The organism is Arthrobacter sp. GMC3, assembly GCF_002929305.1.
Classification (GTDB): Bacteria; Actinomycetota; Actinomycetes; order Actinomycetales; family Micrococcaceae; genus Specibacter.
On the sequence record NZ_PJIO01000013.1, the window covers coordinates 57672 to 114050 of the forward strand.

Here is a 56379-nt window from a genome sequence, read left to right on the forward strand (position 1 = left end):
ATGATCGACCACGAGGTGGGCCGGATACTTGCCGTCCTGGACGAGCTCGGCCTGGCCGACAGCACGGCGGTCATGTTCACGGCGGACCATGGGGAGTTCACTGGCGCACACCGGCTCAACGACAAGGGACCGGCCATGTACGAGGACATCTACCGGATCCCGGCCATCCTGGCTCTTCCCGGTGAGCAGGAGCGCCGCGAGGACAGCTTCATCTCGCTGCTGGACTTCACGGCCACCTTCCATGAGATCGCCGGCGCCGACGCCTCCGGTGTCCGGGGCAGGTCCTTGCTGCCGATGGCTGCCGGGCAGGCGGTCGAGGGCTGGCGGGAGGACATTCTCTGCGAGTTCCACGGCCATCATTTCCCTTACGCCCAGCGCATGATCCGGGACAAGGAAGTGAAATACATTGTGAATCCGGAGGGTATCGACGAGTTCTACGACATGATCGCCGATCCGGATGAGCTCAACAATGTCATCAACGTCCCCGTTTACCGCGACCGGGTCGCGGCCATGCGCCGGAAAATGTACCGCCAGTTAGTGGATCGAGGCGACAAGTTCGCCCAGTGGATGGCTTTCGCCGGCGACATCCCGGCCGAGGACCGGGTCCGCCCGGAAACGGCCGTGGAACGGTTCATCCGAGAACCAGCTCTCACCGCATAACTGCCTACGCCACCGCTGTCCGAAACCAGCGGCGAGAAAAAGTGGGTGGTGTCCCTCTCGCCTTCCAGCGCGGACACCTCCCACTTTTTTGCCGTCTGAAACAGCTGCCGGGCCCCGGCCCGGCGCACCTGGGAAGCTAGACCCTGGCCGGAACCGGATCCTCCCTGGGTGCCGTCAGGACGGGCGAATCACCGGCGTCGCCCCCGGTAGCATGGCCGTCGGGGTCCAGTGACAGCTCGTCAAAGGGGTCGCGGCCGGAGAGAACGGCGCGGGCCTGATCCATGTCCAGCTCATGCGTCCACTTGCCAATCAACAAGGTGGCGACGGCGTTACCAGTGAAGTTGGTCAACGCGCGGGCCTCGGACATGAACTTGTCGATGCCCACAATCACACCCATGCCGTCTAGCAGGATGGGCTTGTGGGCCGCCAGCCCCGCAGCCAGGGTGGCCAGCCCGGCACCAGTGACCCCGGCTGCACCCTTGGAGGCGATGACCATAAACACGAGCAGGCCGATCTGTTCACCCATGTTCATCGGTATGCCCATGGCGGTGGAGATGAACAACGCGCTCATGGTCAGGTAGATGGCGGTGCCGTCCAGGTTAAACGAGTAGCCGGTGGGGACCGTGATGCCCACAACGGGCTTGGAAACCCCGGCGTGCTCCATCTTTGCCATGAGGCGCGGCAGTGCCGATTCGGAGGATGAGGTGGCAAAGATCAACAGGTACTCACGGGCCAGGTAGCGTATCAGGGCGAAAATGTTAAGCCCCGTCACCACGCGCAGGATCGAGCCGAGGATGATCACAATGAACAGCGCGCAGGTCAGGTAGAAGGCGCCCATCAAGATGGCCATGGACCCAATTGCGGCCCAGCCCGTGGCTCCCACGACGGCGGCAATGGCCCCGAAAGCGCCTACCGGGGCGGCCCACATGATCATCATCATCAACTTGAAGACCACTTTTTGGACATTCTTAATGGCGTTGAGCACCGGCTCACCGGACTTGCCCAAAGACTGCAGGGCAAAGCCAACCAGCAACGCCAGCACCAGGGTCGGGAGCACGGGGATGTCTCCGGGAATCATCTCCATCAGGAACTTCACGGTGGCGTTGTCCTCGGACGAGGTGGCGGCCGAGTACGGCTTCAGATGCAATCCGGAACCCGGGTGGATGATGTTGCCCACCACCAGCCCGATTGCGAGCGCCACGGTGGACATCACCATGAAGTAGAGCAGGGCCAGGCCGCCCACCTTGCCCACGGTCGCCGCCTTGGCAATGGAACCCACCCCCAGCACAATGGTGCAAAAGATGATGGGGGCGATGATCATCTTGATCAGGGCGATGAACATGGTCCCCAGGGGCTTAAGCGACTTCCCCACCTCGGGTGCCATGAGACCGATCGCCGCGCCCAGGACCACCGCGGCAATGACCGCAACATAGAGCCAATGGGATTTATCCATCCTGCGCCGGGCTGGCTTGGCCATGGTGGCTGTCCCTCGTCGTTGAGAGCTCATTGTCACTCCTGTGATCTTCGATGATTAGCATTGGATTGGGTGCGGCGTGCGATCCGCCTCACCTAAGATTGCCCCTCAAGGTGATTTACCTCACGGTTGCGTTCATATTGGTCGCAGGAAAGGTTCAGGAATGCTGAGGCGGTATTGGCGTGGCTGGAGCATTGCGAAGAGGCTGTTCGCTGCCAACCTGCTCTTCGTGCTGCTCTTGACCTCCGGTTTGGCCGCCGTGATGGTGTTCGACGCCGGATCCCGCACTTACGAGCAGACCCGCCAGCGCATGATGTCTGTTGCCACGGCGCTGGCTGACTCCCCCATGGTGGCCGCCGCGGCAGATTCCCCCAACCCCAGCGCAGCGCTCCAGCCCTATGCTGAGGCTGTCATGCGCGATGCTGGCGTGGATTTCATTACCATCATGGATCCGCACGGCATTCGCTGGACGCATCCCAATCCCGGCGAAATCGGCAAACCCTACGTTGGTTCCATTGCGCAGGCACAAGCCGGTCACAGCTATTTTGAAACCACGGTCGGCACCCTGGGCCCATCGGTGCGGGCCATTGTGCCAGTAAAGAATTCCACCGGCACCGTGGTGGGTATGGTGGCTGCGGGCGTGACCGTCAGCAATGTCCAGGTGCTGGTCTCGGCACGATTGCCGGCGGTGTTGGGGCTGGCCGCGGCGCTCCTGCTGGCCGGGTCCATGGCAGCATGGTTCCTGGGCCGGTACCTCCGGCGGGTCACGCTGGGCTGGGGACCCGAGCAGCTAGCCCAGCTGTTTGCCTACTATGAATCCGTGCTCCACTCCGTCCGCGAAGGCCTGGTCCTGGTCGACACCCACGGTTCCCTGGTTCTGTACAACGACCACGCCGCCCTGCTACTGGGCATCGCACCGGCGGGTTTGGGCCCGGTGCCGGATGCGCGAAAGCGGGCCAACCGCTTGCGCAAGGCCAACAGCACCGCGCCTGCGCTGGATTCCCTGGATTTGCCCGGGTCACTCACGGAGCTTTTGCGCAGCGGCCGCGATGCCACCGACGAGGTCCATCTGGCTGGAGACCGCCTGCTGGTGGTCAGCCAGCGCCAGGCAGTGGCCCCTGGCAGTAGCTCACCGGCCGGCGCAGTTGCCACTTTGCGCGACCACACCGAACTGACCGCGCTCGCCGGCAGCCTCAGCAGCACCCAAACGCTGGTGGAAGCCCTGAGGTCCCAGACGCACGAGCACGCCAACCGGCTCCACGCCATCATTTCCCTGATCGAGCTGGGCCGGGCCCGGGAAGCCCTCGACTTTGCTACCGCGGACCTGTCCGAAACCGCACTTCTGGGCGGGCAATTCGTGGGCTCCCTGGATGAGCCGTTCCTGGCCGCACTGCTTCTGGGAAAAGGGGCGCAGGCAGATGAACGCGGCGTCAAGCTGGAGCTCAGCGGCTCCGGCACCCTGCCGCCCGGGCGCCTGAACAACCGCGAGCTCGTCACACTGCTGGGAAACCTGGTTGACAATGCCATCGACGCGGCTGCGGGCCCGCCCACCGGCCCGGACGGGGTGGGGCAGACTGCCAGAATCCCGACAGTTTGGGCGGACCTCCTGGTGGCGGACGGAGCCCTGACCATCACGGTGGCGGACAACGGTCCCGGTCTGCCCACCACCGACCTGGATGTGCTGTCCCGGATCGGGACCACCGGAAAGGACTCCGCCGGACCAGGCGGGCGCGGTTATGGCCTGGCCCTGATCCGGCGCACCGCCGCTGCCCTGGGCGGCACCATTGAGGCAGAGAACGACGGCGGCGCTGTTATGACCGTCGTCGTCCCCCTCCCCGACCTGCCCGATGATGAGGAACTCCCATGAGCGCCACCACAACAATCCGGGTGCTGGTGGTTGACGATGAACCCGTCGCCTTGGCCGCGCACGCCGACTTTGTGCGCCGGCTTGAAGGCTTTGAAGTGGCGGCGACCGCGAACGGTGTGCGGTCCGCACTAGCAGCAGTTAACAATCCCGCAACCCCGGCCATCCAACTCATCCTGCTCGACATGAACCTCACCGATGGGCACGGACTTGACTTGCTACGCCGTATCCATGGGCTGGGGCTCATGCCGGATGTCGTGGCGATCACGGCTGTGCGGGAAATCCAGGTGGTTCGTTCGGCCATTGCGCTGGGCATCACGGGGTACCTGATTAAGCCGTTCACCTTCACAGCATTCCGGGACAAGTTGGAGAACTACCGCCGCTACCACGCAGCCTTGGCGGAGGGTTCACTCACCAGCCAGGACTCCATCGACCGTGCCCTGTCGGCCCTCCGTCCCACGGGAAAGCTGCAACTGCCCAAGGGGATGTTGCAGGAAACCTTAGTTGCAGTGGCGGATTGGCTGCGGGCGGCACCGGAGCCGTCTTCGGCCACGGAGACCGGGCTTGCACTGTCAATGTCGCGTGTGACGGCCCGGCGCTATCTGGAGCACCTGGCCACGACGGGCGCTGCCAGCAAGGCTCCGCGCCACGGCTCCCCCGGCCGCCCCGAGGTTGAGTACCTCTGGCGCGTGCTCTGAGGTTTGAGTCCGCCCACACCTGCCCACACCTGCGGCAACGCTGAGGTAGACGGCCCCGGACAGCACCTCTCCCCGAAGTAGACGGACCCGTGCTGAAGTAGACGTTGCTGAACAGCCGATTCGGCAAGTCCCATCTACCTCGGCGCAGACGGGACCGTTCGCCGTCATGATGGCCTCCATGCTGCGCTGAGGGGACGTTAGGCATGCTAGTTGGAGTGCGAGGCCAAAGAAATCATTGTCTGTATACATAAATATGCATTTTTCGAACAATTCGGCGCAATCGCTCCCTTTTCACCGGAACTTTGTATACACTGAGGTGGATGGTGTTACTGCATCATCCACAGGCATGATGGATCAATCAGTCGAGGAGGGCGTATGCGGGCCAGCGAGAAGGCGTACACCACGCTGCGCAATGACATCATCCACTGGAGGCTGGCACCCGGCGCCGTCCTGGCCGAGGTAGAGCTCTCCGAACGACTTGGCGTTTCGCGGACACCCATCCGGGAAGCACTGGCCAAACTGAGCGCCGAAGGCCTGGCCGAACCGCAGAGCGGGCGGGGCATGGTGGTCAGCGAGATCTCCCTGGATCATCTTGAGGAGTTGTTCGAGCTGCGCTCAGCCCTGGAGTGCCGGGCTGCCGAGTTAGCCGCTCGCCGTGGTGATCCCGCCGTCTTCCACGCCCTCCACCGTGAACTGAGCAATGCCGGTGAGTTGATCACCGACGATGACCCCACCCGGCATGACTACTACCGGCTGGCAGGTGACCTGGACGTGGCAGTTGATGCCGCAGTCGGAAATCATTACCTCTCCCAAGCCCTGAAAAGCTTGCGGGTGCACCTCGTGCGTGTGCGCCGCCTCTCCAAGGACAATCCTGCGAGGCTCCGCGACGCCGCACGCGAACACGCCGCTATTGCGTTGGCCATCGCCAACGGGAACCCGGCTGTGGCAAGCGCCGCCACTACTGTTCATCTCGATAACAGCCTGCGGCACCTTCTTGGCTCCAGGGCCACCCCCTAAACTTGCTCCAATATCCAAGCGTCCTCACCCATCATCAGCAAAAAGGAATTCCCATGGTTGTCCAGCACAATGTCCGTGTTTACAAGAGTGAAGAGAACCTGCCCCGCGAGGGTCAGCTCGCCTACAAGATTGCCAAGGTTGCGGCAGACCCTGTCGCTGTGACACCCGAGGTGACCGAGATGATCATCAACCGGGTCATCGACAACGCCTCCGTGGCCATCGCCTCCCTGAACCGCGGGCCCATTGTCGCCGCCCGCGCCCAGGCACTCTCCCACGCACCGTCCAGCGGCGGCGCCGGAGCCTCCGTTTTCGGGATCACCGAGAAGGTCTCCCCCGAATGGGCGGCATGGGCCAACGGTGTGGCCGTGCGTGAGTTGGACTATCACGACACTTTCCTTGCCGCCGAGTACTCCCACCCGGGAGATAACATCCCGCCGATCCTCGCCGTCGCCCAGCACACCGGGGCCTCCGGCGCGGATTTGGTCCGCGCCATTGCCACCGGCTACGAGATCCAAGTTGACCTGGTGAAGGCCATCTGCCTGCACGCCCACAAGATCGACCACGTAGCCCACCTGGGGCCGTCGGCGGCGGCCGGTATCGGCACACTGCTCAACCTTGAGGTAGAAACCATCTTCCAGGCTGTGGGACAGGGCCTGCACACCACCACCGCTACTCGCCAGTCTCGCAAGGGTGAGATTTCCACCTGGAAGGCCCACGCCCCCGCCTTTGCCGGCAAGATGGCCGTTGAGGCTGCCGACCGTGCCATGCGCGGGCAGACCTCCCCCGTGCCGATCTACGAAGGCGAAGACGGCGTTATCGCCTGGATGCTTGACGGACCCGACGCCGCGTACAACGTGCCGCTGCCGGCTGACGGCGAAGCCAAGCGCGCCATCCTTGACACCTACACCAAGGAACATTCGGCCGAGTACCAGGCGCAGGCCTGGATTGACCTTGCTCGCAAGCTGCATGGCGAGCACCCCGAAGCCACGGATCCGGCCAACGTGGCCAGCGTGCTGATCAAGACCAGCCACCACACCCACTACGTGATCGGCTCCGGCGCCAAGGATCCGCAAAAGTACGATCCCACCGCATCACGGGAGACACTGGACCACTCCATCCCGTACATCTTCACCGTCGCCCTGCAGGACGGTTCCTGGCACCACGTGGACTCCTACTCCCCCGAGCGTGCCGGCCGCCCGGACACGGTGGCCCTGTGGCACAAGGTCACCACGGAGGAAGACGCCGAATGGACCCGCCGCTACCACTCGCTGGACATTGCGGAGAAGGCTTTTGGCGGTACCGTGGTCATTACCTTGACCGACGGCACGGTCATCACCGATTCGATCGCCGTCGCCGACGCCCACCCGCTGGGCGCCCGGCCGTTCGCCCGGGCCCAGTACATCAACAAGTTCCGCACCCTGGCCACCGGTCTGGTGGAGGAGGCCGAGATCGACCGCTTCATCGCGGCCGCCGAGAACCTTACCTATTTGGCCGCCGGTGAACTGGACCAACTCAACATCACAGCAGCGCCCGGCGTTATCGACCTCGCCGCCGCTCCCAAGGGTCTGTTCTAAATGCTGTTCTCCAAGAAGACGCCCGAACAGAAGCGCCGGGATCTGCGTGCCATGCTGGTCCCGGGCGCGGCAGTGCAGTTCCCCGGTGCCTTCAACCCGCTGTCGGCCCGGCTTATTGAGGAAAAGAAGTTCGACGGCGTCTATATCTCCGGCGCTGTTCTCGCCAATGACCTGGGGTTCCCCGACATCGGCATGACCACCTTGTCCGAGGTTGCGGCCCGCGGCGGGCAGATTGCCAGGATGACAGACCTGCCGTGCCTGATTGACGCGGACACCGGTTTCGGTGAACCCATGAACGTGGCCCGCACCATCCAGGAGCTGGAGAATGCCGGGCTGGCCGGGACCCATATTGAGGACCAGTTCAACCCCAAACGTTGCGGCCACCTCGATGGCAAGAACATGGTGGACCTGGACACGGCCGTCAAACGGATCGCAGCTGCCGCCGACGCCCGCCGGGATCCGAATTTTCTGATCATGGCACGCACGGACATCCGTGCCGTCGAGGGTTTGCAGGTTGCCATCGACCGGGCCAAGGCACTGGTCGACGCCGGTGCCGACGCGATCTTCCCCGAAGCCATGAAGGACATTTCCGAGTTCGAGGCCGTGTGCAATGCGGTGAACGTTCCGGTGCTGGCGAACATGACCGAATTTGGCAAGAGCGAGCTATTCACCAAGGATGCGCTGGCAAACGCGGGCGTAGCCATGATCATCTACCCGGTCACCTTGTTGCGCAGCGCCATGGGGGCTGCCGAGCGTGTTTTGGACACCCTGCGCGCCGACGGCACCCAGGAGGCGTCCGTCCCCGAGATGTTGACCCGGGCAAGGCTCTATGAATTGGTTGACTATCAGGGGTATAACCAGTTTGATACAGGCATCTTCAATTTTCAGGTTCCTGGCCTGGACATCGGCAACAACAGCGCAAACCTTTAGGCATCAGTTCTTTTTGAAGAAGGAGTACCAACTGTGAGTGAAGAAGACGTACGTAAGGGCCTTGCCGGCGTAGTTGCCGACTACACCGCCATCTCCAAGGTCAATCCGGAGTCCAATTCGCTGCTGTACAGGGGTTACCCGGTGCAGCAGCTGGCGGCGAGCAAGTCCTTCGAGGCAGTGGCCCTGCTGCTGTGGACCGGCGAGCTGCCTACCGAGGCGGAGCTGACACTTTTCGAGGCGTTTGAACGGGCCAACCGCGCCCTGGACTCCCGAGTGAAGGCCGCCATCGACCTGCTGCCCCTTCACTGTCACCCCATGGATGTGGGCCGGACGGCGGTTTCGGTCATCGGCGCCAATGACCCGCTGGCACAAGACTCCTCCCCGGAGGCCGAGCTGGAAAAGGCGCAGTCACTTTTTGCACAGTTCCCGGCGGTGGTCGCCTACGACCAGCGCCGACGTCGGGCCCTGGATCTGGTGGAGCCGCGGACCGATCTTGACTACGCGCAGAACTTCCTGTGGATGACTTTCGGTGAGGAAGCGGCCCCAGAGGTGGTGGATGCGTTCCGCGTGTCCATGGTGCTGTATGCGGAGCACTCCTTCAACGCCTCAACGTTCACCGCCAGGGTCATCACCTCCACACTGTCGGATCTGCACTCGGCCGTCACCGGCGCCATTGGTGCGTTGAAGGGTCCACTGCACGGCGGGGCCAACGAGGCCGTCATGCACACCTTCAATGAGATCGGCATCCGCAAGGAGGAGACCCGTCAGGAGGCCGCAGCCCGGGCCAAGGCGTGGATGGAGGACGCTCTGGCCAAGAAGAAGAAGGTCATGGGTTTTGGTCACCGCGTCTACAAGAACGGCGATTCTCGTGTGCCCACCATGAAGTTGGCACTGGATAAGATGATCGCCCACTTTGACCGCCCGGAAATTCTGGGACTGTACGACGGGCTGGAGCAGGCCATGGACGAGGCCAAAGCGATCAAGCCGAACCTTGACTACCCGGCCGGGCCCACCTATCACCTGATGGGCTTTGACACCGATATGTTCACACCCATTTTCATTGCCTCGCGCATCACGGGGTGGACGGCTCACATCATGGAACAGCGGGCATCCAACTCACTGATCAGGCCCCTGAGTGCCTACAACGGGGTGGATGAACGCCACCTCGGATAGCGGCGCAAAGCCCGGCAGCACGATATGGTGAGGTAAGTCACATTCACTGCCGGGCCCAAGGAGCATCATGGAGAAGTCATCACTGACGGCACTCGCCAGGGAGCTGCTGGGTACCGCCAAGACCAAGAGCAGCGGCCGCAGCGCCCGGACCGTCTATGGCGGGCACGAGTGTGTCTTGCGCCAAACGGTCATAGCCCTAACCGCCGGTTCGTCCCTGGATGAGCACGACAACTCCGGCGAGGCCACGATCCAGGTCCTCACCGGGAGGATCGTGCTCATCACCGGCGATGTCCGGTGGGAAGGCTCGCCCGGGGACCACTTGGTGGTCCCCGTTGCCCGTCACTCCGTGGATGCCTTAGCGGACTCCGCTTTTCTACTGACGGTCGCCAAGCCCTAAACGGACCCTGTGTGGGTGCTTGAGGCAACGCTCTCGTTGTCCGGATTGAGTACCACGCGCCAATGCCCGCGCCCACCCGCCAGGAACGCCGGCAGCCAGTGCACGGCGTCCGCCCACATCAGTTCCTGCGGCAAACTATCCACCGGATACCAGCGTGGCGCAATTTCATCGCTCTCCACAGCTTCCCCGTCGAAGTTGCGGCCCAGGAATACAGTGGTGAACATATCCCACTCGGGCCTGGCCGGGAACACAAAATCCACGGTGCCAGCAGGGATTAGATCCGCAACGGCTATCTGGATGCTGGATTCTTCCGCCACTTCGCGGCAAATCGCGTCCTCGACGCTCTCCCCCGCCTCCACATGACCGCCGATGCCAACCACTTTTCCGGCACCAAACCCGGTCTTCTTCAGCCCCAATAGCACCTGCTCGCGCCCCTCATGGGTGCGGAGCAGAAAACACAGGGTAACGGGTGCGCCAGTCATCTCCCCAGCCTAGGCCATGACACATTTTCACCGGAAAGGCGCGGCCACAGGGCGCATCACATCGAGCCAGTGTGTGTCAAATAACAAATATAGATTTTGCATAGTGAAACTTTTACCGTTTGTGCTTCGTCCCACACAACCTCCTCTCCTAATGTCATCTCATGCCCGCAGCGACGTTGAACCGATGCGCGGGACCCACACTTTGATCATTCCCTGGAGGATTCGTGAAATTTTCACGCACACTTGCCGTGGCCGCATTGGCCGCAATGGCGCTCACCAGCTGCGCTCCCCCCACTTCCAACAACGCCGCCTCGTCACAGGATGAGAACACCGGAACACTGCGTGTTTGGCTGTTCTCCGAAGTCAACCAGGCACCGAAGTCCGCCGTCGTTGACGCGACGGTGAAGGAATTTGAGGCCGCCCACAAGGACGTCAAGGTCGACGTTCAGTACATTCCTGTGGACACTCGCGCGGAGAAGTTCAAGGCCGCCTTCAATGACCCCTCCAGCGCCCCTGACGTGGCAGAGTTCGGCAACACCGACCTCGCCAGCTACGTTGCTGCCGGCGGTCTCTCCGATATGACCGCCGACATCAAGGGTTGGGACGAAGGCAAGGACCTGGATCCGAAAGTTTTGGCCACTACGGCCATCGGCGGCAAGAACTACGGCGTGCCGTGGTTTGTGGGCGTGCGCGCCCTGTACTACCGCACTGACATCTTGAAGGCCGCCGGTGTCGAGGTTCCCAAGACCATGGCCGAGATTGAAACCGCGGCCCGCACGGTGCGTGCAGCCAACCCGGACATGCTGGGCATCTCTGTTGGCGGCAAGGCACAGTTCTCCGCCATGCCGTTCCTGTGGGCCCATGGCGGCTCCATCGCTTCTGAAAAGGGCGGCGCGTTCACCTCGGAGCTGGATTCGGCCAAGTCCCGTGAAGGCATCACCGCCTACACCAACCTGCTCAAGGACGACATCTGCCCGCCGGCCACGTGCGCCGAATTCGGTGGCAACGCTAGCGTTCAGCAGTTCATCGCCGGCAAGGCAGCCATGACCATTGGTGGCGACTTCAACTACAAGGCCATTTCTGAGAGCGCCTTCAAGGACAAGTTCGCCGTTGTTCCGGTCCCCGGTGTCACGGCCGGCTCCATTGCCCCCGCCTTTGCCGGCGGCAACAACCTCGGCGTCTTTGCCAGCTCCAAGCGGCACACTCTCTCTGCCGACTTCACCAAGGCCCTGGCCAGCAAGAAGTCCCAGCAGGCCATGTTCGATGCCATGGGCAACCTGCCCACCTTCACCGACGTGCAAAAGAGCGTAGCCGAAAAGAACCCGCAGGTTGCGCCGTTCATCTCCACCATCGCAGCCGGCACCAACTTCGTGCCGATCACCGACACCTGGTCAACGATTGACGCCAAGGGTACCTTCACCACCATGTACCAGCAGATTGTCACCGGCAAGGCCGACGTCGACACCGCCTCCAAGGATGCGACCGACGCCATGAACAAGATCTTCGCGGCAAAGTGATCCTTCGCCCCTTTAGGAAAGGCCAGCACTAATGGCCCTGCAAGTTCCCGTCGCCACAGCGTCAACCTCGCCGGCTCCGGTTCGCCCCGCCCAGTCACGACCCAAGAAAAAAGGTCGTGGCTGGGCGGGGCGGTTGGAGCACTGGCTGTATTTGGCGCCCGCGCTCATCGTCCTGATCGCGCTGCTGGGCTACCCGCTGTACCAGCTGATCAACATGTCCTTGTACGACTACCGCCAGGCACAGGTCAGTGGCAATGCGCCGCTGAACTTCACCGGCCTGGAGAATTACCGGATTCTGGTCTCCGACCCCGAATTCTGGACAGTCCTGGGCAACACCGTCATCTTTGCCACCGCTTGTGTAGTCTTCACGTTGCTGGTGGGCGGCGCATTGGCGGTCTTCGCCACCCGCCTTCGCCCCTGGGTTCGGACCACCTTGTTCGCTGTTTCCCTGGGCGCCTGGGCCACCCCCGCCGTGACCGGCAGCGCCGTGTGGCTGTTCCTTTTCGATTCCACCCAGGGCCTTGTCAACAAGGTGCTGGCTGGCATCGGACTCAGCGGCTTCAGCGACTTCTCCTGGACTTATGACAAATGGACCGCCTTTGGTCTGGTCGCCAGCGAAGTTGTCTGGTGTTCCTTCCCGTTCGTCATGGTCACCGTCTACGCCGGCATCCAGGCGATTCCCACCGAAGTTGTTGAGGCGGCACGCCTGGATGGCGCATCCATGCCCCGCATTTTTACCAACATCATGCTGCCCATGCTGCGCCCGATCGTCATGATCGTCACCATCCAGTCGATCATCTGGAACTTCAAGATCTTCTCGCAGATCTACATCATGACCAATGGCGGTGGCATTGCCGGGCAAAACATGGTCCTGAACGTTTACTCCTACCAGCAGGCGTTCGCGGCCAGCCTCTACGGGCTCGGCTCCGCGCTGGGCGTCATCATGACTGTCCTGCTCATGGTCATCACCGTTGTTTACCTGCGACTACTCAAAAGGAGTGGTGAAGTACTGTGACCACGCTTAAGGTGAGCCAGCCCGGCTCCGTGACTCCCCGACGTCGTGCGAAGGAAAAGAAGTCCCGCAAGGGCTGGGGCTCCAACGCTGTTGGACTGCTGATTGCCGCGTTCGTGGCGTTCCCGCTCTACTGGATGCTGCTCTCGGCCCTGAAGCCCAAGACGGCGCTCGACGCCGGCGACTCCACCCCCTGGACGCTCACCCCGTCTTTTGACTCGTTCGCCCGCGTACTGAGCGTGAACAACTTTGGCCAGTACTTCCTGAACTCGGTGATCGTGGCCCTGAGCGTGGTGGTGCTTTCCACCGTGCTGGCATTCCTTGCCGCCGTGGCCCTGACCCGCTACAACTTCAAGATGCGCACCAAACTACTCATCATCATTCTGGTGGCACAGATGGTCCCGATCGAGGCCCTGACCATCCCGCTGTTCTTCCTGTTCAAGGGCTTTGGTGAGGCCATCCCGGCTGTGGGCCTGAACCATTTGGGGTCACTGATTTTGGTCCATGTTGGCTTCTCCATCCCGTTCGCGATCTGGATGCTGCGTGGCTTTGTGGCCGCCGTTCCGATCGAGTTGGAGGAGGCGGCCAAGCTCGACGGCGCCAGCAGCTTCAAGTTTGTCCGCTCGGTATTGTTCCCCCTCGTGGCCCCGGGTGTGGTGGCCTGTTCGGTGTTCTCGTTCATCTCCACCTGGAACGACTTCTTGTTTGCCAAGACATTCATTATTTCTGCCCAGGAGAACTCCACCATGCCCATGGCGCTGCTGTCGTTCTTCAAGCCGGACCAGAATGACTGGGGCGCCATCATGGCCGGCTCGGTCATCATGACCATCCCGGTATTGATCTTCTTCATCGCCGTCCAACGCAAGCTGGTTTCCGGCCTGGCCGGCGCCGTCAAGGGCTAAGCCCCTCCCCCAAGAAAAGGCTCTCCATGACCTCCCACACTCTTGTTCCCGCGCCCTGGTCAGTTGTTGACGCAGGCTCCTCCCTGACCCTCGCTTCGACGACGTCGCTCGCCTCCGATCCGCGCCTGGCCAATGCCCGCCGCTGGTTCGGCAAGGCGTTGGGCGCGGCAACTGGGTGGGATCTGGCCGTGGCCGGCGTCGACGGCGAAGCCACCATCGTCTTCGTTTTCGACGCCGAGCAGCCCGCGGAGGGCTACCGGCTCACCATCGGCGAGAAGGTTCTGATCGAGGCGTCCTCGGATGCTGGCGCCCTTTACGGCGCTCAAACCGTGCTGCAGCTCCTTGGCTCACAGGCCTTCCGGGCGGCCCCGGTTGGTGCTTCGGCGTGGACTCTGCCCACCCTGACCATCACCGACAAGCCGCGCTTTGGTTACCGCGGCGTCATGCTCGACGTGGCCCGGCACTTCCAGCCCAAAAACGACGTCCTGCGCTTCATTGAGGTCGCCGCCATGCACAAGCTCAATGTGCTGCACCTGCACCTGACCGATGACCAAGGCTGGCGCGTGGAGATCAACGCGTTCCCGAAGCTGACGGAGGTGGGCGCCTGGCGCCGCGAGTCCTCGCTCGGTGCGTGGCGGGCCGGGATCTTCGACGGGGCACCGCACGGCGGTTTCTACACCCAGGATGACCTGCGCGAAATTGTGGCCTTCGCCGCTGCACGCAACATCACCGTTATCCCGGAGATCGACGTTCCAGGGCACAGCCAGGCAGCCATCGCCGCCTACCCGGAGCTGGGCCTGCCCGGTTCTTCCTTGGAGGTTTGGACACGGTGGGGCATCAACCCCAACGTTCTGGAGCCCACTGCCTACGCCGTCGACTTCTACAAAGTTGTCCTCGACGAGCTCATGGAGATTTTCCCGTCGCAGTGGATCGGGCTCGGCGGCGACGAGGTTCCGCTGGATCAGTGGGAGGCCAGCGAGTTCGCCCGCAAGGCCGCAGCGGATCTGGGCTACGAATCCGTGGCAGGGCTGCACGGCTGGTTCATCGCTCAGTTGGCCGCGCATCTGCGCCAGGCCGGTCGCAAGACTGCCGTCTGGGATGAGATTGGCGACGTCGGATTGCCCGAGGGCGCATTGGTCCACTCCTGGCGCGGGTACCAGGGCGGGCTGGACGCCCTGGCCGGCGGCTACGACGTCGTCATGTGCCCCGAGCACAAGCTGTACCTGGATCACCGCCAGGCCGACGGCGACGGTGAACCCGTTCCGGTGGGCTTTGTGACCACGCTGGAGGCGGTTTACAGTTTTGATCCGATGCCTCAAACGTCGGCGCAGGACTTCCCTGGCCGTTTGCTGGGTGCCCAGGCCAATATTTGGTCCGAGCACCTGCCCTCGGCCCGGCGCATCGACTACGCCGCCTACCCGCGCCTGAGCGCGATCGCCGAGGTCTTCTGGTCAGACCCGCAAAGCCGAGACTACCCCGGCTTCCTGCGCCGCCTGAGCGAGGGTCATCTCGGCAGGCTGGCGGCCATGGGCGTTGAGTTCCGTCCGCTGGATGGTCCGCACCCTTGGCAGCAGCGCCCCGGAATTGTTGGGTGGATGCGTGACTACGATCAGGAACAGCTCGACGCTGCTGGCAAACTATGACCATGACCGAAATTGCCGAGCAGCGTAACTCCTCATCCTCTCTTCGCAAAGCGTTGCGATTGCTCTCTGTCATATCGGAGAATCCCGCGGTGCCGGAGGGCTTGGCGCTGACGGAGCTGGCAAAGATTTCCGGCATCAACAAGAGCACCGTGCTGCGTCTGGTATCCCCGCTGATCGATGAAAATTTAATCGATCGGGACCGGGTCAGCGGAAAGTTTCGGCTGGGATTTGGCAGCCTGCGCCTGGGGCAGTCGTACTTGGATTCTCTGGATCTGCGCAGCGCCGCCAATGAGGAGCTACGGGCCTTGATGCGGGAAACCGCGAATACGGTCCACCTGGTGATTCTGTCCGGCCACGACGTGGTCTACGTGGACAAGGTCGAGGATGAGGCCACGGTGCGCATGGCCTCCCGTGTGGGCGCCACGATGCCGGCCTACTGCACGGCCGTGGGCAAGGCCATCATGGCTTACAGTTCCGAGGAAGTTGTTTCCTCCATCCTGTCGGTGCCGTTGCGAGCCATCACGCCCAAGACCATCACAGACCCGGCCGCATTGAGGTTGGAGCTGGCTGCAGTACGTCGACGCGGCTACTCCATCGACGACCGCGAAAATGAGCCCGAGGTTCGCTGCGTCGCCGCACCGATATTCAACCACGACGACGTCGTGGTTGCGGCGCTGAGCGTCTCCTCCCTGACCTCGCGCATGACACCGGCCAAGGTGCGCGAGGTTGGGCCGATGGCTGCCGTCGTGGGGCTGCGCATCTCGGCGAAGCTGGGCTCGCGCAGGGCCGCGGCTTTGACGAAGTAGGTCTTCCGGGGACAGGACGCTGCCAGCGTCTGAACATTAGCTGGCGAGCGTACCCCGGCGGACGACAGCATTGATTACTTCGGCCGCCGTCGGCGCAATGAGCGTGGGGAAACGTACTTCCGCAGGCCATTTCATGCCTCGTGAAACCCAGATCGTTTCTAGACCTGCGGCTTGGCCACCGGAAATGTCAGCGGTTGGGTGGTCCCCCACCATCCAACCTCCGGTGACCTCGGAATGCAGTCGCTGGGCTGCAATGTGGAAAATTTTGGGATCAGGCTTCTTCACGCCTACTGCTTCGGAGGTCACCACAGCATCCACGTACGGATCCAGCCCGACTTTTTGGATTTTGAGATTTTGTTGAGTCATTGTTCCGTTGGCGACGATAGCTATTTTCCAACCTTGCTGTTTGGCATTCTTGAGCGCCTTCTTGGTGCTGTCGGCCAAGGTCAGCCAGGCCGCCTCAGAATCAGGCCTTCCGGGTGCTGATGTGAGGCGCACCAGAATTCTCCCCGATAGCTACGCCCGTGAAACTGTGGTTTTTTGATGTTTTGAGTATCTTCGCCACCGGATCACGAGCAATATTGCCTGCGAGGTACCTGCAGACAATAAGGCCACAGCAAGCACGGACATGAGGCCGAAGTTGTCTCGGGGTGCGATGGCCAAACCTATGGCCATGAGCGCGACTGCAACAGCTAACACGATGACGGGTTTCTTCCCTGCTGCTTGCTTCATGCCCAGGATTCTCCTCTACTTGCTGGCCGCTCGCAATTGCTATGGCCATCGTTTCAGCCGAACTCTTGCCGCACCTTCGGTGCAAGCGACGATGGTGACAAGCGGGCCAGCTGTAGCCGATGTGTCATTTGCGACCGATATGGGTTCGGCGCATGATCCGCCGTCAACGTGAAAGACACTAACGCCCGAGAGCAACGGCGGCTTGTTGGTCTATGGGAGCACCACCTGGCCGATCTCCTGTCCCTCGCCGGATGGGCTGACAAACGGGAGGACCAGGGCAATCGGGTGATGCCTAGCTGAGCTGCACCTTGCAGCTCTTGCCGGTGGGTTCACCATCAAGGGTGAACTCAAAGTTGAGGAGTCTTGCGCTCATCGGCGGTTCCGGAGCGTAGCCCCAGCACCCGTCCCACTCGGTTCCGGTGCCAGCCACTTTCCCGCCAACCCAGCGGTATTCCGTGCCGACGTCGTCCGTGAGCCGCACTTTGACCCGGCTCAGAACGGGCTCGCCGGGCATGATGGGGAATCGCCCAGCGGCCTCTGTCCCGTGACGTTTTCGCAACTCCGCCCAGTGCTCAATTTCCTGGACATGACGTTGATCCCGAAGGCGCGTCTCAAGGCTCGGCACGCCTTCAATGTAGACGGCAACGCCTTGCATTTCTGAAGATTCACCTACGCCGGGCGGAAGTAGAAACGTCGGATCTATACCGGCAAAGCGCACATCTATGCCGTCACTAGTGGCAATGATGAGATCACCAGGGGCGGAAATAATCGTCGTCATTGGCCCACTCTAACCCCACATCATAAAGCGCAGTTCTCCTTCTCAATTCGCCGTAGGTCGCCGTAGCTTCGCCCAGCAAGGGTTTCCTGCATAGGAATAGCGGATTCCATTGGGCTGCCTGTCGCAGGATTTGATCATGTATATCGGGACGGTTGTCAATGTTTGGTCCTTCTTGCGGATGGTTTAAGAACCGGCGCACAGCACCAAGCGGAATTGACCATTCCGTTCAGTGTAGATTGGTAGCGGAATGAACAATTCCGCTTAGTCAGGTAGAGGGAAGCAGCCATGAAAATTCTTGTGTACGGTGCCGGGGTTACCGGAAGCCTGTTCGCGGCCCGCTTGCATGAGGCCGGGCACCACGTCTCCCTCCTCGCCCGGGGCGAGCGTTTGACTGCCCTTCGAGAGCACGGCGTACTGCTCGCCGAGGGCGACGGCCCTGCCACTAGGCAGGTTCCGGTCCCCGTGGTCGAGCACCCGGCCGGCCCGTATGACCTGATAGCGGTCATGGTCCGCGCCCATCAGGTGGAAACCGTGCTCGAGTCGATCGCCGGGCTCGACGGAGACGTGCTGTTCCTTGTGAGCTGGGCGGCCGGTCCGGAGCCGTTGGGCGCGGCAATCGGCCGCGGGCGCGTGATGCTCGGCTTCCCCACGGAGGCTGGCACCATGGACGGGCAGGTGGTTCGCTACAGGGCGAGCTCGCCAATGACCCGCCTGGTGACGATGCCGATTGGCGAACCCGATGGTCGCGTGACTCCGCGGCTGGAACGAATCGTGCAGGCGTTCCGCTCGGCAGGACTCAACGCCAAGGTCGAACCCAAGATGGACGCCTGGCTCAAAACGCATGCCGCGTTCGCGGTGCCGCTGGGGCAGGCCGTGTACGCTGCGGGCGGCCCGGGGGCCTTGGCCGGCAACCAGGAAGGGATAAAGGCCATGATCCGGCTCATGAGACTGAACCTCGGAGCCATGCCGACGCGGCCGGTCCCCGGAGCCTTTGGCGCGTTGCGCACCATGCCTGAAGGCTTCCTCGTGGCAGTGTTCCGCAGATTCCTGAGTGGACCGACGGCCGCACATAGCGGCCTGAGCAACGCCTCTCCCGCGGAGTCCGCTGAACTCGAGCGGGTGGCCGAGCAACTGCGCGCCATTGCAATTGGCCGTTAGATGACATTTGCATCGGCGAGTACCAATCTGATGGTGGTGACCCATCGGAGATGGATAATGATTTGATGCCAATCAACGAACCCCTCGCACGCCCGAAACGCAAAGACGCGGCCTTGAATAGTGAGCGTCTTGTGCAGGCGGCGCGTGAGGTGTTTGCACGGCAGGGGCTTTCGGCAACGCTGGAGGACATCGCCCAGCACGCGGGAATCGGAGTCGGGACGGTCTACCGGAATTTCGCCAGCAAACGCCAGATCGTCGAGACCTTGTACGACGCGGCGGTCGATTCTGCCTTGTCCGAGGCGCAAACGTTGCTAGATATCGAAGACCCGTGGATAGCAATCGTGACCTTTTTTGAGGTCACAGCGGCCAGCCAGGCGCGGGATCGCGGATTGTGTGAGACATTTCTTGGACACGATAGCTTCGGACCGAACGAGCGTGCCGCTGAGAAAATCGTCGCCGTTCTATCTCCGTTGTTCGACCGAGCCAGCAAGGCGGGAGTTCTCCGCAAAGGGGTAACCGTCACGGACATCGGCCCGATCTTCGCCATGCTCAATGGTGTTTACCGGATGAGCGATGCAAGTCCCGAGCTGTGGCGACGGTATCTAACACTCATACTCGACGGACTCCGGGCAAGCGACCGGCCAGCACTACCGCTACCCGCGCTGGATGTCGCTTCGTTCACAACTGCACTCACGACCTCTCACTGACTACCCGAAGCGCGGCGCCGCTGTCCGTGGTGAACTGAGCGCTGCGGATAAGCCGGGTTTCCATGGTGTCCGCCCTTCGGCGCGTCCGCCAATGTAAGCCATCGTTCTTTCCAGATCAGCCTTCCAGCGCTTTCACACATGCGTTGAGTCCGCGAGTGAGAGCAATGAGATCGGACTGGCTAAGTCCCGAAAGCATGCTCTCTTCGACTCGATCCACTTCGGCCTGGGCGGCGGAGAGGAGGTCAGTACCGGCCGCCGTGAGTGCAGTCGGTAACGCCCGACCGGAGTCAGGGCGGGCGGGGCGTTCAACCAGGCCGCGGTCGAGCAATTGCTGCAGCATGGAGTTCATGGACTGGCGCGTCATAAATGTGGCGCGCGCTAGCCCGGCAGCGGAGATGCCCGGCTCGCGACGTAGGCGGTGAAGACACGAGTACTGGGAAACCGTGAGTGAGTGCGGGCGCAGAGCCGATTCCATGCGAAGGCGAAGCAACGATTGCGCCTGCTTCACCAGATACCCGACTTGAACTTCACTATTGCTCATGTAAGAATTCTGACATAGAATTTAATGTAAGGAAACTGACATAGAAGGAGTATCGCCATGGCCGTCACCGGTCCCGACTTCATTGCCCTACAGGTACGCGACCTCGAGAAGTCCGCGGCCTTTTACGAGAACACCGTCGGTCTGACACGAGCACCATTCTCGCCTCCACACGCCGTCGTCTTCGATACTCAGCCGACCTTCGCGATACGCGACCCCGAGCCGGGAGTGGATCTCGAATCCGGAAAGCTCGGGCTCGGCGTCGCACTCTGGCTGCATGATCCTGAGGCTGCCGCCTTGCACCATGCTGTCGCGGAAGCCGGTGCCACCATCCTTCGAGAACTCTTTGAAGGCCCGTTCGGAATGACATTCGTCTTTCAGGATCCCGACGGATATGCAGTCACAGTTCACGATCGCGCCACACGCAGTTAACCCCGGGCCAACAGGAGCAGCATCAACGGCAAGAATTCCGCTTGGCGTTGATGCTCGCCCACTTTCGGACCTCGATCACTGCTGCCGGGGAACCCTCAACGGATGGGTTTCGGTCTGCATCCGCCTTGGGCCCAAGCAATACTTGGAAAAGCTTGTTAGCGGTGCTGGCCGACTTCGCGGTGCCAAAACCGACCATCTTCGCTCTTTGCGCGCAGAACGGCATCAGGTGCCGGCTGGGCGGGCCACAACTCAATGAGATAGCCATCAATCGTTTCTTCGCTGGTCCCGCCCCTTTGCACTCAACCGCAAGCGGTTGTTGCCTGAGGGGACGCCGTTCAGGGGTCCACCGCTTTCACTGGCCCAGCTGATCCATCGCATTTCGCGTGCTTCGGGGAGAACAAAGGATACTTCGACGACGTGATCAAGCAGCACCTTTTCCATTTTCTCAGGATACTTTCACCCGACCGTCAGTGATGTCACCGCAAACAGCCACGCTGAATTGCTCCCGGAGGATGCGCTGTTTGCAGAACCATCTACGGGTCCGGCTGGACGGGGTCGGGCTGACGGACAAGGGCGGCGGGTTGAGCATATGCGGGCGAAAACGAGCTACTTGATAGCGCCCTTGAAAATGGCCTTTTGGCCGCCGTAAGTGGTCCCTCGCATTTCCACGCGCACATTGTCAGCTTCGGCGGACGGGATGTCATAAGCAGCCTGAATGATTTGCTTCTCGCCGGGCAGGATGGTGGAGAACGACTGGAAGGTGAAGGTGTCGTCAAAAACCTGCTTCGCCTCAGTATTGGACGCACCGTAGGTGACCTTCGGGAAGCTCATCAGGGCCGCATCAAACTCGGCGTCACTTGTATTCTCGACGGTGATTTGGAAGGCCGCTGCCTTGTCTCCCGGAACGTTGGCGAACTCGCTGATGGGCAGGAAACCTCCCGTGATCACCGTGAGCTTGATGCCGTCCTCGTAAATTGCGGTGGTGCCCAGCGGGACGCTGCCATCTTTGGAGGGATCCACCTTCGTTTTCTCTCCCGACACTCCAGAATCGGTCGGGGATTCAATGGCGGGCTTGTCAGTATTTCCAACGGCAGTGCCAACGGCAGCAAGGCCGGCCAAACCGGAAATCACGAGGACCACTGCCAGGACAGACTCGAGGACGAACAAGCCCACGGTAACGAGGATGGCCATCAACTTGTTCTTCTCATAGCCATCCAGCGGACGGCCGTGAACGTCAGTGCGTTTGCCCGTTAAGGTGATGATCAAGTCCACCAAGGACCAGACGCCGAAGCCACCACCGGTCAGCAGCTTGGCAATGCCCGTCCCTACCTTGCCCAGGTAGAAACGGTCGATGCCGAGCCCGCCGAGCAGGAGGGCCAGAATCCAGGTGACCGTGAAAGACCTCAAAGGGCCGGTAGGCATATCTGAGACATCGTACGGGTTCGGTTCGGGAGCCTGCGGGTAGCCTGCAACTGGCGGCTGTGGGTAGTTGTTGCTCATTGTTCTCCTTGAAGCTTGCGAGTGTTTGCCGGGCGGGCGTCAGTTAGCGGTGGCCCAAGTGCTGTCCTGCTTCGCAGTCTGCGGGGTACCAGGGGTGCTTGTTGAAGGCGAAGTATCGTGAGTTCGGGGCGCCTCAGAGTCTGCTTAGCCTGACCTTCTCGAGAGTGGCTCCCCCGGCACGCATTCCCAGAAGATCAAACCCGGCAAATACATGCCACCTCTGATATTGCGCGGCCATGGAAGAGAAAAATCCGCTCAGAATATATGCGACATACAACCATACCGGGCCAGGACCCTTCCAGGCGCTTCTTCCATAGTGGTCATATTCCGGCCGATCCCGATACGTAAGGACAATTCCAGCAGCGATGGCCCCAACCACAGGGACCTTTACGAAGCGCACCGTGACCAAGGACTCAGGGCCACATAGGGCTTCCCGGCTGATGAATCAGAACTCATTCCTTCCAAAGAACCTCGAAGTAGTCTCTAAATTCACCACTGAGCCCATCTCAAATTGGTTGAAGGCCAGGCCAACGCTTCCGGGTAGGTAGCGCAGGCCTAGCCTTCCTTCGACCTAGTCCAAGGAGAAATCTCAGAAGTCCTTGGGTCGATCCGAAGTCCAGCCTTTACATCTCGGGGGCGAGCGTAGGACTGGAAACTGAAGCGCTGTCCTCGACTTTGGAATCCCGTCCACCGCGGCATCGCTGCCACGGGCAAGCAAGAACAGCCCTTCCCATATGTATAGAGTCAAAAACTTAAGAATCATGACGCGAGATAGTCCCATTCAGCTCTATGACGCTCGTCACTAAGTACAGTGTCTTGCTGTCTGGGGGTCGCCGCAGCGGAACGATGAGCGGGACTGCTTGTTTGTGCAGCTCCGATGTTTGGCTATATCCCTTCGTGGGCAGGCCGGTTCGACGTGAGCATCGTATCGCCTAGAGCGCTTGTGCTGATCGCCAGCTGAAGTGAAGACTGCAACATAGGATCTGTCCCTCTGCTCATTGCCGTTGTTATGCTTTCAACAACCGGCGCGGCGCCCGCAGTTGGGCGCCACCAGCAATCAGGAAGGGTGCCTACCTTGGCTGAGCGTTCTCGAGCAAGAGTATCGGTGGCATTGCTTCAATGGGGGGTTCTTGCCGTTGCGGTTTGGTTCTATCTGACCTTGTCGATTCGACTGCATCAGCCGAGCACATGGGCCATTTTCGCTCTGCTGGTGGTAGCTAGCGCGTTCCTGGCTCTGGCGGTTGGTCGGTATTCCCTCAAAGGGTTAAGCAAACCTAAATGGGTTCTTATGGCGAGCCTTGTGGCCTTCGTTTTGGCCGTCGGCTTGGGCACGCTCGGATAGGCCCGCAAGAGAAAAGTTCGGCCGGACATTGCGTGGCCGATCATCCCTGCTTCGGCGGGCTGCTGGCGGTAAGTGTCAGAAGAGGGCGGTGAATCCTCATGGACGTGGTCACTGGCGGGGTGGTCTTGGGTGCCTGGTCAGAGGCGTCGGGGGTGGTTGTGAATTCCTTACCCGCGGCATTCGTTGCAGCCCACCGGATGAGGAACTCGTCGCTGCGGGTATCCTAGTCCCCGATCAGGTCGGCCAGTCCCCGCTCAGACGGGTCACCTCCGGATTCGATACCCAGGATCGCGACATTTTCATCCACGGCACGGGCCCAGTCCGCATAGAATCCCCCGGTACTATGCTGACATCAAGTCCAGCGCCGCGGTAACGAAAAATCCTGGAAAGGACACCACCATGGAGTACGCAAACCTTGGCCGTACGGGCCTGGACGTTAGCAGGATCGCCCTGGGCTGTATGAGCTATGGCAACCCGGGTACCGGGTTGCACCAATGGACCCTGGACGAGGACGCCTCCCAACCGTTCTTCCGCCAAGCACTTGAACTCGGCGTCACGTTCTGGGACACCGCGAACGTCTACCAGGGCGGCAGTAGCGAGGAGTTCGTTGGTCGCGCCATCAAACGCTATGCCCGCCGAGAGGACATCGTCCTCGCCACGAAGGTCAGCGGGAAAATGCACGATGGTCTTGGGGGAAGCGGTCTCTCCCGCAGGGCAATCCTTGAGCAGGTCGATGCGTCCCTGCACCGCCTGGGCACCGACTACATCGACGTCTACTACATCCACCGATTCGACTCCGACGTTCCGGTCGAGGAGACGATGGAGACCCTGCACGACGTCGTCACGGCCGGCAAGGTCCGCCACTTGGGGGCCTCATCCATGTTCGCGTGGCAGTTCGCGAAACTGCAGGCCGCGGCTGCTGTTAGCGGCTGGACTCCGTTCTCAGCAATGGAGAACCAGTACAATCTGCTCAAGCGCGAGGAAGAAAGGGAAATGATTCCGATGTGCGCCGACATGGGTGTCAGCTTGACCCCGTACTCCCCGCTCGGGAAAGGCCGGCTGACCCGTCCTTGGGGTGCGCAGACCAACCGTGCGGACTCGGATGCCGTGGCCAGGACCTTCGACTCGCCAGCCGATGAACCCATCGTTAATGCGGTGCGTGAAGTCGCCGACGCCCGTGGCCTTCCCATGGCCCAGGTTGCCTTGGCCTGGGTGCTCCACAACCCCGTCGTGGCTTCGCCCATTGTTGGTGCCACCAAACCCCACCATCTGGTGGATGCGGTTGCCGCGCTCAACGTGAAGCTCACCGATAACGAGGTCATGCTGCTGGAGAAGCGGTACGTGCCACAGGACCCCTATTGGTACTAACCTTCGTCGTCATCCGGTAGCCCCCGGGCACATCGGATTGGTCAACCATCTTTGTCGGGATCTGTTTGAAGCGCCAAAGGAACCTGTGAAAGGCCGCCAACTGAGCTTAACAGGCACTACCTCTACGCCGGGGCAGTGGGCACCGAAACTATGCGCCAACACCAGGCAGCGTCCGCGGCCGGGACACAGCGAGTATGGCGCTTGCCACGATGCTTTCGCTTCGCGGAATCCTCAGTCCCAAAAGTGGAATGGTGAGTGCGACAGGCTCGCTACTATGTGGAGTCTTCGGAGCGAAGATCCTTTAGCATTCCAGCTTGCTGTCGCTCTGTGGCAGGCTGGAGGGATGGAATTCCCTGATCCAAGTGAAGTGCTTCTTATTGGCGGTCGGTCCGGCGTTGGTAAGTCGACCGTGGCATTCGAGGCATCGCACCTTCTTGCCGAGGCCGGGGTACAGCATGCGGTCATCGAAGGCGACAATCTTGACATGGCCTTTCCTGAGCCGTGGCGGAAAGGGTTGCATTTGGCCGAACTCAATCTCTCGGCGATGTGGCGCAACTACCGTGCGGCGGGCTACCGGCATCTAATCTACACAAACACGGTCAGTGTGCTGGAGAGCGAAACACTCGTTGGCGCAATGGGCGGTGAAGTCCGCAGCACTGCTGTGCTCCTGTCCGCTAGCGACGTCGCTGCTCGCGTAAGACTCGCAGGTCGTGAAGTCGGGTCGGCACTTGACCAGCATGTGGAGCGCAGCAATCGTGCCGCACGAGAACTCGACGTAAACGCAGTCAAGTCCGTTCATCGTGTGGCAACCGACGGCCGCTCTGTCACGGAGATTGCTTATGAGGTTATAGCCCTCACGGGCTGGCTCACAGGTGCAGGCACCTCCAGCTGAGTAGATACGTCCGCGGGCTGCTTGGATTCCGGGATACTTAGCCGCGAAACCTGGACGATGAACGCAAATGACCACACATCCCGTGGCGGAACTTTGTGCGCGACTCATCCAATCTAGATGCGGTCTACAGGACCACCATTTCTATTTGCCCTAGCATTTTCGGCTTCCCGGGCGGCAATAATGCCATCCCGAGTTCCCGCCCGAATGACTCCGTACAGGACATAAAAGAAGATTCCCGCGAAGATGACCACTAGAAAAATATTCAATTGCTTTCCCCCAAGAAAGTCGCCGTCCGACTGCCAACACCACCAGTCTATGTCGCGCGCTCTGATGACCTATCGCAAGTTCCCTGTCCGCAGGGGAACGCCAAGCAGGACATCTTGCTCGAATGCAACGTGCTGAAGCCGATGAGACTCCGAGGACCGTCGCCGGAGGACGGATGCGGCGGGGTCTCGATGCGCGAACGAACCGCCAGCTAATCAGAGAGAATGCAGTTTTCCCCGTCTATTACCAGCCGCATACTGGGCGACTCTAAAGTCAGCTCACTTTCACCTGCGCAACCGGACGTTGCCTCGACAGAGATCCAGCCTAAGGAGACACCCTCGATGCCGTAAGTGGATCCTACTGAGACTTCTTGCGAAGTTATCAGGTTTCCATCAGGGCCAATGATCTTTACCCCATAAGAGCCTCCTGGGGCCCCGGGAACCATGGAACGAACTTCGACTTCAACACTTCCGGAGTGAGCGCCGGAGCCGCAGCCAGTCATGGCACCGACTACCAATAATGCTGCAGCGACACGAGTGAAATACTTACGGTCCATGGGCCCAGTGTGTCACATGCCACTGCTCAGCTCTAGGTGGAAGAGAGTCGACAGGCAAACTGATCTGTGAAGGAACGGTGGGCGGAACACTAAGTAGGCGGGCCTCTCAGTTCTTCCCACGCACCAGTAGTTGCCCCAAGCCCAGTCGATACAGTGTGCCTTGGCCGGGATTTTAGCGTTCCACTTCCGCCGTAGCTGCTGAAGCCGCTGTGCATTCTCTTTTCATTCCTGGCTCCGGTGCTTGCTGCGCCTGCCCGGCCATCCAGTGCCCGGATTCACTTTCTGCCCGGCATTCTTTTGTTGAGCGCTTCCCATGGATCTGCCTAGTGGGGTGAAGTGGTGTCCTCGCGGAGATGAACGCGTTCGCCTTGGCGGCCAAAAAGACTGAGAATCTCGGCGGCATGGGTATTTGCGCTCCCGAACCAGTGCGGCCGCCGAGTGTCGAATTCGGCAGCCTCTCCGGCATCCAGTGTGAGGTCCTGGGTTCCCAAAATGAGCCGCACCTGACCTCTCAACACGTAGAGCCATTCATATCCCTCGTGGGTCTTTAGCTGGGGCGGGCGAGTGGAGTACGGCAGCTTGATTTTCCAGGCCTGCACGCCGTCGGAGTGGCGCGTCAACGGCCAGGCCTCGCGCCCATTGATGGTGCGGGGCTGCAGACGGACTCGGGGGTCCTCCGTCTCCGGAACTCCCACCAAGTCATCCAGTGGCACACGGTATGTCCGGCTGATAGGCAAGAGAAGTTCCAGGGTTGGGTTGCGCTTTCCAGTCTCCAACCGGGACATTGTTGAAGGCGAGATGCCGGTTTGTTCGGAAAGTTGGTCCAGTGTCAGCCCGCGTTCCAGCCGAAGTGTGCGCAGGCGTTGTCCGACTTCGCGGAGCACATGATCTTCGGGGTCTGCCTTCATCATGGCCACGAGCCTACGGCATCTTGCCGTCTCAGCAAGTACATTTGCCGGCACTAATCTTGGGCTTCTATCGACCCTGATATGGAACACCAACAGACCGCCCATGACCACCCAACTGCCCCCGCAATTGATACGGGATCACTCATCGCTAAAGTGGCGCCTCTTGCGTCGGTGATGGTCATTGCCGCCTTGGGCACCAGCTTGGTCAATGTGATCTTGCCGGCGGTTGCAAAAGAATTCGACGTCGCAATGTCGTCAGTCCAATGGGTGACCCTGGCCTTTCTGCTCAGCAGCACCATACTGATCGTCCCGGTGGGTCGGTGGGCTGACACTCTAGGGCGCGCACGTGTACTCAGGTTGGGTCTGGGAGTTTTTGTTTTGGCCGCCCTGCTCGCGAGTATCGCACCCAGCCTGGGGGTTCTGATTGCCGCCCGCGCGGTCCAAGGCGCGGGTGCGGCCGCAATGTTGTCCTTGCCTGTTACCTTGGTGCGAGAAACCGTGGCGAAGGGTCACATGGGGCGGGCCATGGGCATGATCGGCGCCTCTATGGCCACTGGCATGGCTTTAGGGCCCGCACTAGGTGGCCTGCTTGCGGCCAGTGCGCTGGGCTGGCACGGCACAGTATTTTTGTTTGTTCCGCTCGGGGTGGCCTCATGGCTGCTGCTGCGGAAACTACCCGCGGCCGGCGCAGTGGTACTTCAGCCCAAGTCGATGGACATCACTGAGTTGTCGCTGTTGGCCGCGGTGCTGGCCGGCTATGCAGTGGCTTTGACTCTGACTCCGGGAGGTTGGTTGGGCACTGCCGGACTGCTGCTTTTGGTGGCCCTGGGTCTCTTAGCGTGGGTTCGGGTGGAGAAGCGGGCGGTTGCTCCCTTGGTGGATCTGGAGAGACTGCGTGAGCTGGGCATCTTTCGCGGGTTGGCCATGAATTTTTGCGGCTCGCTCATCATGATGACCTTCACCATCATTCCGCCGTTTTACCTCACCCTGGGGCTCGGGCTGGACTTGGGTTGGATGGGGCTCGCCATGGCGGTTGGCCCTGTCGCCGCCATTCTCACCGGGGTGCCTGCCGGACGTTGGGTTGACCGATGGGGTGCCACGCGTATGACAATTGTCGGGCTGGCAGCTATGACGGTTGCGGCGTTGGGCTTCGCAGTCCTAATCCCACTCTGGGGAGTGATCGGTTTCCTGGTGTCCGCTGTCGTGCTGACACCAGGAAATCAGATGTTCATGGCAGGCAATAACACAGCCATCATGTCCCGGGCGGGCGCTGAGCAGCAGGGTGCGGTCTCCGCCATGTTGACGCTGGCACGCAACCTGGGCTTCATCACCGCAACAGCGGTCATGGCCCTAATTTTCAACCTTGCCGTCGAGGGCGCGGACGGTCCCTCCGGCGCGACCTTGGGCATGTCAGCATCTTTCGGGCTCGCGACCATCGTGGGAATCTTCGCAGTTTCGCTGGCCTGGTCGAGACGCAGCATCGCCGTCGACCCAGGAAAGTAGAATTTACCGGGGCCCGTGGCCCAGCACCATGGCATCCCGGAGGATGCACATCATGGCGCTGCCGGGTAGACGGCGGGGCACCTTGCCAACAAGCGTTGGGCTGTCCAAGGGAGGATCGCAGGGGCTCAGGAATTGACTGTCACTCCCACAATTCATAACGGGAACCTTCACTGGGCGGTTCGGTCTCAACCACGTCAAATGCGGGACGGCAGGATATTTCCGTGCCAACCAATTCTTTGGTCTTGGTGTATCTGGGTTCCACTGGCCAGCCAGGATGGGGCCCATCTATCCTAAGGTGGTCAGGTTGTGGCGTTCAGCTTGTGCATTGAACAATGCTGCTGGAGTGCAGGGTATTGACGGTTACGGCCAGGCTCCGGGCCATTGAATCACCCAAATCAACAGTGGCCTCGATATCGATGTTGCTGTCGGCAGGGGAATCCTGATCGGCACAGCGTTTGCTTTGCGGGTTGAATCTATTGGGTAGGAACATCCCGTGCGTGCGTGCGCGACAAATTCATTCTTGGTAGCCTCATGCAAAGCTCAATGTACCAGCCGAGTGCCCCCAACGGTCTATGAATCTAGGAGAAGAATGATCAGCGTTTTAGTGGGATCTTCGGTTGCACCGGAGAATCTCGAAGGGGCCCTCACCGTCTACCGAGGGCTGGTCGCCGCAACGTTGAAGGAACCTGGATGCGTAAGCTACGAGCTCCTTCAACTTCGTGATGATGACTGTGAACTCATGCTTGCGGAACGATGGCTCTCGCAAGAACATCTTGACGCGCATACACGAACCAAACATTTCATTGAAGCCATGCACAAGCTCGAAACCCTGGAGACAGCAGCGCCAGCCCTAATCTTCACCAGCGCGGTTTAGTCCTCGAAACTTCCGACGGTTGATCTAATCGCGGACCAATGGCGGACACCAGGTTAGGCGGTCCCGTAGCTCCAACCTTGAACAGGACACTATGCACGAAGCTCTCCCCAACCGAAACCACTCTCCGCAACGAAATCCTGCAATTCGCTACGCAAACGTGCCGTGAATCCGTCGACGTCTTCGGGCGGATAAAGCCAGAACCCCATCGCCTCGTCATACACGATGACTCGGAGCAGTAAGTCGTCACTGACGAGCGTGGATGACTGGACCGGTTCGAACTTCGACGTCACCACATCCACACGAGTGCACTCGATCTCATTTGGAGTCAGAATTGCATCAAGCGCTGGCCGCGCCGCTAGCAAGATTTCTTCCACGATCATCATGTATACATACTCGCAGCCGGTAAAGACCTGAGCCAGAGAGCTGCCTGTTCAAGGAACGCTCTGCGGAACGCTGATTCATTGACGTGGCCGAATTTCGTGGTTGGTTATTGCCGGCAATTGCGTGGTGCTGACGCGCCGTGGAGACTACCATTAATGGCATGGTCGGTTCGAGGATGTCTGGGAACTATACCGACAATGCCCGGCGGGCGGTGGTCCTGGCTCAGGAAGAGTCGAGGGTAATGATGCATGACTCGTACATCGGTCCCGAGCATCTACTCTTGGGGCTTATACACGCTTTTCCGGACACGGTGGAGATGGCGCTGGGCATCTGGCCGGAGGAAGTACGTGCTGCGATAATGCGTTTCGCCTCCCCTGGTCCGGAAGACACCTCGGAAGGGTTCCCGTTCACCCGCAAGTCTCTGGACGCCCTCAAGGCAGCGCAGCGCACCGCGCGGGAGTTGCATTCCGATCACGTCGGGATCAAGCACCTATTGTTCGGGGTCCTGAGTGTCCCTAGCGACCGCCTAGACCAGGCACTGACAGATGCGGGCGTGGATCGAGACAGTGCGCAAAAGCGGGCAATGGCGGCCCTTACGCAGGGGTGATCGGTTGATCAGAGCTTGGCAACCAGCAGCGGTACCCCGCAGCCTTAGCCTGGGATGCACCCGCAAGGGGTCCGTCCGGATAGGCATTTCGGAGTGTTCCGCAAGCCGAAACCTTAGAGGGACGATCCGCTAGTGGAGCCACTACCGCCTGTTCTATCGCGTTCGTTCCCCTAAGACGCCACCAGAAAGGCTCTTGATATTGGCAGAGCAGGCCCCGTGCAAGAGGTTCGTCCAGCGTCGTACGCCTTGAAAGTGTAACGTCCTTTTCAAACCGTGGCCCCGATTGGTCTGTATCATCACTCTTTAAGGCTGCAATGCTGCCTGGCAACACCAGCGCCAACCTGGAAGGCCCATCATGGCGACAGCAACCAAGTCACAGCCGGGCACGGTCCTGCGAGGTATCGCTTCCGGCCTCTTCCCCATGGCTGGATTCACGCCCGTTTACGCACTTTGGGCGATCTTTGCATGGCCACTGCCCGGTTCCGTTTTCTTCGCGGCGGCACTCACCTGGTCAATGTACCTTCTTGCCACAGCCGTGCGGCTCATCTCTGTAAGCACAGCGATGCCGCGGGACAAAACGGCTTTCGATGCGCGCATCGACAAAGGGATCAGCATTCTCAGCGGCGTGCAAGGTGGACTGATCGTCACCGCGATCGTCTTGCTATCGGTCTTTAGCCTAGCCCAATGGATTATGCCGATCGTCGCCGGCATCGTCGCATTACACTTCTTTTTCATGCCGTTGCTCTTCGGGCGCACCATCGATTACTATCTCGGATCGGTCATGCTCGCGTTCGCAATAGTCGGGCTTCTTCTGACTTCAGCACAAACGGAATGGACCACAGTCTGGGGCGTTGTCGGCGTCGGAAGCGCGTGCGTCACCAGCGCATTCGGGTACTACATGGTCAGAGCCGCGCGGCTGACTCTCACCGAGGCCGTGGTCAAATAGGGGCACTCAAAACGTCGTATTGGCCCCCCTTTCGTCAAGGGCTGCGAGAACGATTGGGTTGACCACAGGGGAACCCCAGCTGGCCACCCCCGGCGACAGAATCAACCCGTGGTAGGACAAGCTTTCATGGGCCCAATGTCAGACTGGAACCTGAACCCATCGCCCAAAGATCAGGATGGATTTCTAATGGCTACCTCGGTTGTTCGATCGGCACGACCGGAAGCGACAGTCTGTCGACCCGCACGGTGGGGCATGGGATTTGCAGCGATTGCCGGAATAACGGCTGCTGGATTTATCGCTTTAGCGTCAGTTAGTTCGAGTCTCCCAGGTGGCCAAATATTCCATGCGGGGCTGAGCCAAGAACAATTCGCCTTCATTGTCCTCACGATCAGCGGACCGAGCGCAGCCATCGGTGTGTTGCTTCTATCCGCGTCGCTTCTGCCTCTGATTCCCAGCAGATGGATGCGCGTGGTCGCGGGTGTGCTGATCTCCTTAACTACGTTAGCCGCGGCGGCGTGGTGGACGATCTACTTTGTTTTTTCGTTCCTTGGAGTGTTCGCGTTCAATTCAGTCAAGGTGACCGCCGACGACGGGCAAAGCGTCATCGTCAAACAGCAAGGCGTAGGACCCTCCTTCGGCTACCGAATTTATCGCCAACTCTCTCCATTCACCTACGGATCGAGTGTCAGTGGTGGCTCAGGCGACGAGGAATTTCCGACACAACACTGCACGTTGGCATCCCAGGGACCAGCCCTCACCTTGACCTGCGGTAAATACACCATCCTTGTTCCTCCTACTCCAAAGTAGAGGCGCAAACATCGACATCCTCCATCGTTGCTCAGGCTCCTCGTTCCCCTTCATCATCGCCGGGCTGCACAGTTTTTGATCGGGGCCTTCCAACATCTATAGCGTTGAAAGCCAACAGGCTCAAGCCACGCTTCGTAGTCCGCACATCGAACGCTCAGTGGAACTGTTCAAAGATTTGTAACTAGAATCTCCAAATGATCACTGAGACGAAACGCTTGTTACTGGACCGCCCGACGATCGAGGACGCCGCTGGCTTGCACTTGATCTGTAGCGATCCGCGAGTCTGGACTCATTTCCCAAGCCTTCAACACACCGAAATCGAACAGACCCGCGTGATGCTGGATCGATGGATTCCCGCGTGGGACCGCGATGGGCTGGGCACCTGGGTTGTAAGGAACCCCGCAAGCCAGACGATCATCGGCTATGGCGGCTGCTCCATCAAGCAAGATACCTTCTGGAATCTTGGATACCGCTTCGCCTTCGACGCACAGGGCCAGGGTTTTGCCACCGAACTCTCGCTTGAGGCCGTCAGGCAGGCGAAGATGAGCCGTCCCGGCCTCCCGATCGTGGCGTACTTGCTCGAACACAATGTGGCTTCAGCACGGGTGGCAGAAAAGGTCGGGCTCTCCCTGGCGCATCGGGGCATTGATGCTGGCAACCCTGATCCGAACGCGATTCGACTTGTCTACGCAGACCGACAGCTGAGCGCGGAAGAACTGTCAGAAATTACGCGATAGGGAATCGCGCACAACCTTCCATTCCCGCTGTGATTTTCCGAAGGCGACTGCACTGGCGATCCAAAGTCCTCTGCGCAGCAATGGTGTGTCCACAAGCGGAACCCTCAGCGGGACGGCCCATTGGGCTCTGCGGAAGCTAGGGTCGCATGGATTTAGGATGCCAGACGGTCGATCTGCTGACCCGACACTTGTTCATACTCAGGCGCTCGTACGGGCTGGTTGATTTTGGACCAGACATCGTCGAGGGAGAGGCCGAGGACTTCCGCGATAGCCGCGATCGTGGGGAATGAGGGAGTGGCGACACGGCCAGTTTCGATCTTACGAAGCGTCTCGGGGGAGATACTTGCGGACACGGCCACCTCAAACATGGAGCGTTCGTTCCTTGCTTGACGCAGAAGTGCACCTAATAGTTGTCCGCGTTCAACTTCAGCGGCTGTGAGTGGGAGTCTGACCATACATCCAACTATAGTACCGGTATAGTATTACCGGTATAATTATTGGAGTCCATGAAAGGACCACGAATGATCGAAATATTCAGCGCAGCTGATCTACCGCGAGCGAAAGCCAGTGGCAGGTTCATCGCTACAGTGCTCCAGGGCGTGCAAGATCGGGTCAAAGTAGGCACAAACCTCCTAGAAATCGACCAGTGGGCCAGGGAGATGATTACCGATGCGGGAGCCCGCTCCAGCTACGTGGATTACGATCCTTCATTTGGAGATGGGCCCTTCGGGCACTATATCTGCACGTCAGTCAATGACGCCGTGCTGCACGGAATGCCTTACGACTACGCCCTCAAGAATGGCGATCTGCTCACCCTTGACCTGGCTGCCTCCCTCCAGGGGATCGTCACCGATGCCGCCATAAGCTTCATAGTCGGAGAATCTCCGAACCCTTCTGACCTCAGGATGATTGAGACGACTCAGCGGGCACTTGAGGCCGGCATCGCGGCCGCAACCCCCGGAGCGCGTATCGGGGACATCTCCCACGCGGTCGGATCCGTCCTTACCGCTGCCGGCTTTCTCATCAACACCGACTTCGGAGGGCACGGAGTTGGATCGACAATGCATCAAGACCCTCACATCTCCAACAACGGACGCCCCGGACGGGGATACAAGCTCCGCCCCGGCCTGCTGCTGGCCATCGAACCATGGGTCATGGCGGACACCGCCGAGCTCATTACCGACCCTGACGGATGGACACTGCGAAGCGCAACAGGAGCTCGCACCGCACACAGCGAGCACACTATCGCCATCACGGACGACGGCCCTGTGATCCTCACGAGCTGAGAATACGTGCACCGACAGCTAAACGCGCTGCTGCAGCTCTCAATGGTTTGATAGAAGAAGGTTGGTGGACCAAGGGTTCGCACGTCATTAGATGGGGGTGTGACAAGAGCTCCGTGGGATAAGTGGTATCCCACGTGCGCCGTCCCACAAGCCGGGCGATGACGGGCTGCCCGATTCTCGATGCCCGGACGCGTGAAGCTCAGCGACTATCCGGTTCACAACGGGAATCCTCTGTGGGACGCCCTGCGCTTGGAGTGGTCGTTTTCGGGTTCAAGGCTCCAGCTAGGCATAATGGACCAGACGGGGACGGTGGCGCTCTGTCCCGTGTTCGGCGTTCACCATGAGGTATCGGCTGGCTGGGTAATTGACGACCCTTCGGCTGGATTCATGGGGCGGACAAAACAAAGGGGACAGTTTGACCAATATTTCCGGCTTGCCAGATTCAACGCAACCAAGCGCCAAAAACAGGGCTATTCCCTTGTTGCTCGTCGCCCCCATTTGTTCGATCGTGTTGGTCGCCGTGCTGCATCTGCTACTCAGCCCCCATATCCCGAGCCGCATAGCCATCCATGTGGGCCCTGATGGTGTGGGCTACGGCTCGTCATTACTCATGATCGCCGTCCCCTGCGTCATCGCAGCAGTGGTATTCGCGATCGGCGGGGCCACCACAAGAGAATTCTTCAAAGATGACCACTGGTTCCAGACCCAGAAAACCATCGCCGTCGGCATCATGGCTTTGGGGTACGGCGTGATCGGCGTGGCCTTGGGAACCATCTTCAGTACCGTCGGCGTCGACCAGGATGCGGTCTCGGGCAATTCTGTGGGCATGGGGTTACTGGGCTTCTTGTTACTGGTCACCGTGGCCGCCAGCGTCTACGCCAAAGCTTTTCCACGGGCGAAGATGGAAACCCTGGGTTAGAAATGACCCTCAGATGGCATTCCCACTGGCCATCAAAACTGACCCTGAGTCGGCGGTGGATCGAGGGCCAACCTATCGGTCCGAAGCCGTGAACCACTTTAGGCAGCATGTCCGTAGAGGGAACCTTGTGCGGGCACTGGGCATGGAACCTGGGGAACGATTAGCGAGTCTTGTACGCCGGAGTCTTGCGCAACAGCTTGAGTGGCCGATCTACTTCCGCTGTTCTTGTGGCGTACTGTCAAACGCCGAACGGCCGTGAGACGATCAACACCATGAGAGTAAAGAAGCTCGTGACCAGCTTGACCATTTTTGCCTGTGCTTTTGCGGCCTACAACTTTGGCAAGTATCTAGCACCATTCGATGGGCTTCTTTTTACATTCATATTTGCGGTCGTTGGCGTCTTCGTAATTAGGCTCTTCGTTGCTGGGGATGCATCGGACGCAAAAGCAAAAACACCGCAGCCCTGATGCCTTATTCAACCGTCATACTTTGAAGCTGTCAGCGCCAATTTCACTACCCGTCTGCAGTAGCCTGCCGTGTCTGTAGCGGGAACGCTGTGCGGGACAGACGGACGCGAAGGCGCGACCGATGCCAGCGCTCCGTGGTGGAGGGCGACGGCGGTTAGTCTGGGTGCGTGGATATTCGAGCCGTTCTCTTTGACCTGGATAACACCCTGTTCGATCACCTGACTTCCGCTCGTGATGGTTTGGCGGCTTTTGTTGGGAATTATGGGGTGGACTTGACACCCGAGCTTTCGAGTTCTTGGTTTGAGATTGAGCAAGCCAGTTTTGACCGTTTCCTATCAGGGGAGCTCAACTTTCAGGATCAGCGCCGAGAGCGACTCTGCCAGTTTCTGCCTCTGATAGGTCAGCACGATTCAGTTGGCGCCTCTGAGCTTGACGAAATGTTCGCTGTCTATTTGCAGAGTTATGAGAATGCCTGGATGGCTTTTCCAGACGCGGTACCGACCCTGAAGGCTCTGCGAGGTTGCGGCATGACGGTCGGCGTCGTCACCAATGGAAATCACGATCAGCAGGCAATGAAGATCAGCAGGATCGGTCTTGAACCCCATTTGGATCTCTTCTTCAGTTCTGAACAAATGGGCCATGCCAAACCGGAAGCCGCAGCATTCATCCTGCCGTGCGAGTGCCTGCAGCTATCACCAAGTCAGGTCCTATACGTCGGTGATAATTACCGCGTAGATATTGAAGGGGCCCGTAGCGCCGGGCTTCAGGCTATGCACCTCAATCGTGCAGGCGCCGATCAGCCGCAGACTTTGGGCCGCCTGACGGACCTCGTCCCGGCGCTGAACCTCAAATCCGCTGCGCTGTAAATGGAACCTTCTGCGGGCAAAGGTGCCGCCAGAATCCTACTAGTGAGGACCTGCTGGGGCTTAGTCACCGCGGAGTATAGGTGCGGTTGCGTTCAGGACTTTGAGTTGCACGGCACGTAAGAGGTGAAGGGTTGTTGCGTCATCCCAGCCAGTAATACCGTGCCATTCAAGTCCGGCACCAACAACGTCACTTGCGAACATGATTTCGGTGGCCAGAACTGCGCGATGCCAGTCGACAATGGTTAGTGGGCTTCCCGACCGGATGTCAGCCGCAATTCGAAAGCCGTCCCGGTACAAGTCGGAAGTCCCGCTAAAGCCAATCGCAATTGCCATCGCCTCTGTCCCTTTGGCCGGACCGCCCCATTGTCCAAGGCCCTGGAACAGGACGCTGCGTTCATCTTCGGTCAAACCGATGGCTACTTTTTGCTCGGTGTCCATGCTCCTCATCGTCTCACGGGCTAGGACGCATAGGGCCTGCGTTTCGCGGCCAAACATGATCCACGCAGCACTCGGATGTCGTTGCGGCGGAGCGCTAAGGCGGAGACGCGACCAGAAGTAGCGTTTGCGAGGACCTGACACGCCCCATTATCGGAACCCTGACTGGGCCATTAGTGTTGCTAAATTGGGTTGTCAGGCAAAGGCAGAACGCGTCGCCATGCAGTTGGCGTCCCAGAGTACGGATCTAGTCTTCAAAGGAATTTGAGTCACTACCGAGGTGCGCGGCTCGCCTGATTTTGCGGCCGACCGCTGCCGCGGCGGAATGACGAGCTACCGGGATCCCCTAGGCGGGATTGCTTCCCCTCGAGGGTACGGCACATGTTCCGGCGGCCCCGCTTCGGGATCCGGGGTGCGTCCGCGTAGCCGTCCCACCACCAGCAGTCCTACAAGCACTAAGACAACCAGCACAAAAACACCGGCCACCACCAACATCCACAGTGAACCGTTCACGATTCCCAATCCCCCTATAGACAACGCCCGACGCCTTCCTAAGGCAAGTATGGCAGCCGTGGCAAGCAGTTCCCACGCCGGCACCCGACATTGACCGCCAGGATGTCCCAAATGGACATAGCCAACGTGTCCCGCAAGCCGGTCCCCCACCGCACGAACCACCCGCTGACATGCGGTTCTGTAATTGCGGCTTTTGGAGTGTCCCATAGAGGTAGCCCGGTGAGGTGTCCGGTCCGCGGGCGTCGTACGGGACAGGATTTCCGCTCCACACCACCCCCTTCTTCTGGCTCCGATGGACGGTGGCCTGGTGCTCGGCCATGCCGGCTGATTCAAAATAGTTTGTTCATTGCACTCGGAATGGGACTGCGGAACCCAAGTCAACAATGAAGCGCACGGGTAAAAACGCAAGAATGCGAGAATTCCCAAGATCGACCAAAATCATCGCAGCAGCGCGGATCGGCCCGCTGGTGACAACCCTAGTGGGATGCCAAAAGGGGCGTATGAAATTTCATACGCCCCCTTTTGTGTGCCGTGAAGCAATGTGGCGTTAGACAAACTGCCAGATCAACGCGGCCATGCCGAAGCCCACCACGGAGAGTACAGTCTCGAGGACCGTCCAGGTTTTCAGGGTGTCCTTGACGGACATGTTGAAGTACTTGGAGATGATCCAGAAGCCGCCATCGTTGACATGGCTGGCGATGACGGAACCGGAGGCGATCGCCATGACGATCAGGGCCAGCTGCGGTTGCGAGTACCCGGCGGCGAGGACGCTCGGGGCCAGGATTCCGCCGGTGGTGACGATGGCAACCGTCGCCGAACCCTGGGCGATGCGCATACCAGCTGAGATCACGAAGGCAGAAAGCAGCAAAGGCAGCCCGGCAGTGGCGAGGGAATCGGCCACTGCCTTGCCCACACCGGTGGCACCCAGCACGGCGCCAAAGAACGCACCGGCACCCACAACTAGCAAAATCATGCCAACAGGACGCAGTGAGGATGAGGTCAGTTCGGAGATCTCCTGCCCGCTCATGCCGCGGCGGGTGCCCAGCAGCCACATGGCCAGCAGCACAGCCACTGTAAGGGCGATGGCCGGGTTGCCGAAGAACTGCAAGGTAGTACGGAGGCCGCCGTCGGGCAGCATGATGTTGCCGAACGTGCCGCCCAGGATCAAAAGCATGGGCGTGCCGATAGCCAGCAGAACGGTACCGAGTGCCGGATCGCCCAGGGCTTTGGCCTCATCGGATTCCGGGATGATCCGGTCCTCAGGCACGTTGACCATGACGCGCTTTCCGATCCAGGTGCCCCAGAGGATGCCGGAGGCAAACCAGGCAGGGATACCGCAGGCCAGGCCCATGATGATCAGCCAGCCCAGATCCACATGGAACAGGCCAGCGGCGGCTACGGGGCCTGGGTGCGGCGGCAGGAAGGCATGCGTGACGGACAGTCCGGCCAGCAGCGGGAGAGCGTAGAGAACCAGCGATTTTCCGCCCCGGACGGCCGCCACATAAACAAGCGGAGCCAAAACAAAGATGCCAATGTCAAAAAACACCGGAATACCCAGGACAAAGCCGGTGACACCCATGGCCAGGGGCGTGCCCTTTTCACCAAAGAGCTTTACGAGCCGGCCCATGAGGACTTCGGCTCCACCGGATCGTTCCAAGATGGCACCCAGGACAGTACCCAGGCCAATGATCACGGTGATGTGGCCGAGGATCCCGGCGAAGCCCTTTTCAATGATCGCGTCGCTGCTCTTGGTCGCCGATCCCACCAAATCCTGCACCGACACCCCACCTGCAAGCGCCACAATAATGCCGACCACGAGCAAGGCAATAAAGGGTTCCAGCTTGACCTTGATAATCAAAACCAGCAAGACGGCAATGCCCAGACCGGCAAGGAGCAAAAGCCCTGCCGTGTCGTGGTGAAGCCAGTTAACAAAATCAGTCATGAACTTACTTTCAAAGAAAAAATAGATTAGCAAAGAATGCTGGTGAACGCGGCGGCGCGGGCAGTAATCTCATCCCACGTTCCGGCGGCCACGACGGCCGGGGGCACCACGGCGGTCCCGCAGCACACGGCGACTGCGCCAGCTGCGAGGAAGTCCTTGGCGTTTGCGGCGCTGATTCCACCAGAGGGCAGCAACTTGATGCCCGGGTAGGGCCCCTGCAGGTCCTTCAGGTAGGCCGGCCCCATGGCGCTGGCCGGGAAGATCTTCACGACGGCGGAGCCCAGGTCAAGCGCCATTGCCACCTCAGTGGGTGTCAGGGCGCCGAGCGCGAACGGGATGCCAGCGTCGGCGGCCACCTTGGCCACCTCGGGGCGAATCCCGGGGGTGACAAGGAACTGGGCGCCGGCGTCGATCGCGGCCTTGGCTTGGTCTGCGGTAAGAACAGTTCCCACACCGATAATCGCGCCATGATCTGCTGCAGTAGCCGCCGCACGGGCAACATGGGCTAGCAGGTTCGGGGTGGTGTAGGTCAGTTCGACGCCGGTGATGCCACCTGCCACGAGCGAGCGGCAAAGCTCGGCAGCGTCGGCAATCTCGGGAGCTCGTACGACGGCGATGGTGCGGTCAGCCTCGAGCCGTGCAATGAGTTCTTGGTTATTCATGATGTGGGGCGGGTTCCTTCCGGGGTACGGCGCAGCGCCCGGCCGGCAAGTGCGCCGGTGGGTGTGCCCGCTTTGATGGCTGCAGTGCCGTTGACAAATACGTACTGGATTCCCGCGGCTGCTTGGCGCGGGTTTTCAAAGGTGGCGGTGGCGTTGACTGTTTCCGGGTCGAAGAGCACCAGGTCTGCTGCGTAGCCGACGCGCACCAGGCCGCGGTCCACCAGTTTCAACCGAGCCGCGGGACGCCCGCTGAGGTGGTGAACCATTTGTTCCAGATTGAGCAGGCCCAGTTCGCGGCTGTAATGGCCAAGGTAGCGGGGGAAGGTTCCCCAGGCGCGCGGGTGTGGCTTGGCGCCGACCAGGATTCCGTCACTGCCGCCGCAGTGGGTGCGGTGAACCATGATGGCCTGCACGTTTTCCTCGTGACCCACGTGTTGCAGGATGCCTGTGGCCATTTTGTCGCGCAGCAGAATGTCCACGAAGGTCTCGAAGGGATCGGTGCCGTTGTTCTGGGCGATCTGGGCAATGGTCTTGCCGACGTAACCGTCTAGTTCCGGATTTTGAACACCCGATATTTCCAGGGTTTCCCATTCGGCCACTACGCCATGGCAGCCGTCGGAACCGTAGATCTCCACGTTCTCGCGAATCTGGGCAAGGGTATGCGGATCTCGCAACCTGTCCATGGTTGTCTGGCTCCCACCGGCGGAGGCCCAGCTGGGCAGGATGGCCGACAGGGTGGTGGCACCGGGGAGGTAGGGGTAGGTGTCCAAGGTGATGTCCACGCCGTCGTCCAACGCCCGGTCGATCAAACCCAATAGCTCGGGGGCACGGCCCTTGTTCGGGGCGAAGTTCATGGTGGCGTGGGAAAGGTGCAGGGCGCAGCCGGTTGCACGGCTCAGCTCGATCATTTCGTCGTAGGCCTCGAGGGCGCCTTTGCCGTAGGAGCGGTGGTGCGGTGCATAGAAGCCACCGAACTCGGCCACTACTGAGCACAGCTGTGTCAATTCCTCGGTGGTGGCGTACATGCCCGGGGTGTAGGTCAGCCCGGAGGACATGCCTACGGCGCCTTCCTCCATGGCGGCACGAATGACCTCTTGTTGGGCGCTTACCTCTTCGGCGGTGGCTTCGCCGTCACCGAATCCGCGGACCATGGCCCTGACCGTGCCTTGGGGAATCAGGTAGGCGGCGTTGGTGGCAATCCCTTGATCGAGCCGGTCGAGGTACTCCCCCACCGTGCGCCAATTGAAGTCGAAGTCGGCAGGGTTTTCGTTCCAACCGGCAATCTTTTGCCGCACCCCAGCCAGTGTGACGTCGTCAATGGGGGCATAGGAAAGCCCGTCCTGACCCAGCAGCTCGGTGGTGACTCCCTGACTGAGTTTGGCGTAGTGGTCCGGGTTCAGGAACAGTTGCAGGTCCGAGTGGGCGTGCATGTCAATGAATCCAGGGCTCAGCACCAACCCCCGGGCGTCGATGACGTCGTCGCCACCAGGGTAGGTGCCAGCCGTGGAAATGCTGTGGATCAGTCCATTTTCGAGCACGACGTCGGCAACATACCTGGGTGCGCCGCTCCCGTCCACGACTGTTGCGTTGGCGATGATGGTGCGCACGGTGGACGTGCTTTGCGAAGTCATGGCCTAGAAGAACGTGTGGATGAGATCCACGACGCGGTGGTCATTGCGGGCATCGGCAAGGACGGGGATGAGCGTCCACTTGTCGAATGCCGTGCACGGGTGGGACAAGCCCAGGCGGACCACATCACCAATGTTGACAGACGTCGTTTCCGGGTTAAACCGCAAGAAGCTGTGCTGGTCGTTGACGGAACTGATGCTCGCACCAACAAGTGTGTCCAGTTCACCACCAAGTGACCGCGCAAGGAACTGGGGTTCGGGTAGGCCCTCATCCACGGGAAGGTCGCGCTTGCCGGCGTCGAGGATTGCAAGGCCCGGCTCGGGTGCAGAGACAACGCGGGCCCAGGCATGCATGGCCGAGGCAAACGGCTTCGTAGCCATTTCCGCCCCGCGGCCAAACGGTGAAATGCCACGGTAGAAGCCGTCGTCGTGCACAATGTAGGCACCGCTGCGGATGATGACCTCAACCTTGGGGCCGCCGTCGGCTGTGGCCGGCGAGGCACAGTCGCCCAAGACGTCAACCACGTCGTCAAAGTAGGCACTGCCGCCGGCGGTGACAATAATGTCAGCATCGGGCGCGTACAAGTTCTCGGTCAGCAACTGCTCGTGGAGATCCTTGACACGGGAAAGGTAACCGCGCACGGTGCCCAGGGCGTCGGCGTCGGCCGTGTGGGCCAGGGAGCCCTCGTAGCCGCCCACGCCCACAAGGCGCAGGTGGGTGGATGCGTTGACTGCACGGGCCAGCTCAAGTGCCTGCGCGCTGGAACGAATCCCCGTCCGCCCTCCCTCTTGGCCCAGTTCAACGATGACGTCAAGTACGGCGCCGGGAACTGCCGAGAGTGTGGTTTCTTGGAGGGCGACTGTCTGCAGCGAGTCGACCCAGGACACAACGGTGAACGACGGGCTCTGCGTGGCCGCTACCCAGGCGATGGCCTGCGGGTCGGTGAGGCTGTTGGCGATCATGACGCGACCGACCCCAAAGGCGTGGGCGACGCGCAGCTGGGAGGCGTTAGCCAAGGTGATGCCCCAGGCTCCATTATCCAGCTGTTGACGCCACATTTGCGGAGCCATGGTGGTCTTGCCATGGGGTGCCAGACGAACGCCCTTCTCAGCACACCAGCGGGCCATCTGCACAACGTTTGCGTTGATGGCCATGGCGTCAAGGGTCAGCAGGGGCGTTTGCAAGTCTCCCAAGGAGACACCAGATGTGGCGAATGCGCCAGCGGTTTGCCCGTGGGCGGCAGCGGGTATGGCCTTGTAGTTGAAGCCCAGTTCGCGCTGGTCGAGTGCCTCAACCATGGCGACATCGATGCCTGCCGACGGTTCGGTGTTGCCGGCTGGTGCCACGCTGCCGTTGATGGTTGCGTCCTTGCCCACTGCTACTTCCCTTCGCGGGCCAGCATGTCGGCCCCGTTGCGTATATTGCAACGCTAGTTGCAAACTCACTGTCACCATGTCTAACATGGTCAGGATTCGTCCGTCAAGACGAGAGTGAGATTCCAGCCACAGGGTGAGAGGAAGTGCAGAAGGTCATGCTTTCAGTTGTTTGCATCGGAGAAACGATGGCAATGCTCACCCCAACCCATGACATTCCGCTCTCGGAAGCCACTGAGCTCTTCTACGGTGTGGGTGGCGCGGAGTCCAACGTCGCCATGGGTCTGGCCGCCATGGGCGTCGAAACCCATTGGATCGGCAGGGTGGGCCGCGACGGCTTTGGCACCCGCATTCTTAATGACCTCACAGCTCACCAGGTGGGTGTCGGCGGTGTCGAAGTCGACCCCGCACTCCCCACAGGCCTGTACGTCAAGGTCCCTGCCACTACGAAATCTGATGTCGAGGAAAGTTCGGTCCTGTACTACCGGAAGGGTTCGGCCGCCTCGGCCATGAGCCCGCAGATGCTGAGGAACCCGGCCATCGGCTCTCTCCTGGAATCGGCGGGACTCGTTCACTTGAGCGGCATCACTGCGGCACTATCCCCCAGCTGCCGCGCCATGCTCCACACCATCATGTCCGCGCCCCGCAACGGCCAGTTCATCTCCTTCGACGTCAACTGGCGCGAGGCGCTGTGGGCTGACGAAGACAAAACTGTCCTCGCGACGCTCGCCAACCAGGCCGACGTGGTGCTGGTGGGAGCCGATGAGGCCCTGCCGGCCTTCGGGACCAATGACGAGGCGGCACTGCGGGCACTGCTTCCCGGACCATCCGTCATTGTGCTCAAGAACGCCGACACATCCGCGATTGCGTTGATGAACGACGGCGGCCGCGTGGAAGTTCCTGCGCTGAGCGTCGACGTGCTTGAGCCAGTGGGTGCCGGGGATGCGTTTGCCGCCGGTTACCTCAGCGGCCGGTTGTTCGGGCTGGACCAGCGCTCCTCGCTGCGTCGCGGTCACCTGAGCGCCGCCTGCACGCTCACCGTCCTTGGCGATCGCGGCCCCCTTCCGACGTCGGAGGTTCTGGCCCAAATTCTTGGCTGTTCCGAAGAGGAATGGGCCGCCACCAGGGTTTCCCCCGGGCGGATCGATTCCCCCGTCTTGATAGGTACCACGCCATGAGCCAGAGCCTCATCCGTGCCCTCGGCCTAATGTCGCAGCTGGCCGAGCAGCCCGCCACCTTGGATGAGTTGGCGGCAACCTCCGACGTCCACAAGACAACCGTGATGCGACTGCTGCATTCCCTCGAGGACGAGCACTTTCTGGTCCGCAACGCGGCCGGACAATTCCAGTTGGGCCGGAAACTCTTTGAGCTTTCCTCCCGTGCCTTGGAACTGCGTGACCTGCGCCAGATTGCCCGCCCGCATTTGGCCAAGCTGAACGATGCAACAGGCCATACCGTCCACCTTGCCGAACTTGAGGGCGCCGAGGTGGTGTACATCGACAAGTTCGAGTCGCACCATCCCGTTCGCATGTACTCACGGATTGGACTCACGGCGGCTTTGCATTCGGCGGCTGTTGCCAAAATCATCCTGGCGGATATGCCCCGCTCCCGGCAGGTGCATATTGCTGCCGGGCTGGACTACATCAAGATGACTGAGAACACGCTGACCACACCTGAGGAACTACTGAACGAGCTAAGTCTTGTACGTGAACAAGGCTGGGCGCAGGATAGGTCCGAGCACGAGTCATTTGTGCACTGCGTTGCCGCGCCCATCAGGGACGCCTCCGGAAGCGTGGTGGGGGCGGCGTCAATCTCTGTCCCGGTGGTCCTACTGGACTACGAAGGCTTGCTGAAATTACTACCAGTACTAATTAATGGGACCCAGGCCATCTCAAGAGATTTGGGTTGGGTCTCCAATGAAAGGAACACTCGATGAGTGAAAAAACTATTGTCCGCACCGAAAACGCTCCCGCCCCGGCGCACACCTTCTCGCAGGGTGTAAAGAAGGGTGGCCTGTTCCAGGTCTCCGGCCAGGGCCCCATGGACCCGGTTGCCAACGAGTACATTGGCGAAGGCGACGTCCGCGTTCAGACTCGTCGCACACTCGAGAACGTCAAGGCCATCCTGGAAGCCGGAGGTTCTTCCGTAGAAGACGTCATCATGTTCCGCGTTTACCTGACCACGCGCGACGACTTCCCCGCCATGAACGACGTCTACGGCGAGTTCATCAAGGAAAACGTCCCCAGCGGCCAGCTCCCGTCCCGCACCACTGTCTTCGTTGACTTGCCCCACGAGGTCATGTTGGTCGAGATCGACGCTCTGGCCGTCACCGCGTAGCTAACACCCGGGTGCCGGAACGGCCGCTCACATCAACCTTTGCGGTTGTTGTGAGCGGCCGTTCCGGCACTTTTTGTTTAAGCCCGACGGCGGACGTTCAGTCAGTCAGCCGTGACGAGAGGGTCCGTGGCCCGGGTGTTGAGACCATCGGCTGTTTCCACGGGAAGACCATTTCTGGCCCAGTATTCAATGCCACCGATCATTTCCCGCACTGGATAGCCCAGTTCTGCGAAAGCCAGGGCGGCAAAGGTGCTGCCATTACAGCCTGGCCCCCACGAATACACCACCACGGGCGTGCCGGGTGGGATGAGCGCAGCGGCCTGGGCCGGAATGAGAGCCGTGGGCAGGTGGATGGCGCCGGGGACGTGCCCGTGGTCCCAGGAGGCGTGCCTGCGGGTGTCCACGAGCGCGAATTCACCGCCTACGAGTCCGTCACGGGCGGCCATGACATCGATTTCAAATTCCAACTTGGCCCGGAAGTGTTCGGTGGCGTTACTCATGGTTCAACCGTACGGCACAGCGGTCTACTAGCGGGATAGGGGGTTATCCGAGCGCGCGTGGGTGTGCGGCCGCATACACTTCGCGCAGCGTCTCGGCAGTGACCAGCGTATACACCTGCGTGGTGGTGACGGAGGCGTGCCCCAAGAGTTCTTGAACTACGCGCACGTCAGCCCCTCCTTCAAGAAGATGTGTGGCAAACGAGTGGCGCAGGGTGTGCGGGGACACCTCGAGATCAACCTGGGCTTTCTCGGCGGCAGCCTTCAAAATGGTCCACGCGCTTTGGCGGCTGATTCGCCCACCCCGCACATTCAGAAACAGGGCAGGGGTACCTTTCCCCTTGGCGGCCAACGATCCCCGGCCGCGCACAAGATAAGCCTCAATGGCTCGAAGCGCATAGGAGCCGATCGGCACAAGACGTTCCTTTGACCCCTTGCCAAAGAGTCGCACCAGCGAGGGCCCCTCTCCCCCAGCAGGCGCCAGAACAAGATCGTCGACATCGAGCCCGATTGCTTCGCTAATGCGGGCCCCGGTGGAGTACAAGAACTCAAGCATGGCCGAGTCCCGCAACCCTGCCGGAGTGTCTGAGCCGGCAGCTTCAAGAATTTTAGTTACCTGGGCGACGCTGATGGCTTTGGGCAGGCGTCGGCCCGCCATGGGCGGGTGGACATCCGCGGCCGGATCCTTGGTGGTCAGTCCTTCCAGGGCCCAGAATTTGTGTAGCCCTCGCACCGCCACAATGGTCCGCGCGGCGGAGCGCAGCCCCAGCGCGGAGCCGCCGTCGGCCCCGTCGGAGAGGCCCTGGGCGAACTCGCTGACGTGATGGCGGGTAATCTGTTCGGGCTCAAGAACGGGGAAAGCCGCAAGGAAGTGCTGATAGCGGGAAAGGTCGCGCCGATAGGCTGCCAGGGTGTTGGCGGCAAGGCCGCGTTCCACGCTGACGTGCTGGAGGTAATCTGCAACAGCCCTCCCCAAGGGGGAAACGCTGCCAACACTATCGGTTCCGCGGACCAGTCCCCCGGCAGTCACTGCGCGCGTTGACTCGGGTGGGCAGGCCACGGGGCATGGCTGTCCCGCAATGAGGCAAAGCCCTCACGGGCAGCGGCCGCCGCGGCCAAAATGCCAACGACTGCGCTCGGGTTGTGAATGCGTCCTTCCAGGACGGCGGTGGCCGCCTCGTCAAGGTCGACCCACCGCAGTTGAATCTCGGCTTCCTCATCGGTACGCACGTGGCGATCGGTCTCGGGTACCTCTGAAATCTGCCGGGCCAGGTAGATTCTGATGGCTTCGCTGGAGGAACCCGGGGAGTTGAAGAAGTCGGTGAGAACATGCCATTGCCCGGCCACCAGATCGGCTTCTTCCGCCAGCTCCCGGGCTGCGCCTACAACAAAGTCCTCGCCGTCCACATCCAGAAGTCCCGCGGGAATTTCCCAAAGATCCATTTTCACGGGGTGGCGGTACTGGCGCAGTAACAACACCTGGTTGGCGTCGTTGAGAACCATGATGGCCACGGCGCCAGGATGGGCGATGTAATCCCTGGTCAGCGGCTTGGAGCCGGGTTCCAGGGCAAAGGTGTCCGAGACCACGTCCCAGATTCGTCCTTGGTACACCGTCGTGGAGGAGAGCATGGTGCGGTCACTGAGGGTATCAGCGACGGGCCCCTGCGATGAGGCAGGGCCTGGTTGCGTACTCTGCGCCGACGACGGCGTACCAATTTCGCTCATGGTGCCTTAGACGTCCAGCAGACGGGTTGCGTTTTGACGGTCCAGAGCGGCGGCGATCAGCCCGGAGAAGAGAGCGTGGGGCCGGGTGGGGCGCGAGCTCAATTCCGGATGGGCCTGGGTGGAGACATAGTACGGGTGGACTTCGCGGGGAAGTTCAACAAATTCCACGAGCTTGCCATCGGGTGAGGTTCCGGAGAACACCAGCCCGGCGGCAGCAATCTGGTCGCGGTACTTGTTGTTGACTTCGTAGCGGTGACGGTGACGTTCGGAAACATCCGTGGTCCCGTAGGTCTCTGCAATGACAGAGCCCTCGGTCAGCACAGCCGGGTAGAGACCAAGGCGCATGGTTCCGCCAAGGTCGCCGTTGCCGTCCACAATGTCCAGCTGTTCTTCCATGGTGGCGATGACAGGGTACTTGGGGTTGTCATCGAACTCCGAGGAGGATGCGCCCTCAAGGCCCACAACGTTCCGGGCGTACTCGATAACCATCGACTGCAGGCCCAGGCACAGGCCCAGCGTCGGGATCTGGTTTTCGCGGGCATATTTCAGGGCGCCAAGCTTGCCTTCGAGACCGCGGATACCGAAACCACCGGGAACGCAGATTCCGTCAACGTCGCTCAACGCCTTGATGGCGCCAGCTTCTGTTGCACAGTCGTCGGAGGGGACCCAACGGATCTTGACCTTGGTGCTGTTGGCGAAGCCGCCGGCCCGCAGCGCCTCGGTGACGGAGAGGTAGGCGTCAGGCAGGTCAATGTACTTGCCGACCAAGGCAATCTCAACGTGGTGCAAGGGGTTGTGAACGGCTTCCAGGAGCTTGTCCCACTTGGTCCAGTCGACATCCTTGAACGGGAGGTCCAGGGCTCGCACAATGTAGGAATCCAGGCCCTGAGAGTGCAGGGTTTTGGGGATGTCGTAGATGCTCGGGGCATCGGGGCAGCCGATGACTGCTTCGACGTCCACGTCGCAGGCGCGACCGATCTTGGCGTGCATGGCCTCAGGCAGGACCCGGTCCGAGCGCAGGATTAAAGCGTCGGGCTGGATGCCCAAGGAGCGCAGGGCTGCAACGGAGTGCTGCGTGGGCTTGGTCTTCAGTTCCTGGGACGGGCCAATGTAAGGCACCAGGGAAACGTGGGCGAAGAAGACGTTGTTGCGGCCAATGTCCTGACGAACCTGGCGGGCAGACTCCAAGAACGGCTGAGATTCGATGTCACCGACGGTGCCACCAATTTCGGTGATGATGACATCGGGTGCGTTCTTACCTTCGGCAGGAAGGCGCATACGGCGCTTGATTTCATCGGTGATGTGCGGGATGACCTGCACGGTGTCGCCCAGGTATTCGCCGCGGCGTTCCTTGGCAATGACCGTGGAGTACACCTGACCGGTGGTGACGTTGGCGGATCCTTCAAGATTTTCATCAAGGAATCGCTCGTAGTGACCAATGTCCAGATCAGTCTCGGCGCCGTCGTCAGTAACGAAGACTTCACCGTGCTGGAAGGGATTCATGGTGCCTGGATCCACATTGAGATAGGGATCGAGTTTTTGCATTGTGACCGACAGGCCGCGTGCACGGAGCAGGTGACCGAGGCTGGAAGCCGTCAGTCCCTTACCGAGCGAGGACGCGACACCGCCGGTGACGAAGATGTGTTTGGTCGTCTTGGACTGACCACTGAACCGGGAATTTGATCGTTGAACCACGGAATTCGAGCCTATCATCTAATGAGCCAATAGTCGTTCGCACCCGGTACGGAACCTCTCCGGCGGGCCACACAAAAACGAACCGTCTTACGCTTTCCCTTGGCGGGCGTCTGCCAAAAGTTCCTTGGCATGGGCCTGTGCTGTTGCTGAATCCTCCTGCCCTGCCAGCATCCGGGCCAATTCCCGCACCCGTTCTTCATCGTTCAAAAGTCGTACATTGCTGGTGGTGATGCCACCGCCTGAGTTTTTACTCACAGAACTCTTTGTGACAAGAATATGCTGATCCGCGAATGCCGCAACCTGGGGCAGGTGTGTGACGACCAAGACCTGAACGTGCTGGGCCAGCATGGCCAGCCTCCGGCCAATTTCGACGGCGGCCTTGCCACCAACACCCGAGTCCACCTCGTCGAAGACGAAGGTGGGGACGGGATCCACCGTTGCCAGGACCACTTCCAGGGCCAGCATCACCCGCGAGAGCTCACCGCCTGAGGCGCCTTTGCCCAGCGGACGCGGCAAGGAGCCTGCGTGTGGCTGGAGCAGGAAGGCTATCTCGTCGGCACCATGGATGCCACGTTCGGTTGCTGTGATCTCAATGACCAGTTTCGCGTCGGGCATGGCCAGGGCCTTCAACTCGGCACTGACCTGCCGTGAGAGTTTCTCTGCGGCACTGCGGCGCAGCTTGGTCACTTCCGCTGCCCGATCCGCAAGTTCTACCAGGGAACTGGCCAGTTCCCCTTCGAGGGTTTCGATCCTGCCCGAGTCATCGGTCAGCTCGTTCAGCCGTACCCGGGCTTCTTCGGACCACAGCAGGACACCGTCAATGTCGGGCGCGTATTTGCGCACCAGAACGGCCAACTCACCCCGCCGGTCCTCCACCTCAGATAGACGGCCGGGCCCTTCCGAATCCAGTGAGGTTGCATAGCCCACCAGGTCCCGGGCAATGTCGGCCAGCAGGTAGCCCACCTCCGAGACGCGTTTGGCGGTTTCGGCCAGTTCGTCGTCGGAATCGGCTACGGCCTCAAGAAGGCGTTTGGCCGTGTCCACGAGGGTCACAGCGTCCGGCCCATCACCATAGTCTTCGGCGATCAACGCCTCGTGAGCGCCCAGGGAGGCCCGCCTGAGCTCCTCAACGTTGCCTAGCTTCACTGCCTCGGCCTTCAACAGTTCATCTTCGGCGGGCAAGGGTGCGACGGCGTCGATCTCGGCCAGCGCGACCGTCAGGGACTCCGCCTCACGCAACCGTTCCCGGCTCGAGGTGCGCAGCAGTTCCAGTTCAGCCGCGGCTGCCTTCCAACGCCCGAAAACGCCGCTGTAAGCGGCCATCGCCGCGGGAAACGCCTTCTGGGCTTCGGCAGCGAATTTGTCCAATGCTTCACGCTGCGCGGCCGGGTTCTTCAGCCGGATCTGATCGGATTGCCCATGCACAGCAACCAGAGTCTCCCCCAGTTCGCTGAGCACTCCAATGGGTGCTGTGCGGCCACCCACGTGGGCCCGGCTCCGCCCGTCGGCGCTGACGGTGCGGGCCAGGATGAGCTGGGCACCGCCGTCGAACTCGTCAATGTCGGCACCTGCCTCTTGCGCACGCTTGAGAGCAGCATGCCCTGCCGGCAGTGTCAGCGTGGCCTCGGCGGAAGCGCTCTTGGCCCCGTTGCGCACGGCACCCGCGTCGGCACGGTTTCCCAACAGGAGTCCGACGGCGGTGACCACCATGGTCTTACCGGCACCGGTTTCACCACTCACAACGCTCAGTCCCGGGCCTAGTGGCAGCGTTGATTCGGAGATGACGCCAAGGTCGCGGATGCGAATCTCTTCAATCATGATGTGTGCTGTCCCTCTTCCAGGCTGCCCGGCATCTCGTGGCGGGTGACGGTCAGATCGGGAACGGGTCGGACGGGCCCGGTGGGCGGCCCTTCAAGCTGGGATTTGGGCTTGGGGTTCTTGATGATCGGCAGCTGTGAGGTGGAAGGGAAAGTTTCTTCCGTGGAGGGTCCACGCCAGCCCTGGACAGGCAATTCAAATTTGCGCACGAGCCGCTCGGAAAAGGTCGAAATCTGCGTTCGAGCCAGTTTGACGGGCTTGCTGGAGCGCGTCACCTCGATGCGGGCGCCGGGGAGCAGGTCCACTGTTCGGCGACCGTCGCACCAAATGACACCGTAGGCGCCATTGCGTGTGAGTACTTCTACGGCAAGTGTGGAGGTGGGGGCCACCACCAGGGGCTTGGCGAACAAGGCGTGGGCGCTGATGGGCACCATCAAAAGGGCCTCAACACCGGGCCACACCACCGGCCCGCCGGCGGAGAAGGCATAGGCGGTGGATCCTGTGGGGGTTGCCATGACCACACCGTCGCAGCCGAAGGAGCTCAAGGGGCGCCCATCCACCTCCGTGACCACTTCGATCATGCGTTCGCGGTTGCCTTTTTCCAGGGCCACCTCATTCAAAGCCCAAGTGTGGGCCACGACTTTCCCCTTGACCCGGACCTTGACGTCGAGTGTCATGCGTTCTTCCACCGAATACTTGCGGCGCACCACCCAGTCAACGGTTTCAATGAGGTCGGCTCGCTCGCTTTCGGCCAGGAAGCCCACATGGCCCAGATTGACGCCCAGCAGCGGGAGGTCGTGGTCACGGACCAGCTCCGCGGCACGCAAGATGGTGCCGTCACCACCGAGCACCATGACCAGTTCAATGTCGGCAAGGGTGACATCGCGCCCCAGGATTTCCATGCTTACGTCGGAAACACCAAGGTAGCCGGTCATGTCGGCTAGTTCGTCGGCGTACATCACGGGAACGATGTTGTTTGCGTGGAGCTCCACGCACGCTTCCAGGGCAGCAATCATCGATTCCTCGCGCCCGGTGTGAGCAAGAATCAAGACGCGGCGTGTCATGTGTGTAGCTTTCCTCAAGTTAGATGTCAGGGCCAAACCTGGGCGAGCAAGGTATCCACTGCCCGAGTCTGTTCTTCGATCTTATGTGCCTGCGGTGACACTTCCCGAGTGGCCAGCAGAAAATACTCAACATTTCCATCTTGGCCGGGCAGCGTGCTCACTCCCAGTCCACGCAGTTCAAGCCCATTGGCAAGTGCTGATTGTGCCACAAGGCCGACCGCACGTTTGCGCTCATTTTCGCTGCTCACGACGCCGGTCCGGGCCAGCCGGTCCTTGCCGACTTCAAATTGGGGTTTGACCATCAGCAGAAGGTCACCGCCCGGGCGTGTCGCCAGCGTCAGCGGCCCCATCACCATGGTGAGGGAGATAAACGAGAGGTCACAGACTGTCAGGTCAGCCGGTCCGCCAATGTCAGCGGCGTGCATGTAGCGGATGTTGACGCCCTCGTACACGTCCACTCGGGGGTCCTCGCGCAGCGATTTGACCAGCTGGCCGTGCCCCACGTCGACCGCGGCCACAGTGACGGCGCCGTTGCGCAGCAATACATCGGTGAAGCCGCCGGTGGAAGCGCCGGCGTCGAAACAGCGCTTCCCTGCGGCGCTGACATCGGGGAAGTACGCCAGTGCGCCGGCCAGTTTGTTCCCCGCGCGGGAGACGTAGTCGGGTTCGCCGTCTTCGGCCAAGGCAATCTCGGATTCGGCGGTCACTGGCAGGGACGCCTTGGTGGCGGTTTTTCCCGCCACGCTGATGCGGCCAGCCTTGATGAGGGTGGCCGCCAGTGTCCGGGAACGCGCGAGTTCGCGGTTGACGAGTTCCTGGTCCAAACGTGTCATGAGCCGCCTCCTACAACGGAGGAAGGATCGGCGTCGAGCTCTTGTTGCAGATCGGTGAGCAGTGTTTCGTAGATGGCGTTGTGCCGCGAGGTGGCCAGAATCGCCATGTGCGCTGCACGTGCCACGATGGCGTCCACGGCCGCGTCGCTTTGCTGGTTACTGCCGCTCATGATGCCGGGCTGTGCCAGATCACTTGCGGGGCCGTGGCGGTGTCGGATTCAGGCACAGCAGCCCACCAGGCGGCGCAGGCTGCCCGCCAGGCGTCGATGGTGTTGCCACCGCCGTCGCTGGCTCGTGTCACCACAACAGTGCCGTCCCTGGCCTCGGCGCGTTCGCCGCCGCAAGTGAAGGTCCCGTTCTCGCTCGTAATCTCGGGGTATGGCTGGTAGAAATCTTTGAGGGTTTCGATGATAAAACCCGGACGCTCGGCAGTTCTGGCCCGCAGCGCCGACTCGCACGAGTCAACGCCGGTAAGGACCAAGATGGTGGCCATGCCGGCGTTGTTGCCGCCAAGAATGTCCGTATCCAGGCGGTCCCCGACCACCACTGGGGACTTTGCCCCCAGGCGCTGGGCTGCCGTGAGGAACAGTGGAGCCTCGGGCTTGCCTGCCACCAGGGGATCATGTCCGACGGCGGCACGAACGGCGGCCACCAGCGTCCCGTTACCCGGGGCAATGCCACGGTCCCGGGGAATGGTCATGTCCGTGTTGGTGGCAATCCAGGCGGCGCCACCGTTGATGGCAAACGCCGCCTCGGCCAGGTTGGCCCAGCCCAGTTTCGGGTCAAACCCCTGGATAACAACATCGGGGCCGTCGTTGGCGCTGTGGACCACGTTCATGCCCACCTGCTCAACTTCTTGCACCAAAGCGGCACTGCCCACCACCATCACCTTGCTGCCCCGGGGAAACTTTAGCGCCAAAAGTGCTGCGCCGGCCTGTGCGGAACTGACCACTTGGTCATCCGCCGCCGGCGCACCCAAATCTCGCAGGTGAGAGGCCACATGGGCTGGGGTGCGCGACGCATTGTTCGTCACGTACGCCAGCTTCACGTTGATCTCAGCGAGTCCAACCAGCGCCTCAATGGCACCAGGGATCGCATGAGGGCCCGCATAAACCACACCATCTAGATCCGCCAGGACGGCGTCAAAGCCGCTCAGCAAAGTTTCCCCGGGCAAAGGACTAGTCCTCCAGGTGATCGTGCTCGTGAAGGTCGCCGTGCGCGCCGCCGTCGTGCGTGTCAGTGCCTTCGAAGAGCTCATCCAGGTCTTCATCGCCGGATCCGCCCATCTCGGCACGGTCAAGCTCGTCATCAACGCTGTCCTCGTCGGATTCAGCATCGTCGGAATCGAACGACGTCGAATCGGCGTCGTCAGCCTCAACGTCGTCATGGACGTTGACGGGTGCGTTCTCATCCACGCCCACAACGGAGGGCGCCGTCGCCGGCTCCATCACGTCGGAGACGCGGGTGCGCGGACGCAATTCCACACCGAGATCATCGTCGTCGTCGCCCAGGTCAACGATGATCGAATCCGTGCTGTCGTCGATGCCCAGGGCTTCCTCAGCAACAAGAGCCTGACGCTCCCACGTCTTGGCCTCATCCTTGCGGTTGACCGCACGCAAGACCATGCCGTATGCACGGAACAGGCGGGGGCTGAAGGAGAAGGCGCGGTTGATATCCAGTTGCGGGATTTCAAGAACAGACAATGCTGCCTCAAGGTCACCCATGTCGCCGCGGGCGCCGGACTCGACGATAGCCAATTCCACCTTCCCTGCAGTATCCAGAGTCTCTGCGTCCTCGGACTTGATCAGGTCCAGGGCGCGGTCCGGACGACCCAAGCCGCGCTCACAGTCGGCCATGAGCGGCAGATGTACGTTGGAACCGCTGATACGACGGTAGGTACGCAGTTCACGCAGCGCCTCGGCGTAGTTGCCCGCGGCGTAGGCCGTCATGGCGACAGCTTCGCGAACACAGGCAAGACGCCCACCGCGACGGCTCGCCGCAAGGGCGTGCTGGAAAGCAAGCTCGGGGTCGAAGTCGATCAAACGACCAGCCATGACCAGGTGCTTGGTTACCCATTCATTGTTGCGGGAGTCAAGGATGCGCAACTGGGCGCGGGTTACCTTGTCGAGCTCTTCGCCGGTGACATCGGGATCGATCTCGGGTGAACGGTCGCGGTCCGGGCGGTTGGAACTGCGCAGGTCGCCGGCGTTGCGTGCCGGTGCCACGCGCGGTCCGCGGTCCTCACGGTTACCGCCGAATGCCGGGCGGTCGCCGGACGGGCGTCCACCCTGGCCGCCGCGGTCATCGCGGTTGCCGTAGGGGCGGTCTCCGCCAGTACGTGCCGGACGGTCGCCGTAGCCACCGCGGTCGCCTGCAGGCTTGCGGTCACCGTAGGGACGGTCGCCGGACGGGCGTCCACCCTGGCCGCCGCGGTCATCGCGGTTGCCATAGGGGCGGTCTCCGCCAGTACGTGCCGGTCGGTCGCCGCCACGGTTGTCGCGGTCTCCGTAGGGTCGGTCGCCCGACGGGCGTCCACCCTGGCCGCCGCGGTCATCGCGGTTGCCATAGGGGCGGTCTCCGCCAGTACGTGCCGGGCGGTCACCATAGGGCTTGCGATCGTCACGGTTACCGCCAAATGCCGGGCGGTCGCCGCCACGGTTGTCGCGGTCGCCGTAGGGTCGGTCATTTGCCGGACGTGCCGGGCGGTCACCGTAAGTGCGTCCACCCTGGGCGCCGCGGTTGTCCCGATCACCGAAAGGCTTCCTGTCTTCACGACGTCCGTTTACCATCGGGCGGTCAGCCGTGCGGTTGTCGCGGTCGCCGTAGGGCTTGCGATCGTCACGGTTACCGCTGAATGCCGGACGGTCGCCGGACGGGCGTCCACCTTGAGCACCGCGGTCGTCGCGGTTGCCGTAGGGGCGATCGTTGGAGGGACGTGCCGGACGGTCGCCGTAGCCACCGCGGTCGCCTGCGGGCTTGCGGTCACCGTAGGGACGGTCGCCTGAAGGTCGGCCGCCTTGGCCGCCACGGTTATCGCGGTCGCCGTAGGGGCGGTCACTTGCCGGACGTGCCGGCCGGTCGCCGTAGCCACCGCGGTTGTCGCGGTCGCCGGACGGGCGTCCACCCTGGCCGCCACGAT

Annotated in this window: 57 protein-coding genes (2 of these 57 running past the window's edge); 30 read left to right on the plus strand and 27 right to left on the minus strand. The window is 61.1% G+C overall.

The genetic code is table 11. From position 1 onward, the window contains the following. A protein-coding gene (locus CXQ94_RS17585) for a sulfatase-like hydrolase/transferase (protein ID WP_104091883.1) crosses the window boundary here: on the plus strand, nt 1-660 show its end. Its footprint begins 882 nt before the window's first position; the window shows 660 of its 1542 coding nt (coding positions 883-1542); its start codon lies off the left edge, out of view; it ends in the stop codon at nt 658-660. A 136-nt stretch (nt 661-796) separates the two neighbouring features. Here the strand turns inward: CXQ94_RS17585 and CXQ94_RS17590 are convergent, their stop codons facing one another. Beyond that, nucleotides 797-2167: a cation:dicarboxylase symporter family transporter gene (locus CXQ94_RS17590; protein ID WP_104091884.1), complete on the minus strand. Its 1371-nt coding sequence runs from the start codon at nt 2165-2167 to the stop codon at nt 797-799. Nucleotides 2168-2297: 130 nt separating this feature from the next. Here CXQ94_RS17590 and CXQ94_RS17595 point away from each other — a divergent pair, with 130 nt between their 5' ends. The 7 genes from CXQ94_RS17595 to CXQ94_RS17625 all read left to right on the plus strand — a co-directional run bounded on the left by CXQ94_RS17595 (nt 2298) and on the right by CXQ94_RS17625 (nt 9787). Continuing rightward, nucleotides 2298-4001, plus strand: a complete 1704-nt coding sequence (locus tag CXQ94_RS17595; protein WP_104091885.1) for a sensor histidine kinase — start codon at nt 2298-2300, stop codon at nt 3999-4001. Further along, nucleotides 3998-4696, plus strand: a complete 699-nt coding sequence (locus tag CXQ94_RS17600; protein ID WP_104091886.1) for a response regulator — start codon at nt 3998-4000, stop codon at nt 4694-4696. Before CXQ94_RS17595 ends, CXQ94_RS17600 begins: the two co-directional genes overlap by 4 nt. Nucleotides 4697-5071: 375 nt before the next feature. Next, nucleotides 5072-5713, plus strand: coding sequence for a GntR family transcriptional regulator (locus CXQ94_RS17605; RefSeq protein ID WP_104091887.1), 642 nt, complete (start codon nt 5072-5074; stop codon nt 5711-5713). 53 nt (nt 5714-5766) lie between these two features. Further along, nucleotides 5767-7287 carry an MmgE/PrpD family protein gene (locus tag CXQ94_RS17610; protein WP_104091888.1) on the plus strand — a complete coding sequence of 507 codons (1521 nt, stop codon included), beginning with the start codon at nt 5767-5769 and terminating at the stop codon, nt 7285-7287. Then, entirely contained in the window at nt 7288-8217 is a 930-nt protein-coding gene (gene prpB / locus CXQ94_RS17615) for a methylisocitrate lyase (RefSeq protein WP_104091889.1), read from the plus strand. Between the two features lie 33 nt (nt 8218-8250). Then, the gene (locus CXQ94_RS17620; RefSeq protein WP_104091890.1) at nt 8251-9390 is read left to right on the plus strand and encodes a bifunctional 2-methylcitrate synthase/citrate synthase; all 1140 of its coding nucleotides are present in this window, start codon (nt 8251-8253) and stop codon (nt 9388-9390) included. 67 nt (nt 9391-9457) lie between these two features. Then, the gene (locus tag CXQ94_RS17625; RefSeq protein WP_104091891.1) at nt 9458-9787 is read left to right on the plus strand and encodes a cupin domain-containing protein; all 330 of its coding nucleotides are present in this window, start codon (nt 9458-9460) and stop codon (nt 9785-9787) included. Here the strand turns inward: CXQ94_RS17625 and CXQ94_RS17630 are convergent. Beyond that, entirely contained in the window at nt 9784-10269 is a 486-nt protein-coding gene (locus CXQ94_RS17630) for an 8-oxo-dGTP diphosphatase (RefSeq protein ID WP_104091892.1), read from the minus strand. The two genes, CXQ94_RS17625 and CXQ94_RS17630, sit on opposite strands and share 4 nt — an antisense overlap. A 224-nt stretch (nt 10270-10493) precedes the next feature. Here CXQ94_RS17630 and CXQ94_RS17635 point away from each other — a divergent pair, with 224 nt between their 5' ends. From CXQ94_RS17635 to CXQ94_RS17655, 5 genes are read left to right on the plus strand one after another with little or no spacing between them, the layout of a single operon-like run. Beyond that, nucleotides 10494-11786, plus strand: coding sequence for an extracellular solute-binding protein (locus tag CXQ94_RS17635; protein WP_104091893.1), 1293 nt, complete (start codon nt 10494-10496; stop codon nt 11784-11786). 31 nt (nt 11787-11817) lie between these two features. Further along, nucleotides 11818-12801 carry a carbohydrate ABC transporter permease gene (locus CXQ94_RS17640; protein ID WP_104091894.1) on the plus strand — a complete coding sequence of 328 codons (984 nt, stop codon included), beginning with the start codon at nt 11818-11820 and terminating at the stop codon, nt 12799-12801. Then, complete coding sequence (locus CXQ94_RS17645) at nt 12798-13700, plus strand: carbohydrate ABC transporter permease (protein WP_219817085.1); 903 nt, start codon at nt 12798-12800, stop codon at nt 13698-13700. Before CXQ94_RS17640 ends, CXQ94_RS17645 begins: the two co-directional genes overlap by 4 nt. 26 nt (nt 13701-13726) lie before the next feature. Continuing rightward, nucleotides 13727-15343 carry a beta-N-acetylhexosaminidase gene (locus tag CXQ94_RS17650; protein ID WP_104091895.1) on the plus strand — a complete coding sequence of 539 codons (1617 nt, stop codon included), beginning with the start codon at nt 13727-13729 and terminating at the stop codon, nt 15341-15343. Between the two features lie 2 nt (nt 15344-15345). After that, nucleotides 15346-16149: an IclR family transcriptional regulator gene (locus tag CXQ94_RS17655; RefSeq protein ID WP_258067179.1), complete on the plus strand. Its 804-nt coding sequence runs from the start codon at nt 15346-15348 to the stop codon at nt 16147-16149. 36 nt (nt 16150-16185) lie between these two features. Here CXQ94_RS17655 and CXQ94_RS17660 read toward each other — a convergent pair whose 3' ends face one another. From CXQ94_RS17660 to CXQ94_RS17670, 3 genes are all read right to left on the minus strand, one after another. Then, complete coding sequence (locus tag CXQ94_RS17660) at nt 16186-16647, minus strand: HAD family hydrolase (RefSeq protein ID WP_258067181.1); 462 nt, start codon at nt 16645-16647, stop codon at nt 16186-16188. An 18-nt stretch (nt 16648-16665) separates the two neighbouring features. Beyond that, entirely contained in the window at nt 16666-16881 is a 216-nt protein-coding gene (locus CXQ94_RS22695) for a hypothetical protein (RefSeq protein WP_104091898.1), read from the minus strand. Between the two features lie 292 nt (nt 16882-17173). Further along, nucleotides 17174-17659, minus strand: a complete 486-nt coding sequence (locus tag CXQ94_RS17670) for a hypothetical protein (RefSeq protein WP_104091899.1) — start codon at nt 17657-17659, stop codon at nt 17174-17176. A gap of 285 nt (nt 17660-17944) precedes the next feature. On the opposite strand from CXQ94_RS17670, the gene CXQ94_RS17675 reads away from it, so the two are divergent. Beyond that, a complete protein-coding gene (locus CXQ94_RS17675) occupies nt 17945-18817 on the plus strand; it encodes a ketopantoate reductase family protein (RefSeq protein WP_104091900.1) in 873 nt (290 codons plus the stop codon). 65 nt (nt 18818-18882) lie between these two features. Next, a complete protein-coding gene (locus tag CXQ94_RS17680; RefSeq protein ID WP_181034284.1) occupies nt 18883-19524 on the plus strand; it encodes a TetR/AcrR family transcriptional regulator in 642 nt (213 codons plus the stop codon). A 115-nt stretch (nt 19525-19639) separates the two neighbouring features. Here CXQ94_RS17680 and CXQ94_RS17685 read toward each other — a convergent pair whose 3' ends face one another. Then, on the minus strand, nt 19640-20065 hold the full coding sequence (locus tag CXQ94_RS17685) for a MarR family winged helix-turn-helix transcriptional regulator (RefSeq protein WP_104091902.1): 426 nt from the start codon (nt 20063-20065) through the stop codon (nt 19640-19642). Nucleotides 20066-20122: 57 nt separating this feature from the next. Between CXQ94_RS17685 and CXQ94_RS17690 the strand changes: the two genes are divergently transcribed. Beyond that, nucleotides 20123-20494, plus strand: a complete 372-nt coding sequence (locus CXQ94_RS17690) for a VOC family protein (RefSeq protein WP_104091903.1) — start codon at nt 20123-20125, stop codon at nt 20492-20494. A 264-nt stretch (nt 20495-20758) separates the two neighbouring features. Here CXQ94_RS17690 and CXQ94_RS22700 read toward each other — a convergent pair whose 3' ends face one another. After that, nucleotides 20759-20935, minus strand: coding sequence for a hypothetical protein (locus tag CXQ94_RS22700; RefSeq protein ID WP_181034285.1), 177 nt, complete (start codon nt 20933-20935; stop codon nt 20759-20761). Nucleotides 20936-21100: 165 nt separating this feature from the next. Further along, nucleotides 21101-21994: a TM2 domain-containing protein gene (locus CXQ94_RS17695; RefSeq protein WP_104091904.1), complete on the minus strand. Its 894-nt coding sequence runs from the start codon at nt 21992-21994 to the stop codon at nt 21101-21103. A 1741-nt stretch (nt 21995-23735) separates the two neighbouring features. Between CXQ94_RS17695 and CXQ94_RS17705 the strand changes: the two genes are divergently transcribed. Together CXQ94_RS17705 and CXQ94_RS17710 are read left to right on the plus strand one after the other, a co-directional pair. Continuing rightward, nucleotides 23736-24704: an aldo/keto reductase gene (locus CXQ94_RS17705; protein WP_104091906.1), complete on the plus strand. Its 969-nt coding sequence runs from the start codon at nt 23736-23738 to the stop codon at nt 24702-24704. Between the two features lie 343 nt (nt 24705-25047). Then, nucleotides 25048-25596, plus strand: a complete 549-nt coding sequence (locus tag CXQ94_RS17710; RefSeq protein ID WP_104091907.1) for an adenylyl-sulfate kinase — start codon at nt 25048-25050, stop codon at nt 25594-25596. 1143 nt (nt 25597-26739) lie between these two features. On the opposite strand, the gene CXQ94_RS17715 is transcribed toward CXQ94_RS17710, so the two are convergent. Then, nucleotides 26740-27327 (minus strand): helix-turn-helix domain-containing protein, encoded by a 588-nt coding sequence (locus CXQ94_RS17715; RefSeq protein WP_104091908.1) that lies wholly within the window; start codon nt 27325-27327, stop codon nt 26740-26742. A 78-nt stretch (nt 27328-27405) separates the two neighbouring features. On the opposite strand from CXQ94_RS17715, the gene CXQ94_RS17720 reads away from it, so the two are divergent. Further along, nucleotides 27406-28827: an MFS transporter gene (locus CXQ94_RS17720; protein WP_104091909.1), complete on the plus strand. Its 1422-nt coding sequence runs from the start codon at nt 27406-27408 to the stop codon at nt 28825-28827. Nucleotides 28828-29416: 589 nt separating this feature from the next. Beyond that, the gene (locus CXQ94_RS17725) at nt 29417-29701 is read left to right on the plus strand and encodes a putative quinol monooxygenase (protein WP_104091910.1); all 285 of its coding nucleotides are present in this window, start codon (nt 29417-29419) and stop codon (nt 29699-29701) included. Nucleotides 29702-29790: 89 nt separating this feature from the next. Here the strand turns inward: CXQ94_RS17725 and CXQ94_RS17730 are convergent, their stop codons facing one another. Next, nucleotides 29791-30084, minus strand: a complete 294-nt coding sequence (locus CXQ94_RS17730; protein ID WP_146070346.1) for a hypothetical protein — start codon at nt 30082-30084, stop codon at nt 29791-29793. Nucleotides 30085-30257: 173 nt separating this feature from the next. On the opposite strand from CXQ94_RS17730, the gene CXQ94_RS17735 reads away from it, so the two are divergent. From CXQ94_RS17735 to CXQ94_RS17750, 4 genes are all read left to right on the plus strand, one after another. Continuing rightward, nucleotides 30258-30689, plus strand: coding sequence for a Clp protease N-terminal domain-containing protein (locus tag CXQ94_RS17735; protein WP_181034286.1), 432 nt, complete (start codon nt 30258-30260; stop codon nt 30687-30689). A 355-nt stretch (nt 30690-31044) separates the two neighbouring features. Further along, entirely contained in the window at nt 31045-31635 is a 591-nt protein-coding gene (locus CXQ94_RS17740; protein ID WP_104091913.1) for a hypothetical protein, read from the plus strand. 252 nt (nt 31636-31887) lie between these two features. Beyond that, a complete protein-coding gene (locus CXQ94_RS17745; RefSeq protein ID WP_104091914.1) occupies nt 31888-32442 on the plus strand; it encodes a hypothetical protein in 555 nt (184 codons plus the stop codon). A 194-nt stretch (nt 32443-32636) separates the two neighbouring features. Continuing rightward, nucleotides 32637-33179, plus strand: coding sequence for a GNAT family N-acetyltransferase (locus CXQ94_RS17750; RefSeq protein ID WP_104091915.1), 543 nt, complete (start codon nt 32637-32639; stop codon nt 33177-33179). A 152-nt stretch (nt 33180-33331) separates the two neighbouring features. Here the strand turns inward: CXQ94_RS17750 and CXQ94_RS17755 are convergent, their stop codons facing one another. Further along, the gene (locus CXQ94_RS17755) at nt 33332-33634 is read right to left on the minus strand and encodes a helix-turn-helix domain-containing protein (RefSeq protein WP_104091916.1); all 303 of its coding nucleotides are present in this window, start codon (nt 33632-33634) and stop codon (nt 33332-33334) included. 66 nt (nt 33635-33700) lie between these two features. Here CXQ94_RS17755 and map point away from each other — a divergent pair, with 66 nt between their 5' ends. The 3 genes from map to CXQ94_RS17775 all read left to right on the plus strand — a co-directional run bounded on the left by map (nt 33701) and on the right by CXQ94_RS17775 (nt 36717). Continuing rightward, on the plus strand, nt 33701-34465 hold the full coding sequence (gene map / locus CXQ94_RS17760; RefSeq protein ID WP_104091917.1) for a type I methionyl aminopeptidase: 765 nt from the start codon (nt 33701-33703) through the stop codon (nt 34463-34465). A 415-nt stretch (nt 34466-34880) separates the two neighbouring features. Then, complete coding sequence (locus CXQ94_RS17765) at nt 34881-35384, plus strand: hypothetical protein (protein WP_104091918.1); 504 nt, start codon at nt 34881-34883, stop codon at nt 35382-35384. A 634-nt stretch (nt 35385-36018) separates the two neighbouring features. Continuing rightward, nucleotides 36019-36717, plus strand: a complete 699-nt coding sequence (locus CXQ94_RS17775; RefSeq protein ID WP_104091920.1) for an HAD family hydrolase — start codon at nt 36019-36021, stop codon at nt 36715-36717. Nucleotides 36718-36777: 60 nt separating this feature from the next. Here CXQ94_RS17775 and CXQ94_RS17780 read toward each other — a convergent pair whose 3' ends face one another. The 6 genes from CXQ94_RS17780 to CXQ94_RS17800 form a co-directional block, all read right to left on the minus strand. Further along, nucleotides 36778-37155: a hypothetical protein gene (locus CXQ94_RS17780; protein ID WP_104091921.1), complete on the minus strand. Its 378-nt coding sequence runs from the start codon at nt 37153-37155 to the stop codon at nt 36778-36780. Nucleotides 37156-37485: 330 nt separating this feature from the next. Then, the gene (locus CXQ94_RS22265) at nt 37486-37665 is read right to left on the minus strand and encodes a hypothetical protein (RefSeq protein ID WP_146070347.1); all 180 of its coding nucleotides are present in this window, start codon (nt 37663-37665) and stop codon (nt 37486-37488) included. A 547-nt stretch (nt 37666-38212) separates the two neighbouring features. After that, on the minus strand, nt 38213-39607 hold the full coding sequence (locus CXQ94_RS17785; protein ID WP_104091922.1) for a GntP family permease: 1395 nt from the start codon (nt 39605-39607) through the stop codon (nt 38213-38215). Nucleotides 39608-39633: 26 nt separating this feature from the next. Continuing rightward, nucleotides 39634-40269, minus strand: a complete 636-nt coding sequence (locus CXQ94_RS17790) for a bifunctional 4-hydroxy-2-oxoglutarate aldolase/2-dehydro-3-deoxy-phosphogluconate aldolase (protein ID WP_104091923.1) — start codon at nt 40267-40269, stop codon at nt 39634-39636. Beyond that, nucleotides 40266-41900 (minus strand): amidohydrolase family protein, encoded by a 1635-nt coding sequence (locus CXQ94_RS17795; RefSeq protein WP_258067182.1) that lies wholly within the window; start codon nt 41898-41900, stop codon nt 40266-40268. The genes CXQ94_RS17790 and CXQ94_RS17795 overlap by 4 nt, the downstream gene beginning before the upstream one ends. 3 nt (nt 41901-41903) lie before the next feature. Further along, complete coding sequence (locus tag CXQ94_RS17800; protein ID WP_258067183.1) at nt 41904-43274, minus strand: alanine racemase; 1371 nt, start codon at nt 43272-43274, stop codon at nt 41904-41906. A 155-nt stretch (nt 43275-43429) separates the two neighbouring features. Here CXQ94_RS17800 and CXQ94_RS17805 point away from each other — a divergent pair, with 155 nt between their 5' ends. From CXQ94_RS17805 to CXQ94_RS17815, 3 genes are read left to right on the plus strand one after another with little or no spacing between them, the layout of a single operon-like run. Continuing rightward, nucleotides 43430-44449, plus strand: coding sequence for a sugar kinase (locus tag CXQ94_RS17805; RefSeq protein ID WP_104091924.1), 1020 nt, complete (start codon nt 43430-43432; stop codon nt 44447-44449). Further along, nucleotides 44446-45207, plus strand: a complete 762-nt coding sequence (locus tag CXQ94_RS17810) for an IclR family transcriptional regulator (protein ID WP_104091925.1) — start codon at nt 44446-44448, stop codon at nt 45205-45207. The genes CXQ94_RS17805 and CXQ94_RS17810 overlap by 4 nt, the downstream gene beginning before the upstream one ends. Then, the gene (locus CXQ94_RS17815) at nt 45204-45608 is read left to right on the plus strand and encodes a RidA family protein (RefSeq protein WP_104091926.1); all 405 of its coding nucleotides are present in this window, start codon (nt 45204-45206) and stop codon (nt 45606-45608) included. Before CXQ94_RS17810 ends, CXQ94_RS17815 begins: the two co-directional genes overlap by 4 nt. 101 nt (nt 45609-45709) lie before the next feature. Here CXQ94_RS17815 and CXQ94_RS17820 read toward each other — a convergent pair whose 3' ends face one another. The 10 genes from CXQ94_RS17820 to CXQ94_RS17860 all read right to left on the minus strand — a co-directional run. Next, nucleotides 45710-46108 (minus strand): rhodanese-like domain-containing protein, encoded by a 399-nt coding sequence (locus CXQ94_RS17820; RefSeq protein ID WP_104091927.1) that lies wholly within the window; start codon nt 46106-46108, stop codon nt 45710-45712. Nucleotides 46109-46151: 43 nt separating this feature from the next. Further along, on the minus strand, nt 46152-47135 hold the full coding sequence (gene xerD / locus CXQ94_RS17825; RefSeq protein ID WP_104091928.1) for a site-specific tyrosine recombinase XerD: 984 nt from the start codon (nt 47133-47135) through the stop codon (nt 46152-46154). After that, nucleotides 47132-47734, minus strand: coding sequence for an NUDIX hydrolase (locus tag CXQ94_RS17830; RefSeq protein WP_258067195.1), 603 nt, complete (start codon nt 47732-47734; stop codon nt 47132-47134). Before CXQ94_RS17830 ends, xerD begins: the two co-directional genes overlap by 4 nt. A 102-nt stretch (nt 47735-47836) precedes the next feature. Further along, nucleotides 47837-49543, minus strand: coding sequence for a CTP synthase (locus tag CXQ94_RS17835; protein WP_104091930.1), 1707 nt, complete (start codon nt 49541-49543; stop codon nt 47837-47839). A gap of 69 nt (nt 49544-49612) precedes the next feature. Then, a complete protein-coding gene (gene recN, locus CXQ94_RS17840) occupies nt 49613-51343 on the minus strand; it encodes a DNA repair protein RecN (protein WP_104091931.1) in 1731 nt (576 codons plus the stop codon). Further along, a complete protein-coding gene (locus tag CXQ94_RS17845; RefSeq protein ID WP_104091932.1) occupies nt 51340-52407 on the minus strand; it encodes an NAD kinase in 1068 nt (355 codons plus the stop codon). Before CXQ94_RS17845 ends, recN begins: the two co-directional genes overlap by 4 nt. A 26-nt stretch (nt 52408-52433) precedes the next feature. After that, nucleotides 52434-53240: a TlyA family RNA methyltransferase gene (locus tag CXQ94_RS17850; RefSeq protein WP_104091933.1), complete on the minus strand. Its 807-nt coding sequence runs from the start codon at nt 53238-53240 to the stop codon at nt 52434-52436. Continuing rightward, nucleotides 53237-53410 carry a hypothetical protein gene (locus CXQ94_RS22710; protein ID WP_181034288.1) on the minus strand — a complete coding sequence of 58 codons (174 nt, stop codon included), beginning with the start codon at nt 53408-53410 and terminating at the stop codon, nt 53237-53239. The genes CXQ94_RS17850 and CXQ94_RS22710 overlap by 4 nt, the downstream gene beginning before the upstream one ends. Continuing rightward, entirely contained in the window at nt 53407-54414 is a 1008-nt protein-coding gene (locus CXQ94_RS17855) for an HAD-IIA family hydrolase (protein WP_104091934.1), read from the minus strand. Before CXQ94_RS17855 ends, CXQ94_RS22710 begins: the two co-directional genes overlap by 4 nt. A gap of 4 nt (nt 54415-54418) precedes the next feature. Beyond that, a protein-coding gene (locus CXQ94_RS17860) for a hypothetical protein (RefSeq protein ID WP_104091935.1) crosses the window boundary here: on the minus strand, nt 54419-56379 show its 3' portion. Its footprint extends 268 nt past the window's final position; only the last 1961 of its 2229 coding nucleotides appear in the window; the start codon falls outside the window, past its right edge; the stop codon is at nt 54419-54421.

Coding starts and splice junctions, on each gene's coding strand:
- CXQ94_RS17805 (WP_104091924.1), top strand. CDS start 43,430: ATGCTTTCAGTTGTTTGCATCGGAGAAACGATGGCAATGCTCACCCCA.
- CXQ94_RS17720 (WP_104091909.1), top strand. CDS start 27,406: ATGGAACACCAACAGACCGCCCATGACCACCCAACTGCCCCCGCAATT.
- CXQ94_RS17715 (WP_104091908.1), bottom strand. CDS start 27,327: ATGATGAAGGCAGACCCCGAAGATCATGTGCTCCGCGAAGTCGGACAA.
- CXQ94_RS17695 (WP_104091904.1), bottom strand. CDS start 21,994: ATGAGCAACAACTACCCACAGCCGCCAGTTGCAGGCTACCCGCAGGCT.
- CXQ94_RS17655 (WP_258067179.1), top strand. CDS start 15,346: ATGACCGAAATTGCCGAGCAGCGTAACTCCTCATCCTCTCTTCGCAAA.
- CXQ94_RS17730 (WP_146070346.1), bottom strand. CDS start 30,084: ATGATGATCGTGGAAGAAATCTTGCTAGCGGCGCGGCCAGCGCTTGAT.
- CXQ94_RS17815 (WP_104091926.1), top strand. CDS start 45,204: ATGAGTGAAAAAACTATTGTCCGCACCGAAAACGCTCCCGCCCCGGCG.
- CXQ94_RS17795 (WP_258067182.1), bottom strand. CDS start 41,900: ATGACTTCGCAAAGCACGTCCACCGTGCGCACCATCATCGCCAACGCA.
- CXQ94_RS17640 (WP_104091894.1), top strand. CDS start 11,818: ATGGCCCTGCAAGTTCCCGTCGCCACAGCGTCAACCTCGCCGGCTCCG.
- CXQ94_RS17845 (WP_104091932.1), bottom strand. CDS start 52,407: ATGACACGCCGCGTCTTGATTCTTGCTCACACCGGGCGCGAGGAATCG.
- CXQ94_RS17735 (WP_181034286.1), top strand. CDS start 30,258: ATGTCTGGGAACTATACCGACAATGCCCGGCGGGCGGTGGTCCTGGCT.
- CXQ94_RS17750 (WP_104091915.1), top strand. CDS start 32,637: ATGATCACTGAGACGAAACGCTTGTTACTGGACCGCCCGACGATCGAG.
- CXQ94_RS17705 (WP_104091906.1), top strand. CDS start 23,736: ATGGAGTACGCAAACCTTGGCCGTACGGGCCTGGACGTTAGCAGGATC.
- CXQ94_RS17820 (WP_104091927.1), bottom strand. CDS start 46,108: ATGAGTAACGCCACCGAACACTTCCGGGCCAAGTTGGAATTTGAAATC.
- CXQ94_RS17810 (WP_104091925.1), top strand. CDS start 44,446: ATGAGCCAGAGCCTCATCCGTGCCCTCGGCCTAATGTCGCAGCTGGCC.
- recN (WP_104091931.1), bottom strand. CDS start 51,343: ATGATTGAAGAGATTCGCATCCGCGACCTTGGCGTCATCTCCGAATCA.
- CXQ94_RS17785 (WP_104091922.1), bottom strand. CDS start 39,607: ATGACTGATTTTGTTAACTGGCTTCACCACGACACGGCAGGGCTTTTG.
- CXQ94_RS17740 (WP_104091913.1), top strand. CDS start 31,045: ATGGCGACAGCAACCAAGTCACAGCCGGGCACGGTCCTGCGAGGTATC.
- CXQ94_RS17690 (WP_104091903.1), top strand. CDS start 20,123: ATGGCCGTCACCGGTCCCGACTTCATTGCCCTACAGGTACGCGACCTC.
- prpB (WP_104091889.1), top strand. CDS start 7,288: ATGCTGTTCTCCAAGAAGACGCCCGAACAGAAGCGCCGGGATCTGCGT.
- CXQ94_RS17625 (WP_104091891.1), top strand. CDS start 9,458: ATGGAGAAGTCATCACTGACGGCACTCGCCAGGGAGCTGCTGGGTACC.
- CXQ94_RS17595 (WP_104091885.1), top strand. CDS start 2,298: ATGCTGAGGCGGTATTGGCGTGGCTGGAGCATTGCGAAGAGGCTGTTC.
- CXQ94_RS17835 (WP_104091930.1), bottom strand. CDS start 49,543: ATGATAGGCTCGAATTCCGTGGTTCAACGATCAAATTCCCGGTTCAGT.
- CXQ94_RS17830 (WP_258067195.1), bottom strand. CDS start 47,734: ATGCTCTCCTCCACGACGGTGTACCAAGGACGAATCTGGGACGTGGTC.
- CXQ94_RS17630 (WP_104091892.1), bottom strand. CDS start 10,269: ATGACTGGCGCACCCGTTACCCTGTGTTTTCTGCTCCGCACCCATGAG.
- map (WP_104091917.1), top strand. CDS start 33,701: ATGATCGAAATATTCAGCGCAGCTGATCTACCGCGAGCGAAAGCCAGT.
- CXQ94_RS17590 (WP_104091884.1), bottom strand. CDS start 2,167: ATGAGCTCTCAACGACGAGGGACAGCCACCATGGCCAAGCCAGCCCGG.
- CXQ94_RS17725 (WP_104091910.1), top strand. CDS start 29,417: ATGATCAGCGTTTTAGTGGGATCTTCGGTTGCACCGGAGAATCTCGAA.
- CXQ94_RS17610 (WP_104091888.1), top strand. CDS start 5,767: ATGGTTGTCCAGCACAATGTCCGTGTTTACAAGAGTGAAGAGAACCTG.
- CXQ94_RS22710 (WP_181034288.1), bottom strand. CDS start 53,410: ATGAGCGGCAGTAACCAGCAAAGCGACGCGGCCGTGGACGCCATCGTG.
- CXQ94_RS22700 (WP_181034285.1), bottom strand. CDS start 20,935: ATGGAAAAGGTGCTGCTTGATCACGTCGTCGAAGTATCCTTTGTTCTC.
- CXQ94_RS17600 (WP_104091886.1), top strand. CDS start 3,998: ATGAGCGCCACCACAACAATCCGGGTGCTGGTGGTTGACGATGAACCC.
- CXQ94_RS17680 (WP_181034284.1), top strand. CDS start 18,883: ATGCCAATCAACGAACCCCTCGCACGCCCGAAACGCAAAGACGCGGCC.
- CXQ94_RS17650 (WP_104091895.1), top strand. CDS start 13,727: ATGACCTCCCACACTCTTGTTCCCGCGCCCTGGTCAGTTGTTGACGCA.
- CXQ94_RS17675 (WP_104091900.1), top strand. CDS start 17,945: ATGAAAATTCTTGTGTACGGTGCCGGGGTTACCGGAAGCCTGTTCGCG.
- CXQ94_RS17745 (WP_104091914.1), top strand. CDS start 31,888: ATGGGATTTGCAGCGATTGCCGGAATAACGGCTGCTGGATTTATCGCT.
- CXQ94_RS17685 (WP_104091902.1), bottom strand. CDS start 20,065: ATGAGCAATAGTGAAGTTCAAGTCGGGTATCTGGTGAAGCAGGCGCAA.
- CXQ94_RS17790 (WP_104091923.1), bottom strand. CDS start 40,269: ATGAATAACCAAGAACTCATTGCACGGCTCGAGGCTGACCGCACCATC.
- CXQ94_RS17850 (WP_104091933.1), bottom strand. CDS start 53,240: ATGACACGTTTGGACCAGGAACTCGTCAACCGCGAACTCGCGCGTTCC.
- CXQ94_RS17670 (WP_104091899.1), bottom strand. CDS start 17,659: ATGACGACGATTATTTCCGCCCCTGGTGATCTCATCATTGCCACTAGT.
- CXQ94_RS17780 (WP_104091921.1), bottom strand. CDS start 37,155: ATGGACACCGAGCAAAAAGTAGCCATCGGTTTGACCGAAGATGAACGC.
- CXQ94_RS17710 (WP_104091907.1), top strand. CDS start 25,048: ATGGAATTCCCTGATCCAAGTGAAGTGCTTCTTATTGGCGGTCGGTCC.
- CXQ94_RS17605 (WP_104091887.1), top strand. CDS start 5,072: ATGCGGGCCAGCGAGAAGGCGTACACCACGCTGCGCAATGACATCATC.
- CXQ94_RS22695 (WP_104091898.1), bottom strand. CDS start 16,881: ATGAAGCAAGCAGCAGGGAAGAAACCCGTCATCGTGTTAGCTGTTGCA.
- CXQ94_RS17755 (WP_104091916.1), bottom strand. CDS start 33,634: ATGGTCAGACTCCCACTCACAGCCGCTGAAGTTGAACGCGGACAACTA.